49 protein-coding genes and 2 tRNA genes (2 of these 51 only partly in view) are annotated in these 57,671 nt (G+C 72.9%); 37 read left to right on the forward strand and 14 right to left on the reverse strand.

From position 1 onward, the window contains the following. Positions 1 to 21, reverse strand: the 5' portion of a protein-coding gene (locus O7623_RS29060) for a serine hydrolase (protein ID WP_282226117.1). It extends 1,914 nt beyond the left edge of the window; only the first 21 of its 1,935 coding nucleotides appear in the window; it begins with the start codon at positions 19 to 21; the stop codon falls past the left edge of the window. Positions 22 to 188: 167 nt separating this feature from the next. Here O7623_RS29060 and O7623_RS29065 point away from each other — a divergent pair, with 167 nt between their 5' ends. Both O7623_RS29065 and O7623_RS29070 read left to right on the forward strand, forming a co-directional pair. Then, entirely contained in the window at positions 189 to 761 is a 573-nt protein-coding gene (locus O7623_RS29065) for a GNAT family N-acetyltransferase (RefSeq protein WP_282226118.1), read from the forward strand. Between the two features lie 56 nt (positions 762 to 817). Further along, on the forward strand, positions 818 to 1,420 hold the full coding sequence (locus tag O7623_RS29070; RefSeq protein ID WP_282226119.1) for a hypothetical protein: 603 nt from the start codon (positions 818 to 820) through the stop codon (positions 1,418 to 1,420). Here the strand turns inward: O7623_RS29070 and dinB are convergent. Continuing rightward, a complete protein-coding gene (dinB, locus tag O7623_RS29075; RefSeq protein ID WP_282226120.1) occupies positions 1,373 to 2,602 on the reverse strand; it encodes a DNA polymerase IV in 1,230 nt (409 codons plus the stop codon). The genes O7623_RS29070 and dinB overlap by 48 nt on opposite strands. Before the next feature lie 69 nt (positions 2,603 to 2,671). After that, complete coding sequence (gene ilvD, locus O7623_RS29080; RefSeq protein WP_282226121.1) at positions 2,672 to 4,519, reverse strand: dihydroxy-acid dehydratase; 1,848 nt, start codon at positions 4,517 to 4,519, stop codon at positions 2,672 to 2,674. Between the two features lie 149 nt (positions 4,520 to 4,668). On the opposite strand from ilvD, the gene O7623_RS29085 reads away from it, so the two are divergent. From O7623_RS29085 to serA, 6 genes are all read left to right on the forward strand, one after another. After that, positions 4,669 to 7,020: a bifunctional diguanylate cyclase/phosphodiesterase gene (locus O7623_RS29085; protein WP_282229635.1), complete on the forward strand. Its 2,352-nt coding sequence runs from the start codon at positions 4,669 to 4,671 to the stop codon at positions 7,018 to 7,020. Positions 7,021 to 7,215: 195 nt separating this feature from the next. Continuing rightward, entirely contained in the window at positions 7,216 to 9,111 is a 1,896-nt protein-coding gene (locus O7623_RS29090) for an acetolactate synthase large subunit (protein WP_282226122.1), read from the forward strand. 75 nt (positions 9,112 to 9,186) lie between these two features. Further along, positions 9,187 to 9,702, forward strand: a complete 516-nt coding sequence (gene ilvN / locus O7623_RS29095) for an acetolactate synthase small subunit (RefSeq protein WP_282226123.1) — start codon at positions 9,187 to 9,189, stop codon at positions 9,700 to 9,702. A 121-nt stretch (positions 9,703 to 9,823) separates the two neighbouring features. Next, a complete protein-coding gene (ilvC, locus tag O7623_RS29100; protein ID WP_282226124.1) occupies positions 9,824 to 10,837 on the forward strand; it encodes a ketol-acid reductoisomerase in 1,014 nt (337 codons plus the stop codon). A 201-nt stretch (positions 10,838 to 11,038) separates the two neighbouring features. Next, positions 11,039 to 12,274, forward strand: a complete 1,236-nt coding sequence (mpgS, locus tag O7623_RS29105) for a mannosyl-3-phosphoglycerate synthase (RefSeq protein WP_282226125.1) — start codon at positions 11,039 to 11,041, stop codon at positions 12,272 to 12,274. A 289-nt stretch (positions 12,275 to 12,563) separates the two neighbouring features. After that, positions 12,564 to 14,162: a phosphoglycerate dehydrogenase gene (serA, locus tag O7623_RS29110; protein ID WP_282226126.1), complete on the forward strand. Its 1,599-nt coding sequence runs from the start codon at positions 12,564 to 12,566 to the stop codon at positions 14,160 to 14,162. Between the two features lie 72 nt (positions 14,163 to 14,234). Here the strand turns inward: serA and O7623_RS29115 are convergent, their stop codons facing one another. Continuing rightward, positions 14,235 to 14,603, reverse strand: a complete 369-nt coding sequence (locus O7623_RS29115; protein ID WP_282226127.1) for a hypothetical protein — start codon at positions 14,601 to 14,603, stop codon at positions 14,235 to 14,237. Positions 14,604 to 14,830: 227 nt separating this feature from the next. Further along, a complete protein-coding gene (locus O7623_RS29120) occupies positions 14,831 to 15,697 on the reverse strand; it encodes an FAD:protein FMN transferase (RefSeq protein ID WP_282226128.1) in 867 nt (288 codons plus the stop codon). 225 nt (positions 15,698 to 15,922) lie between these two features. On the opposite strand from O7623_RS29120, the gene O7623_RS29125 reads away from it, so the two are divergent. Together O7623_RS29125 and O7623_RS29130 are read left to right on the forward strand one after the other, a co-directional pair. Then, positions 15,923 to 16,954, forward strand: a complete 1,032-nt coding sequence (locus tag O7623_RS29125; RefSeq protein WP_282229636.1) for a 3-isopropylmalate dehydrogenase — start codon at positions 15,923 to 15,925, stop codon at positions 16,952 to 16,954. 352 nt (positions 16,955 to 17,306) lie between these two features. Further along, a complete protein-coding gene (locus tag O7623_RS29130; RefSeq protein WP_282226129.1) occupies positions 17,307 to 18,404 on the forward strand; it encodes a branched-chain amino acid aminotransferase in 1,098 nt (365 codons plus the stop codon). A 157-nt stretch (positions 18,405 to 18,561) separates the two neighbouring features. On the opposite strand, the gene O7623_RS29135 is transcribed toward O7623_RS29130, so the two are convergent. Beyond that, the gene (locus O7623_RS29135) at positions 18,562 to 19,302 is read right to left on the reverse strand and encodes a tyrosine-protein phosphatase (protein WP_282226130.1); all 741 of its coding nucleotides are present in this window, start codon (positions 19,300 to 19,302) and stop codon (positions 18,562 to 18,564) included. Between the two features lie 144 nt (positions 19,303 to 19,446). Beyond that, positions 19,447 to 19,920: a PRC-barrel domain-containing protein gene (locus O7623_RS29140; protein WP_282226131.1), complete on the reverse strand. Its 474-nt coding sequence runs from the start codon at positions 19,918 to 19,920 to the stop codon at positions 19,447 to 19,449. 401 nt (positions 19,921 to 20,321) lie between these two features. Between O7623_RS29140 and cimA the strand changes: the two genes are divergently transcribed. After that, complete coding sequence (cimA, locus tag O7623_RS29145) at positions 20,322 to 21,926, forward strand: citramalate synthase (RefSeq protein ID WP_282226132.1); 1,605 nt, start codon at positions 20,322 to 20,324, stop codon at positions 21,924 to 21,926. 59 nt (positions 21,927 to 21,985) lie between these two features. Here the strand turns inward: cimA and O7623_RS29150 are convergent, their stop codons facing one another. Then, a complete protein-coding gene (locus O7623_RS29150) occupies positions 21,986 to 22,915 on the reverse strand; it encodes an endonuclease/exonuclease/phosphatase family protein (RefSeq protein WP_348775180.1) in 930 nt (309 codons plus the stop codon). Between the two features lie 289 nt (positions 22,916 to 23,204). On the opposite strand from O7623_RS29150, the gene O7623_RS29155 reads away from it, so the two are divergent. The 5 genes from O7623_RS29155 (at position 23,205) to arfB (ending at position 27,758) form a co-directional block, all read left to right on the forward strand. Next, positions 23,205 to 24,248 (forward strand): MoxR family ATPase, encoded by a 1,044-nt coding sequence (locus O7623_RS29155; protein ID WP_282226134.1) that lies wholly within the window; start codon positions 23,205 to 23,207, stop codon positions 24,246 to 24,248. A gap of 74 nt (positions 24,249 to 24,322) precedes the next feature. Continuing rightward, positions 24,323 to 25,336 (forward strand): DUF58 domain-containing protein, encoded by a 1,014-nt coding sequence (locus O7623_RS29160; protein ID WP_282229637.1) that lies wholly within the window; start codon positions 24,323 to 24,325, stop codon positions 25,334 to 25,336. Next, complete coding sequence (locus O7623_RS29165; protein WP_282226135.1) at positions 25,333 to 26,295, forward strand: VWA domain-containing protein; 963 nt, start codon at positions 25,333 to 25,335, stop codon at positions 26,293 to 26,295. Before O7623_RS29160 ends, O7623_RS29165 begins: the two co-directional genes overlap by 4 nt. 49 nt (positions 26,296 to 26,344) lie before the next feature. Beyond that, a complete protein-coding gene (locus tag O7623_RS29170; protein WP_282226136.1) occupies positions 26,345 to 27,247 on the forward strand; it encodes a trypsin-like peptidase domain-containing protein in 903 nt (300 codons plus the stop codon). An 82-nt stretch (positions 27,248 to 27,329) separates the two neighbouring features. Continuing rightward, on the forward strand, positions 27,330 to 27,758 hold the full coding sequence (arfB, locus tag O7623_RS29175; protein ID WP_282226137.1) for an alternative ribosome rescue aminoacyl-tRNA hydrolase ArfB: 429 nt from the start codon (positions 27,330 to 27,332) through the stop codon (positions 27,756 to 27,758). A 17-nt stretch (positions 27,759 to 27,775) separates the two neighbouring features. Here the strand turns inward: arfB and O7623_RS29180 are convergent, their stop codons facing one another. After that, entirely contained in the window at positions 27,776 to 29,296 is a 1,521-nt protein-coding gene (locus O7623_RS29180; RefSeq protein ID WP_282226138.1) for a S8 family serine peptidase, read from the reverse strand. A gap of 345 nt (positions 29,297 to 29,641) precedes the next feature. Here O7623_RS29180 and O7623_RS29185 point away from each other — a divergent pair, with 345 nt between their 5' ends. The 14 genes from O7623_RS29185 (at position 29,642) to O7623_RS29250 (ending at position 48,269) form a co-directional block, all read left to right on the forward strand. Further along, positions 29,642 to 33,061, forward strand: coding sequence for a diguanylate cyclase (locus O7623_RS29185; protein ID WP_282226139.1), 3,420 nt, complete (start codon positions 29,642 to 29,644; stop codon positions 33,059 to 33,061). Then, positions 33,058 to 33,567 carry a hypothetical protein gene (locus O7623_RS29190; protein ID WP_282226140.1) on the forward strand — a complete coding sequence of 170 codons (510 nt, stop codon included), beginning with the start codon at positions 33,058 to 33,060 and terminating at the stop codon, positions 33,565 to 33,567. The genes O7623_RS29185 and O7623_RS29190 overlap by 4 nt, the downstream gene beginning before the upstream one ends. 36 nt (positions 33,568 to 33,603) lie before the next feature. Next, positions 33,604 to 34,503: a 3-methyladenine DNA glycosylase gene (locus O7623_RS29195; protein WP_282226141.1), complete on the forward strand. Its 900-nt coding sequence runs from the start codon at positions 33,604 to 33,606 to the stop codon at positions 34,501 to 34,503. Positions 34,504 to 34,697: 194 nt separating this feature from the next. Then, the gene (locus O7623_RS29200; RefSeq protein ID WP_282226142.1) at positions 34,698 to 34,886 is read left to right on the forward strand and encodes a thiazolylpeptide-type bacteriocin; all 189 of its coding nucleotides are present in this window, start codon (positions 34,698 to 34,700) and stop codon (positions 34,884 to 34,886) included. An 83-nt stretch (positions 34,887 to 34,969) separates the two neighbouring features. Then, positions 34,970 to 35,158 (forward strand): thiazolylpeptide-type bacteriocin, encoded by a 189-nt coding sequence (locus O7623_RS29205; protein WP_282226143.1) that lies wholly within the window; start codon positions 34,970 to 34,972, stop codon positions 35,156 to 35,158. Positions 35,159 to 35,295: 137 nt separating this feature from the next. Continuing rightward, a complete protein-coding gene (locus O7623_RS29210; protein ID WP_282226144.1) occupies positions 35,296 to 36,225 on the forward strand; it encodes an ABC transporter ATP-binding protein in 930 nt (309 codons plus the stop codon). A gap of 1 nt (position 36,226) precedes the next feature. Then, complete coding sequence (locus O7623_RS29215) at positions 36,227 to 36,982, forward strand: ABC transporter permease (RefSeq protein WP_282226145.1); 756 nt, start codon at positions 36,227 to 36,229, stop codon at positions 36,980 to 36,982. Next, entirely contained in the window at positions 36,979 to 39,708 is a 2,730-nt protein-coding gene (locus O7623_RS29220; protein ID WP_282226146.1) for a lantibiotic dehydratase, read from the forward strand. Before O7623_RS29215 ends, O7623_RS29220 begins: the two co-directional genes overlap by 4 nt. Then, positions 39,701 to 40,867, forward strand: coding sequence for a lantibiotic dehydratase C-terminal domain-containing protein (locus O7623_RS29225; RefSeq protein WP_282226147.1), 1,167 nt, complete (start codon positions 39,701 to 39,703; stop codon positions 40,865 to 40,867). The genes O7623_RS29220 and O7623_RS29225 overlap by 8 nt, the downstream gene beginning before the upstream one ends. Beyond that, on the forward strand, positions 40,867 to 42,822 hold the full coding sequence (locus O7623_RS29230) for a hypothetical protein (RefSeq protein WP_282226148.1): 1,956 nt from the start codon (positions 40,867 to 40,869) through the stop codon (positions 42,820 to 42,822). Before O7623_RS29225 ends, O7623_RS29230 begins: the two co-directional genes overlap by 1 nt. Before the next feature lie 3 nt (positions 42,823 to 42,825). Next, the gene (locus tag O7623_RS29235) at positions 42,826 to 44,754 is read left to right on the forward strand and encodes a TOMM precursor leader peptide-binding protein (protein WP_282226149.1); all 1,929 of its coding nucleotides are present in this window, start codon (positions 42,826 to 42,828) and stop codon (positions 44,752 to 44,754) included. A 7-nt stretch (positions 44,755 to 44,761) separates the two neighbouring features. Then, complete coding sequence (locus O7623_RS29240) at positions 44,762 to 46,027, forward strand: hypothetical protein (RefSeq protein ID WP_282226150.1); 1,266 nt, start codon at positions 44,762 to 44,764, stop codon at positions 46,025 to 46,027. Continuing rightward, a complete protein-coding gene (locus O7623_RS29245) occupies positions 46,024 to 47,784 on the forward strand; it encodes a thiopeptide-type bacteriocin biosynthesis protein (RefSeq protein ID WP_282226151.1) in 1,761 nt (586 codons plus the stop codon). The genes O7623_RS29240 and O7623_RS29245 overlap by 4 nt, the downstream gene beginning before the upstream one ends. A 143-nt stretch (positions 47,785 to 47,927) precedes the next feature. Further along, positions 47,928 to 48,269 carry a winged helix-turn-helix domain-containing protein gene (locus O7623_RS29250; RefSeq protein WP_282226152.1) on the forward strand — a complete coding sequence of 114 codons (342 nt, stop codon included), beginning with the start codon at positions 47,928 to 47,930 and terminating at the stop codon, positions 48,267 to 48,269. On the opposite strand, the gene O7623_RS29255 is transcribed toward O7623_RS29250, so the two are convergent. Next, a complete protein-coding gene (locus tag O7623_RS29255; RefSeq protein ID WP_282226153.1) occupies positions 48,246 to 49,604 on the reverse strand; it encodes a radical SAM protein in 1,359 nt (452 codons plus the stop codon). The genes O7623_RS29250 and O7623_RS29255 overlap by 24 nt on opposite strands. Before the next feature lie 125 nt (positions 49,605 to 49,729). Then, positions 49,730 to 49,930: a hypothetical protein gene (locus O7623_RS29260; protein ID WP_282226154.1), complete on the reverse strand. Its 201-nt coding sequence runs from the start codon at positions 49,928 to 49,930 to the stop codon at positions 49,730 to 49,732. 147 nt (positions 49,931 to 50,077) lie between these two features. On the opposite strand from O7623_RS29260, the gene O7623_RS29265 reads away from it, so the two are divergent. Next, positions 50,078 to 50,662 (forward strand): helix-turn-helix domain-containing protein, encoded by a 585-nt coding sequence (locus O7623_RS29265; protein ID WP_282226155.1) that lies wholly within the window; start codon positions 50,078 to 50,080, stop codon positions 50,660 to 50,662. Positions 50,663 to 50,864: 202 nt separating this feature from the next. On the opposite strand, the gene O7623_RS29270 is transcribed toward O7623_RS29265, so the two are convergent. Beyond that, the gene (locus tag O7623_RS29270; RefSeq protein ID WP_282226156.1) at positions 50,865 to 52,049 is read right to left on the reverse strand and encodes a hypothetical protein; all 1,185 of its coding nucleotides are present in this window, start codon (positions 52,047 to 52,049) and stop codon (positions 50,865 to 50,867) included. Between the two features lie 157 nt (positions 52,050 to 52,206). Here O7623_RS29270 and O7623_RS29275 point away from each other — a divergent pair, with 157 nt between their 5' ends. From O7623_RS29275 to O7623_RS29285, 3 genes are all read left to right on the forward strand, one after another. Further along, positions 52,207 to 53,010 (forward strand): fumarylacetoacetate hydrolase family protein, encoded by an 804-nt coding sequence (locus tag O7623_RS29275; protein WP_282226157.1) that lies wholly within the window; start codon positions 52,207 to 52,209, stop codon positions 53,008 to 53,010. 78 nt (positions 53,011 to 53,088) lie between these two features. Beyond that, positions 53,089 to 53,160 (forward strand) — tRNA-Gln (locus O7623_RS29280). 141 nt (positions 53,161 to 53,301) lie between these two features. After that, positions 53,302 to 53,374, forward strand: a tRNA-Glu gene (locus tag O7623_RS29285). A 154-nt stretch (positions 53,375 to 53,528) separates the two neighbouring features. Here the strand turns inward: O7623_RS29285 and O7623_RS29290 are convergent. Beyond that, positions 53,529 to 54,215: an IclR family transcriptional regulator gene (locus O7623_RS29290; protein WP_278117622.1), complete on the reverse strand. Its 687-nt coding sequence runs from the start codon at positions 54,213 to 54,215 to the stop codon at positions 53,529 to 53,531. 49 nt (positions 54,216 to 54,264) lie between these two features. Here O7623_RS29290 and leuC point away from each other — a divergent pair, with 49 nt between their 5' ends. The 3 genes from leuC to O7623_RS29305 all read left to right on the forward strand — a co-directional run bounded on the left by leuC (position 54,265) and on the right by O7623_RS29305 (position 57,222). Beyond that, on the forward strand, positions 54,265 to 55,722 hold the full coding sequence (gene leuC, locus O7623_RS29295) for a 3-isopropylmalate dehydratase large subunit (RefSeq protein WP_282226158.1): 1,458 nt from the start codon (positions 54,265 to 54,267) through the stop codon (positions 55,720 to 55,722). A gap of 39 nt (positions 55,723 to 55,761) precedes the next feature. Continuing rightward, on the forward strand, positions 55,762 to 56,349 hold the full coding sequence (gene leuD / locus O7623_RS29300) for a 3-isopropylmalate dehydratase small subunit (protein WP_282226159.1): 588 nt from the start codon (positions 55,762 to 55,764) through the stop codon (positions 56,347 to 56,349). Positions 56,350 to 56,622: 273 nt separating this feature from the next. Further along, a complete protein-coding gene (locus O7623_RS29305) occupies positions 56,623 to 57,222 on the forward strand; it encodes an HU family DNA-binding protein (RefSeq protein WP_348775113.1) in 600 nt (199 codons plus the stop codon). 107 nt (positions 57,223 to 57,329) lie between these two features. On the opposite strand, the gene O7623_RS29310 is transcribed toward O7623_RS29305, so the two are convergent. Beyond that, positions 57,330 to 57,671: the end of an NUDIX hydrolase gene (locus tag O7623_RS29310; protein WP_282226160.1), read on the reverse strand. Its footprint extends 555 nt past the window's final position; 342 of the gene's 897 nt are visible here — the last part of the coding sequence; its start codon lies off the right edge, out of view — the gene reads right to left on this strand; its stop codon occupies positions 57,330 to 57,332.

Here is a 57,671-nt window from a genome sequence, read left to right on the forward strand (position 1 = left end):
ACGTCGGGCGGTCGTACTCATCGGAGGGCTCCTCTCGTCGGCCCGGCGGGATGCCGGACAGGGTCAGGAGTCGGTGACCGCCGCACCGCCAACAACTTTCGCCCGTCGATGTCCGCGGCAGACAAGTGGCTGTGACCGAGGTCCTGCCCGGTCGACGGCACGTCGGTCGAACCGGCAGGATGTCCGGCATGCAGCGCACCCCCGACGGCGGACCCGACACCTTCGACCCCGCGTCCGTGTACCACCGGGTCGGCACCGAGACCGACGTGCCGGCGGTCCTCGCCCTGATCGACGGCGCGGTGCGCTGGCTGGCCGAACAGGGCCGTACCGGGCAGTGGGGGACCGAGCCGCAGTCGACGAATCCGCGCCGGATCGCCATGGTCACCGGCTGGGCCAGGGAGAGCGGACTGGTGCTGGCCTGCGTGCCCGGCGACGGCGGCGAGCAGGTCGTCGGGGCGCTCGCCGTCGGCGCGGCGCGGTCCTACGTCCCCCCGGTCAACGAACCCGAGCTGTACGTGAACCTGCTGGTCACCGACCGGAGCTGGGCCGGTCACGGGATCGGCGGCAGACTGCTGGACGAGGCCCGGCGGATCGCCGTCGACCGGCGGGCGACCCTGCTGCGGGTCGACTGCTACGCCGGTGGCGACCGGGCGTTGGTGCGCTACTACGAGCGGGCCGGGTTCACCGCCGCCGAGCCGTTCACCATCGACCAGCCCGGCGGCCCGTGGCCGGGGCAGATCCTCAGCCAGCGGATCAGCTGACGAACCTACCGGTCGCGGTGCCCCCGGTCGGGGCCGCTTCGTGGCATGGTGAGCCGATGGAGACAGCAGATCCTGCGCGGGCACCCGAGGGTGCGCCGCCCTGGCTGGCCCGTCCGGTGGCTGTGCTCGGCGGTGTCGTCGCCGGGCAGTTGCTGCTGGCCCGCAGCGACCGGGCGGCGGTGATCCTGACCAGTCTGTTGGCGTACCCGACGGGTTTCGAGTTCGAGATCAGCGCGATCCTGCGGGTCGCGGACCCGGACGGGCACGCCGGGCCGCCCCGGCCGCGGACCCCGGTCGAGGGGGTCGGCGGCTTGCAGGTGATGGTCCGGTTCGCCGACGGTACGTCGTTGAGCAGCCTGCACCGTGATCCGTCGCCGGTCGACCGGGAACCGGCCGGGCCGCTGCTGGTGCCCGTCGTGGCCAGCAGCGACCAGCAGCGGCACGACGCCCGGTTCTGGGTGTGGCCACTGCCGCCGGAGGGCCCGGTCACAGTGGAGTGTGCCTGGCCGGCACGCGACGTCGCGCACAGCCGGGTGGAGGTCTCCGGGGCGCTGATCCGGCAGGCGGCGGCCGGTGCCGTCGAGCTGTGGCCGGCAACGCCGATCCAGGTCTCAGTCCGGCAGCAGGGGAGCGGCGGGGCCGAGGTCGCGGCCGAGTAGCACCGCGCGGTTGACCGCGTGGGAGCCGAAGCGGTCCCGGACCGCGTCGAGTGCGGCGTCCAGGCTCTCCCGCCGGGTCACCCCGGTCGGCGATTCGCCGCCGGACGGCGTGCCGGCCTGCTCCAGCGGCAGGGCCAGCTGGGTGGCGTGCCCGTCGTCGAGGTTGCCGACCGAGACGCCGACCAGGGTGAGTCCGCGTTCGGCGATCATCGGCGCGGCGGCGGCGAGCAGTTGCCGGGCGGCACCGAGGAGAACGTCGGTCTGCGCGGTGGCCCGGGGCAGGGTGTGCGCCCGGGTGGCCCGGGTGAAGTCGTCGAAGCGCAGCCGCAGGGTCACCGTCCGGCCGGTGCGCCCGGCGGCCCGCATCCGCCGACCGACCCGGTCGACCAGCCCGGCGAGGATCGCGTCGACGGCGGCCGGTTCCCGACTGGCCCGGCCCAACGCCTGCTGGGAGCCGATGGAGCCGCGTCGGCCGCCGGTCTGCACCCGGCGGGGGTCCTGGTTGTGGGCGAGGGCGTGCAGATGTCGCCCGGCGGCCGCGCCGACGATGCTGACCAGCGCCGCTTCCCCGAGGCCGGCCACCCGCCCGACCGTGGTGATGCCGCGTTCGCGCAGCTTGCCGGCGGTGACCGGGCCGACGCCCCAGAGCCGTTCGACCGGCAGCGGATGCAGGAACGCCAGCTCCTCGTCGGGCGGTACGACCAGCAGCCCGTCCGGTTTGGCGACGCCGCTGGCGACCTTGGCCAGGAACTTGGTGCGGGCCACCCCGACGGTGATCGGCAGTCCGACCTGGTCGCGGACCGCGACCCGCAGCCGGGCGGCGATGTCGGCGGCTGTGCCGGCGAGCCGGCGCAGCCCGCCGACGTCGAGGAACGCCTCGTCGATGGAGAGCGGTTCGACCAGCGGGGTGGTCTGCCGGAACACCTCGAACACCGCCCGGCTGGCCGCCGTGTAGGCCGCCATCCGGGGCGGCACCACCACTGCCTCCGGGCAGATCAGCCGGGCCCGCTGCCCCGGCATCGCGGTCCGTACGCCGCGCGCCTTGGCCTCGTAGCTTGCCGCCAGCACCACGCCGGCGCCGACGATCACCGGCCGCCCACGCAGCCGGGGGTCGTCACGCTGCTCGACCGAGGCGTAGAAGGCGTCCAGGTCGGCGTGCAGGATGCTGGCCTCACCCGCCACCACGCCATCATCGCACAGATGTTCGACCAACCCGGTCTGACCTGTCCGTACGGCCGAGGTTCCCGGTGGCTACTCGGGGACGAGGCGGTAGGCGCCGTCGCTGGCCGAGGTGGCCATCGAGGCGTACGCCCGCAGCGCCGCCGACACCGGCCGGTCCCGGTTGACCGGGGTGTACGGGCGGTCCCGCTTCTCCTGGGCGATCCGGCGGGCCTGCAGGACCTCGTCGGGCACGTTGAGCTCGAGCTTGCGGGCCGGGATGTCGATGACGATCTCGTCACCGGGCTCGACCAGGGCGATCAGCCCACCGGAGGCGGCCTCGGGGGAGGCGTGCCCGATGGACAGCCCGGAGGTGCCACCGGAGAACCGGCCGTCGGTGATCAGCGCGCAGGCCCGGCCGAGGCCGCGACCCTTGAGGAACGAGGTCGGGTAGAGCATCTCCTGCATCCCCGGCCCGCCCTTGGGCCCTTCGTAGCGGACGACGACCACGTCACCGGCGACCACCTCACCGGCGAGGATCGCCGAGACGGTGTCCTCCTGCGACTCGTACACCTTGGCCGGGCCGCGGAAGGTCAGGCAGTCGTCGGGCACCCCGGCGGTCTTGACCACCGCGCCCTGGGGGGCCAGGTTGCCGTGCAGGATCGCCAGGCCGCCGTCGGCGGAGTAGGCGTGCGCCACGTCGCGGATGCAGCCCTGCGCCGCGTCGGTGTCCAGGCTGGACCAGCGGTTCGTGGTGGAGAACGGCTCGGTGGTGCGCACCCCGCCGGGCGCGGCGTGGAACAGCTCGACCGCCTCCGCGGTCGGCGAGCCGCCCCGGATGTCCCAGTCGGCCAGCCACTTGTCCAGCGACGGCGAGTGCACCGCGTGCACGTCGCGGCGCAGCGCGCCGGCCCGGTCCAGCTCGCCGAGCAGCGCCGGGATGCCGCCGGCCCGGTGCACGTCCTCCATGTGGTATTTCGGCGTGTTCGGTGCGACCTTGGCCAGGCAGGGCACCCGGCGGGAGATGGCGTCGATGTCGGCGACGCCGAAGTCGAGCTCCGCCTCCCGGGCGGCGGCCAGCAGGTGCAGCACCGTGTTGGTGGAGCCGCCCATCGCCACGTCCAGGGCGACGGCGTTCTCGAACGCCGCCCGGCTGGCGATGTTGCGGGGCAGCACCGAGGCGTCGTCGCCGTCGTACCACCGCTTGGCGATCTCCACGACGGTCCGGCCGGCCTCGACGAACAGCGACCGCCGCGCGGCGTGGGTGGCCAGCACCGACCCGTTGCCCGGCAGGGCCAGCCCGACCGCCTCGGTCAGGCAGTTCATCGAGTTGGCGGTGAACATGCCGGAGCAGGAGCCGCAGGTCGGGCAGGCAGAGCGCTCGATGGTGTCGAGCTGGGCGTCGGTGACGGCGTCGTTCGACGCGGCGATCATCGCGTCGATCAGGTCGAGCTTGGCGTGCACCACGCCCTCGACGGCGACGGTCTTGCCGGCCTCCATCGGGCCGCCGGAGACGAAGACGGTCGGGATGTTCAGCCGCAGCGCGGCGAGCAGCATCCCCGGGGTGATCTTGTCGCAGTTGGAGATGCAGACCAGCGCGTCGGCGCAGTGGGCGTTGACCATGTACTCGACGGCGTCGGCGATCAGCTCCCGGCTGGGCAGCGAGTAGAGCATGCCGCCGTGGCCCATGGCGATGCCGTCGTCGACGGCGATCGTGTTGAACTCGCGGCCGACCCCGCCGGCCTCGGCGACCGCGTCGGCGACCAGGCCGCCGAGGTCCTTGAGGTGTACGTGGCCGGGCACGAACTGGGTGAAGCTGTTGGCGATGGCCACGATCGGCTTACCGAAGTCGTCGTCGGTCATCCCGGTGGCCCGCCAGAGGGCCCGGGCACCGGCCATCGTCCGACCGTGCGTGGAGGTCTTCGACCGCAGCTCAGGCATTCGCCAAGTGTTACACCACAGTTGCCGCGCCGGCCCGGTCAGCCGTGGCGCGTTTCACGTGTCGGGATGTTTGCTGGCCGGCGGGCCGACCCCGGCACCACGGCGCGACACCGATCCGGCAGAGTTGTGGCGTGCACCTCCCCCCGGGCATGCAGGCGCTCGCGTTGGCGAGCGGGGTGGCGGCTGCGTTCGGCACGGTGTGGCTGTTCCTCGCCGGCCGTCGGCTGACCGGGGCGCTGCGGCGGGCGTACCGGCTCGCCGCGCTCGGCGCCGGCGGGTTCACCGCGAGCGTCCTGGTCGCCCTGGTCGCGGTGGTGACGCTGGTCGGCGAAGGGGAGCGGTACGAGGCTCCGCGCGCACTGCTCGGCACCGGTGTCGCGGTCGGCGGTGCGGTCAGCGGCCTGCTGCTGGCCTGGGGGCTGTTGCGGCTGCCGGCGGCCGGGCGTCCCACGCCGACGCTGCGGCATCTGCTGGACTGCCTCGCGGTCGGTGCCGCGCTGTGGTTCACCGGCTGGGTGCTGGTGGTCGAGCCGACCCGGCTGCTCGGCCCGGCCACCCCGGCCACGCCCGGGGGGCTGCTGCTGAGTCTGGCCACGCTCGCGGCGATCGGTGGCGTGACGGTGGTGAACGCGCTGCAGGTGACCGGGGCGGGCGACGACGGTCCGGTGCTCAGCGGCGTCGGTGCGCTCGTGGTCGGGTTCGCCGCTACCGGCGTGGCCGTCGGGGCGGGTGCGGCCGGGACCGGGCTGGTGCTCGCCTGCGCGGCGGTGCTGCCGGTGGGGCTGCTGTTGCTGCGCTACGGCGCGCATCGGGCGGCGCGCGGTGTCGACGCCGGCCCGGCGGCGGTTCGCCGGGGGTCCGGCTACGTGTTCCTGCCGATGGTGGTGATCGCCGCCGCCGGCCTCTACCACACGCTGCGCGGCGGGGCGTTCAGCCCGCTGGCCGTGCTGGTCGGCTGCCTGGAGGGCTTCGTCCTGGTCGCCCGGCAGTACGTGGCCCTGCTCGACGTGCGCCGCTACGCCGACCAGCTGGCCAACCGCGAGGCGCACTACCGCAACCTGGCGTACACCGACCCGCTGACCGGCCTGGCCAACCGTCGGGCGTTGCTGCGGGAGCTGTACGACTGGGCCGCCGACGCCCGCCCCGGCGGGCTGATCGCGCTGGACCTGGACGGCTTCAAGACGGTCAACGACATGCAGGGCCACGACGTCGGTGACGCCGTGCTGATCGAGGTCGGCCGTCGGCTCGCGGCCGAGGTGGGCGGTGCCGGGGTCGCCGCCCGCCTCGGCGGCGACGAGTTCGCCGTCCTGCTGCCGGTGGCGGACGCGGAGGCGGCGCACCGCCTGGGTGCCCGGCTGCTGGCGGTGCTCAACGAGCCGTACCCGCACGACAAGGGGCCGATCTACGTCTCGGCGAGCATCGGTATGGCGTGCCGGTCGACCGCCCCGGACGTGCCGACGCTGCTGCGCAACGCCGATCTGGCGTTGCGGGCGGCGAAGCAGCGGGGCAAGAACCGGGTGGAGCAGTACGACGTCTCCTACGACCAGGCCCAGCGGCGGCGGACCCTGCTGGAGCACGAGATGCGGGGGGCGATCGACCGCGACGAACTGCGGTTGGCCTTCCAGCCGGTGGTGGCGGTGCCGTCGGTGCGTCCGGTCGGCGCCGAGGCGTTGATCCGCTGGCACCATCCCGAGCTGGGTCGGGTGCCGCCGGACGAGTTCATCCCGCTCGCCGAGGAGTGCGGGATGATCAACCGTCTGGGGGCGTGGGTGCTCGACGAGGCGTGCCGGCAGCTGGCCCGCTGGCTGGCCGAGGGGCACGACGTGTGGGTGTCGGTGAACGTCTCGCCGCACGAGCTGCACGCGCCGGCCTACGTCCTGCAGGTCGACGAGGCGCTGCGCCGGCATCAGGTGCCGCCGCAGCGACTGGTGCTGGAGGTGACCGAGCACGCGGTCGCCCGGGACCTGGCCGAGCTGATCCGCCGGTTGACGGCGCTGCGGGCCACCGGCGTACGGATCGCCCTGGACGATTTCGGTGCCGGCTACTCGTCGCTCGGGCAGCTGCGCAACCTGCCGATCGACATCCTCAAGATCGATCACAGCCTGGTGGCGGAGCAGGGGCCGCCGGTGGCACCGTCGCCCGGTCGCCGGGCGTTCGCGCCGATGGTCGACGTGGTGATGCGGCTGGGGCACCAGTTGGGCCTGGAGGTGATCGCCGAGGGGGTGACGAACCAGGCGGAGCTGGCGGTGGTGGTGGAGGCCGGCTGCCGGTTCGGTCAGGGTGCGCTGTTCGGCTGGGGGGTACCGGCCGAGCATCTGGAGGCGATGCTGGCGGCGGCGACGTCCGCCGGCGTCCGCCGGCGGGAGATGTCACCGTCGCGTACGGAACCGGGATCCGGCAGCCGGTCGGGCACGTCGTCGCAGCCCACCGGCGTGGACCCGACACCGCCGGTCCAGGATGTGAGATCAGTTGACTCATCGCGTGAGATGCGTCAGGCTTAGCCCCATGTCGCTGACTCTGTCGTCTCGAGTACTTACCTGAGCGCACTCTCCCGTCGAGAGTGCGCTGGCCCCGTGCATCTGCACGAGGGCCGTTTTTATTGCCGTACCCCAGCCGGTTCCGGCCGATTGGTCCCATCTGCCGGATTTCCGCCGAGACCCTGTCACGAGACCACTGAGCTGAAGGCCTGAATCGTCATGACGAGACCCACGCCCGAGACCCTCGCCCACCGCGCCAACCCGGCCGCGGCGGCCGCGCCGACCCCGGCCACCCTCGCCAACGCCGTAAGCCCGCCGCCGGCCGCGCCGGTGCAGGTCTCCGGCGCGAGCTCGCTGGTCCGGTCCCTGGAGGCGCTCGGCGTCGACGTCGTGTTCGGTATCCCGGGCGGGGCGATCCTGCCGGCCTACGACCCGCTGTACGACTCGACGGTGCGGCACATCCTGGTCCGGCACGAGCAGGGCGCCGGACACGCGGCCACCGGCTACGCCCAGGCCACCGGCCGGGTCGGAGTCTGCATGGCGACCTCCGGTCCGGGCGCCACCAACCTGGTCACGCCGATCGCCGACGCCTACATGGACTCGGTGCCGATCGTCGCGATCACCGGCCAGGTGGCCCGGCCCATGATCGGCACCGACGCCTTCCAGGAGGCGGACATCCAGGGCATCACCCTGCCGATCACCAAGCACAACTACCTCGTCCAGTCAGGCGAGGAGATCCCCCGGGTGCTGGCCGAGGCGTTCCATCTGGCGGCCACCGGCCGCCCCGGACCGGTGCTGGTCGACATCCCGAAGGACGTCCTGCAGGCGCAGACCACCTTCACCTGGCCGCCGACGCTGGACCTGCCCGGCTACCGGCCCACCCTGCACCCGCACGGCAAGCAGATCCGCGAGGCCGCCCGGCTGATGGCCGGTGCCCGCCGGCCGGTGCTCTACGTCGGCGGTGGGGTGCTCAAGGCCCAGGCCACCGAGGGCCTGCTCCGGCTCGCCGAGCTGACCGGCATCCCGGTGGTCACCACGCTGATGGCCCGAGGGGCCTTCCCCGACTCGCACCCGCAGCACCTGGGCATGCCCGGAATGCACGGCACCGTGGCCGCCGTGTACGCGCTGCAGAAGGCGGACCTGATCGTCGCCCTCGGCGCCCGCTTCGACGACCGGGTCACCGGCAAGCTGGACTCGTTCGCCCCCGGCGCGGCGGTGGTGCACGCCGACATCGACCCGGCCGAGATCGGCAAGAACCGGACCGCCGACGTGCCGATCGTCGGTGACGCCCGGCACGTCATCGACGAGCTGATCGAGGCGTACCAGGTCGCTCAGCGGGGCGGACCGCCCGGCAGCCGGCCGGTGGCGGCGCCGCGCGGTGGTGCCGGTGCCGGTGACCGAACCGACTGGTGGGCCACCCTCGACGACCTGCGGGAGCGCTACCCGCTGGGCTACGACGAGCCCGACGACGGCACGCTGTCGCCGCAGTACGTGATCCAGCGGCTGGGCAAGCTGGCCGGGCCGGACGCGATCTACGTCGCCGGCGTCGGACAGCACCAGATGTGGGCCTCGCAGTTCATCTCCTACGAGAAGCCGAACACCTGGCTCAACTCCGGCGGACTGGGCACGATGGGCTACGCCGTCCCGGCGGCGATGGGCGCCAAGGTCGGCCGGCCGGAGACGACCGTGTGGGCGGTGGACGGCGACGGTTGCTTCCAGATGACCAACCAGGAGCTGGCCACCTGTGCCCTGGAAGGCATCCCGGTCAAGATCGCGCTGATCAACAACGGCAACCTGGGCATGGTCCGGCAGTGGCAGACCCTCTTCTACAACGAGCGCTACTCCAACACCGACCTGGGCACCCACAAGCACCGGATCCCGGATTTCGTGAAGCTGGCCGAGGCGCTCGGCTGCGTCGGCATGCGCTGCGAGAACGCCGCCGACGTCGACAAGACCATCGCCGCCGCGATGGAGATCAACGACGTGCCGGTCGTGATCGACTTCGTGGTCGGCAAGGACGCGATGGTCTGGCCGATGGTGGCCGCCGGCACCAGCAACGACGAGATCATGTTCGCCCGCGACGTCCGGCCCGCCTTCGACGACGACGACCTGTGACGCGCGAACTGTGCCGTGCGACCCACGGCAACGACCTTGTGACCATCCGGCCCATCCGAGCATGACGAGGAAATGATGACCAAGCACACGCTCTCCGTGCTGGTGGAGAACAAGCCCGGCGTACTCGCCCGGGTCTCCGGACTGTTCTCCCGGCGCGGGTTCAACATCGACTCGTTGGCGGTCGGCGAGACCGAGAATCCGGAGGTCTCCCGGATCACCATCGTCGTCGACGCCGAGTCGTCGCCGCTGGAGCAGGTGACCAAGCAGCTGAACAAGCTGGTCAACGTACTGAAGATCGTGGAACTCGACCCGGCGGTGTCGGTCGCCCGCCAGCTGCTGCTGGTCAAGGTCCGCGCGGACCGCGCGATGCGCTCGCAGGTGCTGGAGACGGTCAACCTGTTCCGGGCCCGCGTGGTGGACGTCGCACCGGACACCCTCACCGTCGAGGCCACCGGCACCTCGGACAAGCTGGAGGCGCTGCTGCGCGATCTCGAGCCGTTCGGGATCAAGGAGATGGTGCAGTCCGGCCTGGTGGCGATCGGGCGCGGATCCCGGTCGATCACCACCGGCCCGGCGCTGCGCGCCGCCTGACCGGGTACGCCGTACCCGTCGACCCGCGGCAGACCGCTGCCGCCCGGAAGAGCCTGCGGCAGACAGCTGCCGCCCGGAAGAGAACGCCGGCCACCGTGGCCGGACACACGAGAGGGAAGTCATGACCGCAGAGGTGTTCTACGACGACGACGCCGACCTGGGCCTGATCCAGGGCAAGAAGGTCGCCGTGCTGGGGTACGGCAGCCAGGGCCACGCCCACGCGCTGTCGCTGCGTGACTCCGGCGTCGACGTCGTGATCGGCCTGCCGGAGGGCTCCAAGAGCCGGGCCAAGGCGCAGGAGCAGGGGCTGCGGGTGCTGACCCCGGCCGAGGCGTCGGCCGAGGCCGACGTGATCATGGTGCTGGCGCCGGACACCGCGCAGCGGTCGCTCTACGCCGAGGCCATCGCGCCGCACCTGACCGCCGGCAAGGCGCTGTTCTTCGGCCACGGCCTGAACATCCGGTACGGGTTCATCACGCCGCCGGCCGACGTGGACGTGGCGATGGTGGCCCCGAAGGGCCCCGGTCACCTGGTGCGCCGGCAGTACGTCGACGGCAAGGGCGTGCCCGCGCTGGTCGCGGTCGAGCAGGACGCCACCGGCACCGCCTTCGATCTGGCCCTGGCGTACGCCAAGGCGATCGGTGGCACCCGGGCCGGCGTGATCAAGACCACGTTCAAGGAGGAGACCGAGACCGACCTGTTCGGTGAGCAGGCGGTGCTCTGCGGTGGTGCGGCGGCGCTGGTGCAGACCGGGTTCGAGGTGCTCACCGAGGCCGGCTACGCGCCGGAGATCGCGTACTTCGAGTGCCTGCACGAGCTGAAGCTGATCGTCGACCTGATGTACGAGGGCGGCATCGCGCGGATGCGCTACAGCGTGTCGGACACCGCCGAGTACGGCGACTACTCCCGTGGGCCGCGGGTGGTGGACGCCCGGGTCAAGGACGAGATGCGCAAGATCCTCGCCGAGGTGCAGTCGGGCGAGTTCGCCCGCGAGTGGATCGCCGAGGACGACGCCGGCCGGCCGAACTTCGCCAAGTGGCGGGCCGAGGGCGCGGCGCACCCGATCGAGGAGACCGGTCGCAAGTTGCGCGGCATGATGAGCTGGGTCGACCGGCCGATCACCGAGACTGCCTGAGCCAGGCACGGCCAGCGGCGCTGGCCAACCACGGAGCCCGTCACCGAAGGTAGTTGGTGGCGGGCTCTGTGGCGATATCGTCGGTGCCTGCGTTACCGGAAGATTGCGGCTCGGGGTCGATTCCGGGTAGTTGGCCACTGGTACCGGTAATTGACCTACGGTTACAGCTAGTTAATGCGGGGCTCGGGTAATGTGCCCCGCATGCGTCTGGAGCAATCGCACCGTACGGAGCGCTTCGGTGCCGTTCGCATCCATGAGCTTCAGCGTGTCATCGAGCTGGACTCGGGGGATGCCACGGGTGACCTGGAGCGTGGGCTCGTTTCACAGGACGACATCCGCACGATCGAACGTGATCTGGTGGTGGTCATTCCCTGCATGAACGAGACACGCAGGGTGATCGAAGGAGTGCTCTCCGGTATTCCGCACGACTGCCTGATCGTGCTGGTGTCCAACAGCGCCCGGCAGCCGGTGGACCGTTACGAAATCGAGGCCCACACGGTCGAGCAGTTCTGCCGGTCCGCCGACCGCCCGGCCATCACCGTGCATCAGCGCGATCCCGGACTGGCCGCCGCCATGAAGGCGGCCGGCATGCCGGAGCTGATCGACGACAGCGGGCTGGTCCGTACCGGCAAGGGCGAGGCGATGCTGATCGGCATGGCGGTGGCCGCGCTGACCGGTCGCCGGTACGTCGGCTACGTCGACGCGGACAACTACGTCCCCGGTGCGGTGCACGAGTACTGCAAGGTCTACGCGGCCGGCCTGCACCTGGCCGACAGCCCGTACGCGATGGTCCGGATCTCCTGGCACTCCAAGCCCAAGCTGCGTGACGGCCGGTTGTTCTTCAGCCGCCGGGGCCGCAGCTCCGAGATCACCAACAGTTTCCTGAACCGGCTGATCGCCGAGTACTCCGGATTCGGCACCGAGGTCATCGCCACCGGCAACGCCGGCGAACACGCCCTCAGTCTCGAGCTGGGGCTGCGACTACGGCTGGCCGGCGGCTTCGCCGTCGAACCCTACGAGTACGTCGACCTGTTCGAGCGCTTCGGCGGGGTCCTGGAGACCGACTGCCCACCGGTGCTGGCCAGCGCGGTGCCGGTGCTGCAGGTCGAGACCCGCAACCCGCACTTCCACGACAACAAGGGCGAAGACCACGTCCAAGGCATGCGGATGCAGGCGCTGAACGTGCTCTACCACTCGCCGGTCTGCCTGCCCGCGGTTCGGGAGGCGATCGTCGAGTTCATGGTCGCCCAGGGCGCGCTGGCCCCCGGTGCCGAGCCGCCGCGCGAGCGGATCTATCCGCCGGTCGGTTCCCTCGCGTTCGACCTGCTCTTCGACACGCTGGACGCGGAGGCCGAGACGTTCCGGCAGATCGGCGAGGGGGTCATCGACCGGGCCCGGATTCCACGCCAACCGGTCGGACCGGTCGCCACGACCTGATTCCGGGCCCCCGGCCCGTGCGGTGATCAGGGGCGGTTCCGGAGAAGGTACGGGCTACCCGCGCACGCGGGCCTCGTCACATCTGCCGACGGCGCGACCCGGCCGAACGGGTGTTAGGTCTGATTTGTGAGGGCCCTCACCCCCGGCCCCGAGTCCTGCCGTCCACGGGTGCGCCTACGATCGCGGGTAGGCCGCCTCCGTGCCGGCGCGACGCCCGGGCGGGGGAGCGTAGGGCGCAGAGCGGCGCCCCACCGCCGCAGATACCCGTCCCGGACGACCTTGAGGACCCATGAATCCTGTCGTACTGATCGCCGAAGAGCTCGCGCCCGCCGCTATCGACGTGCTCGCCCACGACTTCGATGTCCGTCACGTCGACGGCACGGACCGCCCCGCACTGCTCGCCGCGCTCGCCGACGCCCACGCGGTGATCGTGCGCAGCGCCACCCAGATCGACGCCGAGGCGCTGGCCGCCGCCCCCCGACTGAAGGTGGTCGCGCGGGCCGGGGTCGGCCTGGACAACGTCGAGGTGCCGGCCGCCACCGCCCGTGGCGTGATGGTCGTCAACGCTCCGACCTCGAACATCGTCTCCGCCGCCGAGCAGGCCATCGCACTGCTGCTGGCGGTGGCCCGAAACACCGCCAGCGCCAGCGCCGCGCTCAAGGCCGGCGAGTGGAAGCGGTCGAAGTACACCGGCGTGGAGATCCAGGGCAAGACGGTCGGCGTCGTCGGGCTCGGCCGCATCGGGGTGCTGTTCGCCCAGCGGATCGCGGCCTTCGGGACCCGGCTGATCGCCTACGACCCCTACATCCAGCCGGCCCGGGCCGCGCAGCTCGGGGTCCGCCTGGTCGGGCTGGAGGAGCTGCTGCGGGAGAGCGACTTCATCTCGATCCACCTGCCGAAGACCCCGGAGACTCTCGGTCTGATCGGCGAGAAGGAGCTGGCGATCGTCAAGCCCGGGGTCCGTATCGTCAACGCCGCCCGGGGCGGGCTCGTCGACGAGCAGGCGCTGGCCGACGCCCTCGCCGAAGGCCGGGTCGGCGGTGCCGGTGTCGACGTGTACGCCAAGGAGCCGTGCACCAGCTCGCCGCTGTTCGCCTTCGACAACGTGGTGGCCACCCCGCACCTGGGTGCCTCCACGGCAGAGGCGCAGGACAAGGCCGGGCTGGCCGTGGCCCGCAGCGTCAAGCTGGCCCTGCAGGGCGAGTTCGTGCCGGACGCGGTCAACGTCCAGGCCGGCGGCGTGGTCGCCGAGGAGGTCCGCCCGCTGCTGCCGTTGGCGGAGCGGCTCGGCAAGGTCTTCACCGCGGTCGCCGGGGTGGTCGCGGCCAGCGTCACCGTCGAGGTGCGTGGCGAGGTCGTCGCCAACGAGGTGTCGGTGCTCAAGCTCGCCGCGACCAAGGGCCTGTTCGCCTCGGTGGTCGAGGAGCAGGTGACCTACGTCAACGCGCCGCACCTGGCGGCCGAGCGGGGCGTCGAGGTCGAGCTGGTCACCCACCCGGACACCGTCGAGCAGGCCAACCTGGTGACGGTCCGCGGAGTGCTGCCCGACGGCGGTACGGTCAGCGTCTCGGGCACCGTGGTCTCCACTGCCGGTCGCGACGTCATCCGGCTGACCGAGGTCGACGGGTTCGACCTGGAGCTCACCGCCGATGGCATTCTGCTGTTCTTCCGGTACACCGACCGGCCCGGCGTGGTCGGCAGCATCGGGTCGATCCTCGGCGAGGCCGGAGTCAACATCGCGGCGATGCAGGTGGCCCGACGTTCCGCCGGCGGTGAGGCGCTGATGGCCCTCACCGTCGACTCGGCGGTCGGCGCGGAGTCGCTGAGCACCGCCGCCAGTTCGATCGGGGCGACCGCGGCCAGCGTCGTCGACCTGCGCGACGAGTAGTCACCCCGGCGCGGTCGGGGAGCCGTCACCGGTGCGGCGGTTCGGGGACACGGTCCCCGAACCGCCGTCGGCTCAGCGGGTCGGCGCGCTGGTCGTCGGCGGGTAGACCGAGCCGTCCTGCGGATCGAGCAGCAGCAGGTCGTGCTCCTGGGCCAGCCGTTCGATGGCCAGCAGGACCGCGTCGTCGCAGGTGTCGCGGAGATTCATTTCGATGTGATCCGTTGCGGTGTGTAGTGGGACCTTTGCCCACGGGCACTCCTCGCTGGTGGCGGCGGCGCCCCGGTCCGGGTAGTCAGCGGTCAACGCGGCGTGGAACGACCTGATCCGGCGGTCGGTGTCGCCATCGGCGTGCTCACCCTGCCGGCACAGTTCATGCGCGGCGTGTACGTCCGCCGAAGTGGACTGATCGTCCAACGCCCATACGACTAGATCGAATGTCACGCGCACAGCGTGCCATCCACCCGGTCGAGGATTCCAACCAGTGGGGTGGTCGACCGGCCCGGATGGCGAGTTTGGGTCCTTGCGTCCGGTTGTGGGTAATCGATAACGTGTCGATGCGGTCGCTGGGGAAGTCGTGGTGCGGTCACGTCTTCGGGTGACGTCCGATCGCGCCGTCGGCCCCCGCCGACGGCACCCCCGGTGCGCGGGCCGAGCGCGCGTGTCGCCGGTCAGCTCCCGTGGTCACTTGCCGAGACCACGGGAGCTGGCCGGGCCGTCGTCGGACCACCGGTCAGCATCTGGTAGCCGTCGGCGGTGGGAAACCAGTGCAGACCGGCCGGGCCGGCGGCGAACAGCGCCGTCGCGTAACCGTCGGCCACCGCCAGATCGGGGCCGATCACCGTCGCCGCCGATTCCCGCCGCACCACAGTGCCGCGGTGCGGGTCGATCACCGGGCTACGGCGGGTGGTCAGTCCACAGGTGCCGATTGCGCCGTCCACCATGGTCACCACTGTCGGTGGTCGGTCGGCGGTGCCCGGTGCGGCGGGCGAGGAGAGGGCGATCCGCCACGGCCCACCGTGTGGCGCGTGCCCACGTACCGTCAGGTCGCCGCCGCTGACCACGGCGTAGTCACTGATTCCGGCCGCGCGCAACCGGCTGGCGGCGCGTTCGATCGCCCAGCCCTTGATCATCCCGGCCGGATCGAACCCGCCGGGGACCGCCCACGGGTCGAACCAGCCCTCGGTGGCGACCCGCATCGCCAGGCACCGGTCCACGATGTCGGCCAGTGGCGGATAGATCTCCGGGGCCACCTCGCCCCGGCGCAGCAGGGAGACCAGGCTGTTGGGTCGCAGTGGACTGTAGGTGACGTCGACCGCCCGCAGCTCGGCCACCGCGTCGGCGATCGCCTCGCTCAGCCCACGCCGGCCGATCCGCTCACCGGCGACCAGGACGAACCGGAACTCGGCGGTCGAGGTGGTGACGGTGTGCCGGGCCACCAGCAGGCCGGGGGAGTGCGCATCAGCGGGCGGTGCGGCGGCGGCCACGCCGATCCGCAGGTCGGGGGGCTCCGGCTGGGCCGCGCGTCGTGCCAGCATCGTCGGCGTTCTCCTTCACACCGGCGCCCGGTGCCGGTCTTCACCTACAGTAGCCGTTCGGCATGGATAAAGTGTTGGGCCCGGCTGTGTGGTGGCTGTGCGCTTCCAGCTGCCCGGCACATCGGCGTGTGTCCGAATCATGGGACTCGCGTACCGTTTTGCGGGATGATCGCTTAACGTTCGCTAGGCGTTCGATGGTTCTGCGACGAAGGAGTGGACGTGGCGATGGCGCGGATCGCGGTCGTGGCCGGCGACGGCATCGGGTCCGAGGTGACCGCGCAGGCCCGCAAGGTCATCGACGCGGTGCTGCCCGGCGTCGAGGCCACCGAGTACGACCTCGGTGCGGCCCGCTACCACCGCACCGGCGAGGTGCTGCCCGACTCGGTCCTGGCCGAGCTGGCCGAGCACGACGCCATCCTGCTCGGCGCGGTCGGCGACCCCACCGTGCCGCCGGGCGTGCTGGAGCGCGGCCTGCTGCTCAAACTGCGGTTCGCCTTCGACCAGTACGTCAACCTGCGGCCGTCGCGACTCTGGCCGGGCACGACCAGCCCGCTCGGCGGGGTCAAGCCCGGTGAGATCGACTTCGTGGTGGTCCGCGAAGGCACCGAAGGGCTCTACACCGGTGCCGGTGGCACCATGCACCGCGACACCCCGGCCGAGGTCGCCACCGAGGAGAGCCTCAACACCCGCCACGGCGTCGAGCGGGTCATCCGCGACGCCTTCGCCCGCGCCGCACGCCGCGAGCGTCGCAAGGTCACCCTGGTGCACAAGACCAACGTGCTGACCCACGCCGGCTCGCTGTGGGCCCGCGCGTTCGCCGACGTCAAGGCCGAGTTCCCGGACATCGAGACCGAGTACCAGCACGTCGACGCGGCGGCCATGTTCATGGTCACCCAGCCGCAGCGCTACGACGTGGTGGTCACCGACAACCTGTTCGGCGACATCCTCACCGACATCGCCGCCGCGGTCACCGGCGGCATCGGCCTGGCCGCCAGCGGCTGCATCAACCCGCAGCGGCAGTTCCCGTCGATGTTCGAACCGGTGCACGGCTCCGCGCCGGACATCGCCGGCAAGGGCGTCGCGGACCCGGTCGCCGCCGTACTGTCCGCGTCGCTGCTGCTCGACCACCTCGGTCATCCCGAGCAGGCCGAGCGAGTAACCCGGGCGGTCGCGGCCGAGCTGGCCTCCCGTACGCCGGGAGCCGCGCTGCGTACCGCCGAGATCGGTGACCGGCTCGCCGCCCACGCGGCGGGCTGAGCCCAGCCGGTCGACCCGCGTACCGCCGTCGACCCCCGCCGGTGCCGCACCGCGCACCGGCCGCGCCGACCGGCGCCCGCCCTCGCCACGCGCCTCGGCGGTCCAGGTCCGCGCCCGTCAATCCGGCGAGCCGTCCGGTACGGCACCGTCGACCCGCGCGTCGCCGCGTGGACCGTTCGGTGCCCCGTACCGGTTGGCACGCCGACGTACCGTGGCCGTCGACGGTCGTGCCGACGGCCAATCATCAGATGGCGGCATCGCCGGCCGTCGCGCCGGTTCCCGCTGAACGAACGTTCGGGGTAAGTTGCATGACACACAGCTTCGTCGTTTTCTCGCCATGGAGGTCAGCCCGATGATCGGCGGTGACAAACTCGATTTCGAGATTCGTCCGAATCCGCACCCGGTAGCCGCCGCTGAACGCTCCGCGCTGCTGGCCAATCCCGGATTCGGGCAGATCTTCACCGACCACATGGTCACCGTCCGGTACGCCGAGGGCAAAGGCTGGTACGACGCCCGCGTCGAGCCGCGTGCCCCGATCCCGATGGATCCGGCGACCGCCGTCCTGCACTACGCCCAGGAGATCTTCGAAGGGCTCAAGGCCTACCAGGCCGCCGACGGTGGAGTGACGTTGTTCCGTCCCGACGCCAACGCTGCCCGGTTCGTCGCCTCGGCGGCCCGGATGGCCATGCCCGCCCTGCCGGAGCCGGTCTTCCTCGACTCGTTGCGGCACCTGGTCACGGCCGATCGTGAGTGGATCCCGCAGGGCGAGGAGGGCAGCCTCTACCTGCGTCCGTTCATGTTCGCCAGTGAGGTGTTCCTCGGCGTGCGGCCGGCCCGCGAGTACCTCTACGCGGTGATCGCCTCGCCGGTCGGCTCCTACTTCTCCGGCGGCGTCAAACCGGTGACGGTCTGGGCCTCCTCGCTCTACACCCGGGCCGCTCCGGGTGGCACCGGCGCGGCCAAGTGCGGCGGCAACTACGCGGCGTCCCTGGTGGCGCAGGCCGAGGCGATCGAGCACGGCTGCGACCAGGTGGTCTTCCTCGACGCGGTGGAGCGCCGCTACGTCGACGAACTCGGCGGGATGAACGTCTTCTTCGTCTACGACGACGGCTCGATGGTCACCCCGCCGCTGACCGGGGCGATCCTGCCGGGCATCACCCGCGAATCGGTGATCACTCTGGCGCGGCGCGCCGGCCACCAGGTCGTCGAGCGGCCGGTCAGCCTGGAACAGTGGCGGGCCGACGCGGCCAGCGGCCGACTGCGGGAGGCGTTCGCCTGCGGCACCGCTGCGGTGATCACTCCGATCGGCCGGGTCCGGTCGGCCGACGGCGAGTTCGTCGTCGCCGACGGTGGCTCGGGTGAGGTGACCACCTCGTTGCGTCAGACCCTGGTCGACCTGCAGCGGGGCCGCGCCGCCGACCCGGACGGCTGGGTGCACCGGGTGCTCTGACCCGGTAAGGAGACCACTGTCGGGCCGGGTGTGGCGGATCTTCCCGTCGCCACCCCGGCCCGGTCGACCTTGCCGCCCCCGGTCGACCTTGCCGCCCCCGGTCGACCTTGCCGCCCCGGGTGCGGCCGTGGCAGGTCGGTCGGTCAGCAGGTGTGCGTCAGTCGGTCAGCAGGTGCGCGCGCAGCGCCTCGATCCGGTCGGCGGGCAGGCCGGCGCCGCGCAGGTAACCCTCGACCGAACCGTGCCGCTGGCGCAGCTCGGTCAGGAACATCTGCATCGCCTCCGCCGGGCAGCAGAAGAACGGCTCGGGCACCAGATGCTCGTTGCCCCGCTGGGTCCGCAGCCAGGCCAGCAGCTGCGCGCTGCCGGTCGTGCTCAACTCGTAGTCCTCGGCGATCACCGGGTCGGGCACCCCGAGCAGCGACAACGTCATCGCGCAGATCAGCCCGGTGCGGTCCTTGCCGGCCATGCAGTGCACCACCGCCGGGGCGGTCTGCTCCTCCGCCAGCAGCGCCATCGCCGTGACGATCCCGTCGGCGGCCTGCTCGGTGAGATCGTGGTAGCGGTCGGCCAGGTAGCGGGCCGGGCCCTGCTCCGGCTGGTACGGGATCTCGTCCCAGTCCTGGTGCACCAGGTGGACGTGACGGTAGTCGAGCCCGTCGGCCGGCCGGATCCGGCCGAAGGTGTCGATCTCGTGGGGGCGACGCAGGTCGATCACCGTACGCACGCCCAGCGCCGCGAACATCGGCTCGTCGTCGCCGCTGAGCCGGTGCGGCGAGTCCGCCCGGTAGATGCGTTGCCAGCGGACGGTCCGGCCGTCGAGTCCTTCGTATCCGCCGATGTCGCGGAAGTTGAACATGGTCGCGAAGGCCAGGGAACGCAGCGCAGCGGTCGTCATGTCTCCACGGTAGGGCGGCCCCGGCCGATCGGAAAGGCCAGCGCCGCCGCCACGACGTGGGTACGTCGCGTCGGCGGCGCTGTCGAACGGTGGAGCCCCGGTGGTGCGACGACCGGGGGCGCGGATCTGCGTACCGGACCGGGGTCAGATGACCCGGCCGGGTGCGATCGGCGGGACCGGGGCACCGTACGTGCCGCCGTAGTAGCCGCCGAGGGTGTCGCGGTAGGCCGGATCGGTCCCGGTGGTCTCGTCGTACTCGGGGGAGTCCTTGATCTGGTCCTTGCTGCGGTCGACGTAGACCTTCTCCTCGTCGTGGTCGACGTGATCGACCACCCCGGCGGGCAGCATCACCTTCTTGCCGAAGATCCATGGACCGGTGTCGACGATCAGGTAGCTGCTGTCGGTCTCGTCGCTGGCGGAGTCGATCTTGCCGATGCTGCCGTCGGTCGCCTCGACCTTGTAGCCGGCCAGGTTGGTGCCCTCGACACCGACGTCGTCGCGGTAGCGCCACGGGTCGAACTCCCCGGCCGGAGCACCGCCGACGACGGCACCCTGACCGCCGTTCGGCGGCAGACCCGGGGCCTGCGCTGCGGAATGGCGCGGATCGAGCGTGTTCATCGGACCTCACTCCTTCGCTGACGTGAACATGCCTGCGCTGTCCGACTCGACATACCCGCGGTGGTCGATCCGCACACCTGACGCCGATAGACGCCGTTCACTTGTCGACCCGGGCGAACCACTCGGCGGGACTGGCCAGCCGTGCTGCGACGGGCCGGGTAACCGTCCCGCGATGTGGATTCGACTACCGACCTGGCCGCCTTCGGTGGCAAAGTACCCTACGTGACTCGCCTCGTACTCATTATTGGCACCTAGCGCGCCGGCAACCCTCCGCCGAGCGCGCAGACCTCTCGCATCCGCGGGGGGTCTTTTTGTTGGCCGTACGAGGCAGGCCGATCAGCGGGCAGGGGCGGACCCGGCGCGGACGCGGCGGCGCGGGACACCCGGTGAAAGGAACCAGGATGACTTTCCAGGTCTACGACACGACTCTGCGTGACGGTGCGCAGCGCGAAGGCATCAGCTACTCGGTGGTCGACAAACTCGCGGTCGCGCGACTGCTCGACGACTTCGGCGTGGGATTCATCGAGGGCGGTTGGCCCGGGGCCATGCCGAAGGACACCGAGTTCTTCCGCAGAGCGCGTACCGAACTCGACCTGCGGCACGCCGTCCTGGTCGCGTTCGGCGCCACCCGCAAGGCCGGTGTCCGGGTCGCCGACGATCCGCAGGTCCGGGCCCTGCTCGACGCCGAGACCCCGGCGGTCTGCCTGGTCGCCAAGTCCGACATCCGTCACGTCGAGCGGGCGCTGCGGACCACCGCCGCCGAGAATCTGGCGATGGTCGCCGACACGGTCGCCCACTTCGTCGCCGAGGGCCGGCGGGTCTTCCTCGACTGCGAACACTTCTTCGACGGCTTCCGCCACGACCCGGCGTACACCGCGTCGGTGGTCGCCACCGCCGCGCAGGCCGGCGCCGAGGTCGTCGTCATGTGCGACACCAACGGCGGCATGCTGCCGTCGCAGATCGGCACCGCCATCGCCGACCTGGTGGCGCGCACCGGGCTGGGCGCCGACCGGCTCGGCATCCACTGCCAGAACGACACCTCCTGCGCGGTGGCCAACACCATCGCCGCCGTCGAAGCCGGGGTCCGGCACTTCCAGGGCACCGCCAACGGCTACGGCGAACGACCCGGCAACGCCGACCTGTTCGCCGTCGTCGCCAACCTGCAACTCAAGCTCGGGCTGCCGGTCCTACCGGACGGCTGCCTGGGGCAGATGGTGCGCGTCTCGCACGCCATCGCCGAGATCGCCAACATCGCCCCCGACACCCACCAGGCCTACGTCGGGGCCGCCGCCTTCGCTCACAAGGCGGGGCTGCACGCGAGTGCGATCAAAGTGGATCCGCTGATGTACAACCACGTCGACCCGTCGGTTGTCGGCAACGACATGCGGATCCTGGTGACCGAGATGGCCGGCCGGGCCAGCATCGAGCTGAAGAGTCGTGAGCTCGGTGTGGACCTGGCCGGCCATCCGGACGCCCTGTCGCGGGTCACCCGGCGGGTCAAGGAACTGGAGGCCGGCGGCTGGTCGTTCGAAGCCGCCGACGCCTCGTTCGAACTGCTGGTCCGCGCCGAACTCGCCGCCGACAGCGGCACGGTCACCGCCCGGCCGTTCACCCTGGAGTCCTACCGGGTGCTGGTCGAGCACCGCGAGGACGGCGCCGTCGTCTCCGAGGCCACCGTCAAGGTCCGGGTACGCGGCGAGCGGGTGATCGCCACCGCCGAGGGCAACGGCCCGGTCAACGCTCTCGACGAGGCACTGCGGGTGGCGCTGCGCAGCCACTACCCGGAGCTGGCCGACTTCCAGCTGGCCGACTACAAGGTGCGGATCCTCGAAGGCAGCCAGGGCACCGGGGCGATCACCCGGGTGCTGGTGGAGACGGTCGACGGCAACGCCCGGGACTGGACCACCGTCGGGGTGCACGAGAACGTCGTCGAAGCCAGCTGGCACGCCCTGGTCGACGCGCTGACCTACGGGCTGGCCCGCAGCGCCGCGTCCGCCGGCGTCTGAGACATTCAGTGGTACGGCCGCACGGCGTGGGCTGTGCGGCCGTACCGCCGGGCCGCCGGTCAGGGCGCCGGCAGCACCAGTGCGGCGACGACCATCCGGTGGTCGCTGCCCGGCAGGCCGTGCACCGCCACCGACTCCACCGCGATCCGCTGGTCCACCAGCACCCGGTCCAGGGTCACCGGCGGGATCGGCGCCCCGTCGTACGGCCAGGTGCCGACCAGCCCCTTGCCGGTGGCGGCGGCCGCGTCGACGTAGCCGGTGGCGATCAACCGGCGTAGCGCCGCGTGGTCCAGCGTCGAGTTGAAGTCACCGGCCAGCACACGCGGTGGGCCCTGCGGATCCGGCTGCGGCTGCGCGGCCAGATCGGCCCGCCACAACGGGATGGTCCGCAACGCGAACGGTGCCATCGGATGCGCCGACTCGACCAGCACCGGCCCGCCGGCCGGCGGGCGGACCGTGCCGTAGGACTGGGCGAAGCCACCCTCGTTGCGCCGTACCCCGGTGTCGACGATCGGCCAGCGGGAGTACACGGCCGAACCGGTCGTGCCGATCTCGGCGTCGGAGCGGCGGTACGGCAGCAGTTCGGTGACGCCGAGCCGGTCCAGTTCGGCCTCGGCCGCCGGGGTGAACTCCTGCATCGCCAGCACGTCCACCCGCTCCTGGCGCAGCAGCTCCAGCAGCACCGACAGGTCCGCCGCACCGGCCAACAGGTTCGCCGTCGCGACCCGGACCGGGGTGCCGTCGGCAGGCGCCGTGACCCCGTCGGGCACCACCCGGGGCAGCACCGCGGCGGCCAACGCCGCCACGACGAGCCCCGCCACGGCCGCCGCCCACCAGCGCCGGGTCAGCGCCGCCACGGCCAACGGCACCACCGCCCAGCCGGCGACGTACGGAGTGAAGGCGAGCAGTTGCACCAGTGGCCCGCCCTCCCACCCGACCAACCGGAGCACCGCCCACCCCGCCGCCGGCAGCACCAGCGCCCACACCAGCCACCCGCGTCGCCGTGGTGCACCCCGCGGCGCTGCGGCCGGGGCGTCGTCGGTTCGTGTCTGCACGCCGGCACGGTATCCGGTGCGCGCCCTGCGCCGGCAATCACCCGCGCGGCGTCACGCGCCGGCGTCCCCCGGTCGGCGCGGGCCGCCGGCAATCACCCGGTCGGCGACGCATCCCGGCGTTAGACCGTGCCGATCCAGGGCAACCCCCGGCGGACGCCGGGCACGCCGCATCCGTTGGGGCGGGCCGGACGGCGATTGGTGACCAGCGTCGAGGACGGTGCCGATGACGACCGAGCCACAGCTCAGCACGCAACCAGCAACGGGTGCCGACTCTGCCGCCGGAGCCCTGGAACAGACACTGTTCGAGGTCAAACGGGTCATCGTCGGGCAGGACCGGTTGGTCGAACGGCTGCTCACCGCGCTGCTCGCCAATGGCCACTGCCTGCTGGAGGGCGTACCCGGGATCGCGAAGACCCTGGCCGCGCAGACGCTCGCCGTCGCCGTCGGCGGCAGCTTCTCCCGGATCCAGTTCACCCCGGACCTGGTGCCGTCGGACATCGTCGGCACCCGGATCTACCGGGCGTCGACCGAGTCGTTCGACGTCGAACTCGGTCCGGTGATGGCCAACCTGGTGCTCGCCGACGAGATCAACCGGGCCCCGGCGAAGGTGCAGTCGGCGTTGCTGGAGGCGATGGCCGAGCGGCAGGTCTCCATCGGCGGACGCAGCTACCCGGTGCCGGATCCGTTCCTGGTGCTGGCCACCCAGAATCCGATCGAGTCCGAGGGCGTCTACCAGCTGCCCGAGGCACAACGCGACCGGTTCCTGATGAAGGTGGTCGTCGACTACCCGACCGACGAGGAGGAGCTGGGCATCCTCTACCGGATGGGGGTCGACCGGCCGCAGTCACGGCAGGTGCTCGACGTCGGCCAGCTCAGCGCGATGCAGCAGCAGGCCCGGGACGTGTTCGTCCACCACGCCCTGGCCGAGTACATCGTCCGACTGGTGCTCGCTACCCGTCGACCGCAGCTGTTCGGCCTGCCGGAGCTGTCCGGGCTGCTGGCGTACGGCGCCAGTCCGCGCGCCACCCTCGGCCTGGTCGCCGCCGCGCGCGGCCTGGCGTTGCTGCGGGGCCGCGACTACGTGCTGCCCGAGGACGTCCGGGAACTCGCGGTGGACGTGATCGCCCACCGGTTGGTGCTCTCCTTCGACGCGGTCGCCGACGGGGTCGACGCCGCGTCGATCGTGCGGCGGCTGGTGCAGGTGGTGCCGCCGCCGCAGATCGCCCCGGCACACGACCAGCGGCCCGGACTGGCGGCGGTGGCGTGACCGGCCGGGGCGTGACCGGCCGGCAGCCGTCCGAGGACACCGGCGTAGCCGGTCGTGGCGTGGCCGGTCGTGGCGTGGACGGAGCGGCGACGCTGCCGGAGCTGACCCCGCCGCAGACGCTGCGCCGACTGGAACTGACCGTGACCCGCCGCCTGGACGGCCTGCTGCACGGGCAGCATCTCGGGCTGCTGCCCGGCGGCGGCAGCGAGCTGGCAGGCAGCCGGGAGTACCGGCCGGGTGAGGACGAGGTCCGCCGGATGGACTGGGCGGTCACCGCCCGGACCACGGTGCCGCACGTGCGCGAGGTCGACGCCGACCGGGAACTGACCACCTGGGTGCTGATCGACGGCTCGCCCAGCATGGACTTCGGCACCGCCGAGCTGGAGAAGCGGGAGCTGGCCGTCGCCGCCGTCGCGGCCGTCGGGTTCCTGACGGCCGGCACCGGCAACGCGCTCGGCGCGCACCTGCTGGGTGTCGACGGGATCCGAAGGTTCCCGACCGGCTCCGGGCGTGACCACCTGCTCTGTCTGCTGCGGGCACTGCTCGCCGCCCCCCGGGGCGAGGCCCGCCCGCAGCCGGGCGGTACCACGGCCACCTCGACACCCGCCACCTTGGCGCTGGCCGACGGCATCGACGGGCTCCGTCGGGCCGCGACCCGGCGCGGCCTGGCGGTGGTCGTCTCCGACTTCCTCGACGGGCTGCCGGACGATGCGGCCGGCCGGCCGGACTGGGAACCGGCGCTGCGCCGGCTGGCCAGCGTGCACCAGGTCCTCGCCGTCGACATCACCGATCCACGGGAACTCGACCTGCCCGACGTCGGGGTGATCACCGTGCAGGACCCGGAGACCGGGCGGCGGCGCGAGATCAGCACCGCCAGCGCCGACCTGCGGCGCCGGTACGCCGAGGCCGCCGCCGGACAACGCGACCAGGTGGCCCGGGCGATCCGCCGGGCCCAGGCGGCGCACCTGCGGCTGCGGACCGACCGGGACTGGGTGGCGGACATCGTGCGCCACGTGCACCGGCAACGGCAGTTGGCCGCCTGCGCCCCGGCCCCGGCGGCCGGCGTACGGGAAGGAACGTGGCGATGAGTTGGCAGTCCCCGGAGCGGCTGTGGTTCCTGGTCGCGGTGGCCGCCCTGGCCGGCGGCTACCTGTGGCGGCAGCGGCGGGCCAGCCGGTACGCGGTCCGGTTCACCAACCTGCGGCTGCTCGACCGGGTGGCCCCGGCCCGCCCGGCGTGGCGGCGGCACCTGCCGGCCGGTCTGTTCCTCGCGATGCTGGCACTGCTGGTGGTCGGGTTCGCCCGGCCGATGGACGAGGTCCGGGTGCCCCGGGAACGGGCCACGGTGATGGTGGCGGTGGACGTCTCCACCTCGATGCTCGCCAACGACGTACGACCGGACCGGCTGACCGCCGCGAAGCGCTCCGCCCACGAGTTCGTCGACTCGTTGCCCCGCCAGTTCAACGTCGGGCTGGTGGCCTTCGCCGGCAACGCCTCGGTGCTGGTCGGTCCGGGGACCGACCGGGAGGCGCTCGGTGCCGGCATCGACCGGTTGACCGAAGGGATCACCGGCGCGCAGGGCACCGCGATCGGTGAGGCGATCAAGACTTCGCTGGAGGCGATCCGGTCGCTGGACGCCCAGGCGGCCCAGGAGACCCCGCCCGCGCGCATCGTGCTGCTGTCCGACGGCGCGAACACCTCGGGCCGGTCGCCGGAGTCGGCGGCCGCCGAGGCGGTCGAGGCCGGCATCCCGATCGACACCATCTCGGTCGGTACCGACGCCGGCTACATCGACTATGGCGGCGGCCGGCCGCTGCGGGTGCCGGTGGACGGCGAGAACCTCAAGGCGGTCGCCGAGCTGACCGGCGGGGCGTACCACGAGGCGGCCAGCAGCAAGCAGCTCAACGACGTGTACGCCGACATCGGTACCTCGGTCGGCTACCGGCTGGAGCCGACCGACGTGTCGGCCCGGTTCATCGGCTTCGGCCTGATCCTTGCCCTGGCCGCGGCCGGGACGTCGATGCTGTGGTTCTCCCGGCTGCCGTGACGGCCGCGTTCCACACACCCGGCGTACCGACCCCTGTGAGGAGGACGCAATGACTGTTCCCACCGGACTGGGCGAGCCCCGGGGGCCCTGGTTCATCTCGCCGGAGGCCGGCCGCTGGGCGGGACCGGACGGCTCCGTGGCCCCGCCCGCGCCGGAGTCGCCGCGCGGCTGGCGTCGCCGGCTGCTGGCCGCCGCCGCGGTGCTGGCGGTCTCGGCGGCCTCCGGTGGGCTCGCCGGTGCGGTCGTGTCCGGCTGGGACGGTGGGCCGGCACGGCTGACGGCGCTGCCGTCACCGTCGCCGTCGTCGTCGGTGGGGCTGCCGGCGGACCTGGTCGCGGCGGCGGCGCAGGCGTTGCCGGGTGTGGTGTCGGTGCAGGTCAACCGGGGAACGATGGTGTCCGGCGGGTCAGGGTTCGCCATCGACGACCAGCACCACATCATCACCAACGACCACATCCTGGACGGTGACAGTGCACCCGGTACACCGTTGAACGGCCACCAGGTGAGCATCGTCGCCCAGGACGGCCGTCGGATCCCCGCCGAGGTCGTCGGCCGGGACCCGGGCAGCGACATCGCGGTGCTGCGGGTCCCGCCGTCGGCCGGGTTGCGGCCGTTGGCGCTCGCCGAGCCGAACTCCACCGAGGTCGGTGAGGCGGTGCTGGCGGTCGGTTCGCCGCTGGGGCTGTCCGGCACGGTGACCGCCGGGATCGTCAGCGCCCTCGACCGTGAGGTGATGCTCGGCAACGGTGGCCGGCAGACCGCCGTACAGACCGACGCCTCCATCAACCCGGGCAACTCGGGCGGCCCGCTGGTCAACGCAGACGGGGAGGTGATCGGGGTGAACACCGCGATCGCCACCCTGGAGGGCGCCGGCTCGATCGGCATCGGCTTCGCCATCCCGATCCAGCGGGCGGAGCAGACCGCGGACGCGATCATCCGGCGCGGCGGCTGAGAGTGCGGACCGTGGCGCGGTTGCCGAGTGTGCAGCGGTTGCTGAGTGTGCAGCGTGGCGCGGCGCCGGTAGTGTCGCGGGCGTGGCGGTAGGCGACGTACGGGTCGACGACTCGGTGGTGATCCCGGCGGGGGAGCTCACCGAGCGGTTCTCCCGTTCGTCCGGGCCCGGCGGTCAGGGAGTCAACACGGCCGATTCGCGGGTCGAGTTGTCGTTCGACGTCGCCGCCTCGGCCGCGTTGCCCGGGTGGCTGCGGGACCGGGCCCTGCAGCGGTTGGCCGGCCGGCTGGTCGGCGGGGTGCTGACGATCGCCGCCAGCGAGCACCGGACCCAGCTGGCCAACCGGGCGGCCGCCCGGGAACGGCTCGCCGCGCTGCTGCGGGAGGCGATCGCGCCACCGGCGCCGCCGCGTCGGCCGACTCGGCCGTCGCGGGCGGCGAAGGAGCGACGGATCACCGACAAGAAGCGCCGGGCGCAGACGAAACGACTGCGCCGCGGCGACCTCGACTGACCGACCGTACGGCCGGTTCAGCACCAGCAGGCGCTGGCCCAGTGGTCGGTGGACCAGAAGTGCGAACCCCAGTCGCCCGGGGCCCACGCCCCGGTCGACCAGAAGTGGCTGGACCAGCCCGGGTCGGCCCAGGACGGCGAGCCGTCCCAGGACGGCGACGTCCAGGTCGCGCCGCCCCACGTCCGGCTCGCCCACGAGCTGCCGGTCCAGCCGTCGGCGGCCATCCGGTGACCCATCCACACCCCACCGTTCCAGGCGGTGCCGGCCGCCGCCTGCCCGGCCCAGGCCGAGCTGGTGAACGGGCCGAAGATGCTCTGCTCACCCTGCAGCGCCACCCCGTTGCAGACCACTCGGCTGGTGCCCCGGGAGGCGTCGATCGGCCCGGTGCCGTTGGAAGGGGTCCACTGCTGCGGCTGCCACACCGGCTGGTAAGTGAGCGCGGCGTGCAGGTTGACCGAGCCGAGCCCCAGGTTGGCGCCGGCCCCGGTGGGCAGGAACGTGGTGCTGCCGACCAACACCTGCTTGACCTGGTCCGGGGTCAGCCACGGCTTGGCCTGCAACAGCAGCGCGACGGTCGCGGCGGTCACCGCCACGGCCTGGGAGGTGCCGGTGCCCCGGAACAGGGTGGTGCCGACCCGTGCTCCCGGGAAGAGGTTGTCCACGTTCGACCCCGGGTTGCGCAGGGACAGCACCGACTGGCCCGGGGCGAGCAGGTCGACCTGCTTGCCGGCGTTGGCGAGGTTGGTGAACGGCGCGAGTTCGTCGTCGGCGGTGCTCAACGTGCCCTTGGTGAGGCTGGCGCCGACGGCGATGACGTACGGATTGCTCGCCGGGTTGTCCAACCGGCCGAATCCGTTGCCGTCGTTGCCGGCGGCCGCCACCACCACGATCCCGGCCTGCCAGGCCCTCTCGACGGCGAAGTGCAGCGGGTCGGTCCAGAACGCCGGGTTGCCGGCGCTGCCGTAGGCGAGGTTCAGCACCCGGATCGGGTGGGTCGGGTCGTGGTTGCGGTGCGCGACCACCCAGTCGACGGCAGCGATGATCTGCGACACGTCGACGGCCCCGTTCGCGGTGCCGACCTTGACCGAGGTCAACTTCGCCTTCGGCGCCAGACCCTGGGCACCGGTGGTCGGGTCGTCGCCGATCAGGACTCCGGCGAGGTGGGTGCCGTGGCCGTACGTGTCGTGCCAGCGCAGATTCGTCGCCTGCGACTCGAACGACAGGTCCGGACCGTTGACCAGCCGGGTCGCCGGCAGACCGGCGACCGGTACCACCCCGGTGTCGATCATCGCGATCCCGATGCCGGTGCCGTCCAGCGCCGCCGTGGTCGCGGTGTCAGCCCCGACGATCGTACGGATGTCGGCCAGCGAGGTGCCCGGGGTGACCCCGGCGGTGCCGTTCCACAGGCTGGCGAACCCACCCCCCGGTACGCGGGTCGACGGCGAGGTGCCGCCGGCGCCCGTTGAGGACGGCGCCGGTCCGGCCCCGGTGCCGACGACCGCGATGGCCGACAGCGTCAGCACAGTCGACAGTGCCATCACGCGGATTCGACGGCGATTCGGTCGCCACAACGCACTCTTCGTTCGCACCGGCGCGATCCTCCTGACGATTGAACAGATCCTGGGCTGGCAACGGGATGTCCGGGTGCGACGTTGTGAAACACCACGATGGACGTGTTACGTAGCAGAAACCGCCCGGCCGTCGACGAACATCCTCCTATCGTGCAGGACGTGCGTCGGGCCGGTTGACTCCGCGCCCGGTTGTCGACGGTTAGCATCGATTCTCTTGGCCACCCAGGTACAGGACCGGTAACCACGCCGACACATGCGCCGCGACGGTGACCGGCCCGCTGACCCGACGACGGAAACGGTGAGAGGTACGACGTGGCGGCGACCGATCCGGTCACGGGTGCCCGGCCGCGCGCAGCCCTGGAACCGTACCTGCGTCGGCAGCTGAACCGACCGGGTCGGCCCTGTGCCTTGTTTCTGTTCGACGTCGATTTCTTCAAGACCGTCAACGACGTCTACGGACACCTTCGGGGCGACCGGGTGCTACGGCAGTTGGCCGACCGGGTCCGCTCGCTGTGCCGGCCACAGGACACGTTGTTCCGCTACGGCGGGGACGAGTTCGTCGTGGTGCTGCCGGAGACCGACCGTGCCGAGGCGGTCCGGCTCGCGCTGCGGCTGACCGAGCAGATCCGGGCCACGGAGTTCCCCGGTGACCCGCCACTGCACCTGACGGTCAGCCTCGGCGTGTCGAGCGCGCCGCACGACGGCGACACCCCGGAACACCTGCTGGACCGGGCCGATCAGCGGAACTACCTGGCGAAGGGCCGGGGCCGCGACAGCGCGGTGGCCGACGACGTGGAGATCACCGAGCGGGCCGGGTCCCGGCTGTGGGAACGCGACGAACCGCTGCGCCGTACCCACGAGTTCCTGACCCGACTGCAGGTGACCGGACGTGGTGCGCTGCGGGTGTACGGCCAACGCGGCGCCGGGCACAGCCGGTTCCTCGCCGAGATCGTCCGGCTGGCCGGCCTGCGTGGCTTCGTCGTGGTCGAGGTGCCGACCGAGCCCGCGCCGCTGCCGTTGCCGGTGCTCGCCGACCAGGTGCTGCTGGTCGCCGATCTGGCGGCGGCCGGGCGGGTGCCGCAGCTGCTGCGGATCTGGTCGCGGCCCCGGCTGCTGCCGGCGGTGCTCGGGCTGGTGTGGGGCAGCACCGAGGCCGCGAGTGGCAGCCCCGGGTCGGTCCCGGGCGGTGCCCCGGCCACCCCGCTCCCGCTCGGGCCGACTCCGTCGGCCGGCGTCGACTCGGCGGTGGCCCGGTTGCCCGAGGTCGACCAGATCGAGCTCGCGCCGTGGTCGCCGACGACGCTGCGGATCTGGTTGCGGACCATGCTGCGCGGGGAACCCAGCCGTACCCTGGTGTCCTGGTTCGCCCGGCAGACCGGCGGTCTGCCGGCCGCCGCCGCGCGGGAGCTGGACCGGGTCCGGGCCCGTCGCGGACTGGTCGGCTCGGGCACCGGAGGCTGGACGCTGAGCCCGCAACTGCTGGGCCGGCCGGACCGCCGGGTGCGGCTGCCCACTCCGTTGACTCCGCTGCTGGGTCGCGACCGGGACGTCGCCCGGGTAGCCGGCCTGTTGGCCGAGGGCCGGTTGGTGACCCTGGTGGGGGCGGGCGGCATCGGCAAGACCCGGTTGTCGCTGTCGGTGGCCGCCGACGTGGCGACCCGGTTCGACGACGGGGTCTGCTTCGTCGCGCTGGCCGCCACCGGCACCGTCGACGAGGTGCTGACCGCCCTCGCCGCCGCGCTGGACGTGCCGGCCCGGCCCGACGTGTCGACCCTGGACACGCTGATCGACCAGCTGGCCGACGCCGAGGTGCTGCTGGTGCTGGACAACCTGGAGCAGGTGCTGACCGCCGCCCCGGCGCTGGCGGAGCTGCTGGTGGCGGCGGGACGGGTCCGGGTGCTGGCCACCAGCCGGGAGCCACTGGGTGTCTACGGCGAGCAGGTCTACCGGGTGGCGCCGCTGCCGGTGCCACCGGTGGCCGACCTGCCACAGGGGGCCGCCGCGGTGGCCGAGGCGGTGGCGGCACATCCGGCGATCGCGCTGTTCGACCGGCTCGCCCGGGCCGCCGACGCCGATTTCACCCTGACCGCCGGGTCGTTGCCGGCGGTGGTCGGGCTGTGTCAGCGGTTGGACGGGCTGCCGCTGGCGATCGAGCTGGCCGCGGCCCGGGCCGACCAGCTGAGTCCGGCCGCGCTGCTGGAGTGTCTCGGGCCGCACCTGGACGCGCTCGGCGCCGGCCCCCGGGACCGGCCGGCCCGCCAGCAGACGCTGCACGGCACGGTGGACTGGAGCTACCGGCTGCTGAGCCCGGTGCAGCAGGAGGTCTTCGTCGCGACCGCCGTCTTCGCCTGCGCCGCCAGCGTGCCCGCGATCGCCGCCGTGGTCGGTGCCGTGGCGACCCCCGAGGTGGTCGCCACCGAGCTGGCGGCACTGGTACGCAAGAGTCTGCTGGTGGCGGTCCCCGGTAGCGGCGGCACCCGCCGGTACACCATGCTCAACACCATCCAGGCCCGGGCGCGGCAGTTGGCCAGCGACCGGCAACGGGCCGGGCAGCTGTCCCGGCACCTGGCGTACTGTGCCGAGCTGGCCGACCGGGCCGGGGCCGGGATGGCCGGCGCCCAGCAGCGGCACTGGGCCGAGGAGCTGGACCGCGACTACCCGAACCTGCGGGCAGCGCTCGGGGTGGCGCTCGACGTCGGTGACCTGGCCACCGCCACCCGGCTCTGCCTCGGGCTGTGGCGCTACTGGCGCAACGGCAGTCAGATCCGCGACGGTCGCCAGTGGCTGGACCGGGTGCTCTCGGCACCGGCAGGGTTGGCGCCGACGCACCGACGGCAGCTGCTCTACCCGGCGGCGGTGCTCGCCGCCACCCAGGACGACACGGCGACCGCGACCCGGCTCGGCACCGACTGCCTCGCCCTGACTGAGCAGGCTGGCGACGCGGAGGGCACCGCGCAGGCCCGCAACATCCTCGGCGTGGCGGCGATGCTCGCCGGCCGGTACGCCGAGGCGGGCGACCACTTCCGCTACGGGCTGGAGGTCTGGCGGGAGCTGGGAGCGAAGTCGGGCATGGCGATAGCGTTGGGCAACCTCGCCAAGGTCTGCCTGCGGATCGGCGACGTCGCCGACGCCGACTGGCACATCAACCAGTGCCTGGCGTTGGAGCGGGAGGCCGGCAACAGCCGGGGGGTCCTGCTCGGCCTGACCTGTCGGGCGGAGATCCTGTTGGCCCGTCCGGATCCGGCCGGCGCGGCCGAGGTGGCCGGTGAGGCGCTGGACCTCGCCGGCGAGCTGGGTGACCTGTTCGGTGAGGCGGTCGCGCTGCACCAGTTGGGGATGTGCCGGCTCGCCGTCGCCGACCGGCCAGGCGCCCTGCGGTTGTTCGTCGCGGCCCTGGAACGCCGGTTCGAGCTCGGTGACCGGGCCGATCTGTCCACCTCGTTGGAGACGGTCGCCGACGTGATCGTCGACGACGACGCCGCGTTGGCGGTGCGGATCCTCGCGGCGGTCGACTCGCTGCGTCGCCGGCACGGTCTCGTCGCGCCGGTCGCGGTGCAGGCCCGGCGGGACGCCACCCTCGCCGCCGCCCGTACCGGCTGCGGCGAGTCGGTCTTCGCCGCCGCCTGGGACGCCGGTCTGACCACGCCGCTGGACCTGATCGTGGACCAGGCCCTGGACTGCGCCCCGGACGAACCACGGGATCTGGCGTCGGTGCTAGGGTCCCGAGGGTGATCGAAGCCGCCGTCCATCTCGCCGCCCAGCCCCGTCTCGACACCCTCGTCACCGAGCTGCACACCGAGTCGCTGCGGCTGCGGACCGACTACGCCGGGACCGCGTGGCTCGGCGACCGCCCGGCACCCGACAGCGGCCTGACCGGCCCCGACTACACCCGTCGGACGGTGGACGCGCAGCTGTTCCTGCCGGACACCCACTGGTACGACGTCGACGCCCTCGACGACGTGGAGTTCCAGGTGAGCGCCGGGCTGCTGCAGGTCGCGGCGACCGCCCGGCAGAGCCAGGGACTGGTGGGTGCGCTGGCCGAGCCGACGGTGGACTTCTTCGAGCACCCGCAGGGCGATCCGGGGGTCGGGATCTGTCTGCACCTGCGGGGCGAGATCTGGTCGAACCTGGGGGTGTCGTACCGGGTGACGGTGCTGTGCCGGCGCGAGGCGCTGCTGCGGGTCGGTCCCGGCGCCGACGACGACGGCGCTGTCGACGACGGCGACGAGGCTGCCTGACCGGGTCGTCGACTGACCGGGCCGTACCCTGGTCGGGTGACCGACACGGTGCTCGACCGGGTCAGCTGGACCCGTCGGCGCGACGCGCACGCCGCGCGCGTCGACCAGCTGGTGGGCGGGCATCTGGAGCGCCGCCGCCGGGGCGAGGCGCATCCGGTCGCCGACTTCCTGTTCACGTACTACGCGTACCGGCCGGCGCAGCTGCGTCGGTGGCACCCCGGCGCGGGTGTGCTGCTCGCCGGGGCCGATCCGGCGCAGTGGGGGCGTGACTACCGGGCGGTGCCGCTGACCGGCGGTACGGCGGTCACGGTGGACACCGCCGGGCTGCTGGCCCGTCGAGGCGAGCTGGTCGCCCGGGTACGGGATCTGCTGGTGCGTACCGCGGGTCGACCGGGGCACTTCGGGTGTTTCGGGCTGCACGAGTGGGCGATGGTCTACCGGCAGCCGGCCGCCGAGGTGCGTCACCATCGGTGGCCGCTGCGGATGAGCCCGGCCGACATCGCCGCGTTCGTCGACAGCCAGCGGATCCGGTGCAGCCACTTCGACGCGTACCGGTTCTTCACCCCGGCGGCCCGGCCGTTGAACCTGCTGGCCCCGCAGCGGTCCACCCAGGCCGACTTCGAGCAGCCCGGCTGTCTGCACGCCAACATGGATCTGTACAAGTACGCCTTCCAACTGAGCCCGTTGGTCGATGGTGAGCTGGTGGTGGACTGCTTCGAGCTGGCCCGCGACATCCGCGACCTGGACATGCGGGCCAGTCCGTACGACCTGCGGGAGCTGGGGTACCCGCCGGTGCGCATCGAGACGGCGCAGGGTCGCACCGCGTACGTCACCGCGCAGCGGGAGTTCGCCGCGCGGGCGGCGGTGCTGCGCCAGCGACTGGTGGAGCGGATCGCCCGATTCGTCGAGGTTGTTACCCCGACTCAGCAGAGCTGACAATTCCGGCTCTCCACCAATTTTCTTCGTCAATCGTGTCTGCTCGCTGACGCCTGCCCTGATTCAGTCAGATCCAATGGTTGACCGAACCTAGACGTTCAACTAATCTCAAGCACAGCAAGAAGCTAGAACGTCAGGTGGAAGTCAAGGAGCGGCCCAGCGAACGGCTTCCCGGGCCGACAAGGAGGTGCGCGATGTTGGCGGAACTGTCGACGACCTGGGATTCCACCCAGGACTACGACCTGGACATCGACGTGGACGGACTGGACCTCGGGCCACTGACCGTCACCGCGATGCGGGACTCGGTGGCACTGCCCGAGACCGGAGCGTCCTCGGCCGGCGACGGCGGCCGGGCCTCCTGCTCCTGCTGCTACGTCACCTGACCGGCGCGGCGTCACCCGTCGACGCCGCCCGCCCGACGACCCCGCGACCCTGCGGGGCGAACCCCAACCGAAAGGTGAATCACATGTCCGACGACATCATCGACGTCGAAGACCTCGAGCTCGACGAACTGTCCGTCAGCTCGATCCGCGACTCGGCCGCCCTGCCGGAGACCGGCGCCTCCTCCGGCTCGTCGAGCTGCAGCTCCAGCTCCTGCTGCGGCGCCAGCTCCTGCTGCTCGTCGTGCGCCGACGCCGAACTGCAGGCGAACTGACCCAGCCACCCGCCCACCACCGGGGCACCACCGGCAGTGTCAGGGATTGCCGGTAGCCCGGGTCCGGGCGAGTCACGCCAGTCACGCGGAGGGGGCGCACCGCGCCCCCTCCGCGCGTCGTATCCGAAGGAGTGCTCGTGGAAGTCTTCGCCCGTCTCGACACCGTCACCAAGACGTACGGCGCCGTGGTCGCACTCGACGCCGTCTCCGTCGTGGTGCCGGCCGGGGTCACCGCCGTGCTCGGCCCCAACGGTGCCGGCAAGTCGACAATGATCGAAATCCTGGCCGGCCTGCGCCGCCCCACCTCGGGCCGGGTCGAAGTGCTCGGCGCGAGCCCCGCCGACGTACCGGTCAAGGCCCGACTGGGGCTGACCCCGCAGCGGACCGCCCTGCCCTGGCGACTCACCGTCGCCGAGACCCTCGCCCTCGTAGCCGCCCACTACCCGCACCCGGTGCCCCGCGCGGAGCTGGTAGACCAGCTCGGACTCGGCCCGTTCCTGAGCAAGCGGTGCGGCACCCTCTCCGGCGGTCAGCGCCGCCGGGTCGCCCTGGCGACCGCCCTCGTCGGCCGTCCCGACCTGCTCTTCCTCGACGAACCGACCACCGGCCTCGACGCCGACAGCCGCGACGGACTGTGGTCGGCGATCGCCGCCGTCGCCGCCCAGGGCAGCGCGGTGCTGCTCACCACCCACGACATGGCCGAGGCCGAACACCTCGCCACGCGGGTCGTGGTCGTCGCCGGAGGGCAGATCGCCCGGACCGGTGCGGTCGACGACGTCGTCGCCGAGGTCGGGCTGCACCTGGTCGACGTCGAGGTTGCCGGCCCGCTGCCGCCGATCGCCGTCTCCGGCCCCGCCGACCGGGTGACCACCGTCGGCAACCGTACCCACATCTACACCGCCGACCCGGACGCCACCGTCCGGGCCCTGGTCCGCGCGGACGTGCCGTTCACCGGAATCCGGGTCGAGCGGGTCGGCCTGGAGGAGGCGATCCGCACGATCAGCCGGACGACCGACCCGGGCGCCGTGGCCCGGCCCGCGATCCGCGTTGCCGAAAAGGTGGCCTGACATGCGCTACGTCCTGCTGCACGCCCGGGCGCACGCCCTCGACACGCTGCGGATGCCCGCCTACTGGGCCCCGGCGTTGGGCTTCCCGCTGGTGTTCTTCCTGCTCTTCGGCCTGGTCAACGCCAACCGCTACGCCGGTCTCGGCCTGGGCAGTGAGTACGCCATCACCCCGTTCCTGCTCTACACCACCCTCAACGTCACCGTCGCCTCGCTGGCCGCAGGCGTCGCCGCCGACCGGGAGAACCCGTGGGAGCAGCGGCTCCGGCTGCTGCCGCTGTCACCGCTGACCCGGTTCGTCGGCCGGCTGGTCTACGTCCTCGGCTTCAACGTGATCAGCTGGATTCCGCTGCTGATCGTCGCCGCCGTCACCACCGACCTGCGGCTGCCCCTGGTGGCCTGGCCGGTCTGGCTCGGCGCGGTCGTCGTCGGCGCCATCCCGTTCGGCCTGCTCGGCATGGCGATCGGCTACCGCCTCGCCCCGCAGCCGGCGATGATGCTGGCGAACCTGCTGTTCATGCTGCTGGCCTTCTTCGGCGGCCTGTTCGTGCCGATCGACTACCTGCCGTCGGCGCTGCACGCCGTGGTGCCGTACGTGCCCACCTACCAGTACCAGTACTTCGTGCTGGCGCTGATCGACCGGGCCGACCACCTGATCGGACCGAGCTGGATCGCCTTCCTGCTGCTGGGCTGGACGGCGCTGTTCGCCCTGCTCGCCCGCGCCGCGTTCCGGCGCGACGAGGGGGTGCGGTACGGATGACCGGGATCGCCGTCGTCCCGGCCACCGCCGACCGGCGGCCGGCGATCGACACCACGCTGGCACCGTACGCGCTGGTCCGGCTGGCCGCCCTGCCGTATCCGGCGACCCCGGCCGCCACCCGGCGCTTCCGGGCCGCCCTGCGGCAGCTGGTCGACCTGCGGGCGCGGATCACCGAGCTGGCCCCGCCGCTGGCCGACGCGCTGTACGCCAGCGCCGACGCCCACCCGGCCGAGTTCCACCGTAGGGCGGTGCTGCCGCTGCGCCGCGACGTGCACAACGGGCGGTTGCCCCGGCCGGAACGGCTCGCCGCCCTCGGCGACCTGCTGGACCGGGTGCCGGACCTGACAGCCTGGCTGGCGATGATGCGCCAGGCCGCGCAGGTGCGGGCGGAGCTGGCCGAGCTGGCCACCGACGCGCTCGGCGCCGAACGCGCCGCGCTGGCCGAGGTCTGCGCCGCCGAACCGCTGCGCCGGGCGGTCACCCTCACCGGCGCCGACCTGCTGCGCGGCATCGACCGGGCGGCCGCCGCCGGTGCCCACCCGGACAGCCGGGCCCGCAAGTCGGAACCGAACGCGCTGCGGTACGCGTTGCGGGCCACCGCCAAGACCAGTCCACTGTCCTGGTTCACCTACGTGGGCTGGGGCAACTGGGTCGACCCGCCGACGGCGCCGCCGACACCGACGACGGACCCGACGTCGGCACCGACGGTGGCACCGACGGCGTCGGCCGATGCGGCCGTACCGGTCGACCCGGCGGCGGTCGCCGACCCGCCGGTGGCCGTGGCCCAGGCCAACCGGACCCTGCTGGCCCGCCTGCTCGCCGCGGTGCTGGCCGAACCGGCCCTGCGCGACACCGTGCCGCACCGGCTCGCCGCCGCGATCACCATCACGGGTGACCAGCTGACGTTCCGCCGGGACCGCCCGGTGCAGGGCGTCGACCGGATCATCTCGGTGCTGGAGGAAGAGGTCTCGCTGGCCTGCACCGGACCGCTGCGGCTGCTGATCGACCGGACCCGGGCCGCCGGCCCGGCCGGGGTCACCCCGGGTGACCTGGTCGCCGAGCTGGCCCGGCGACTGCCCGGCGGCCCGCAGCGTACCGCCGCCGCCGCGACCCGCTACGTCGGACAGGTCCTCGACGCCGGGCTGCTGCTGGCCGTCGAACCTGTCGACCCGCAGGACCCGCAGGCGCTGCGGCACATCGCCGACTGGCTCGGCCGGCACGGCCGGCCCGACCTGGCCGCGCTGCTCGCCGACATCGACGCGCGGACCGAACGGTTCGGCACCGTCACGGCCGGCGAGCGGGCCGCCGCGCTGGCGTCGCTGCGCGACGCCTGGCGCAGCGCCTACGAGGCGGTCGGACTGTCCTGGTTCGACGCACCGGTGCTGGCCGAGGACGTGGCGGTGCGCACACCGCTGCGGCTGGGCCGGGCCCACGGCCGGGCCGCCGCCGACGCGCTGCCCGCGCTGGCCGGGCTGGTCGAGCTGTTCGACCAGTACCTGCCGCTGCGTCGGCTGGTCCGGGACCGCTTCGTCGCCCGGTACGGCGTCGGCGGGCGGTGCCCGCGCGCCGCCGACTTCTCCACCGAGATGAGCCAGGTGTGGCGGGCGTACAACCTGGTCACCCCCTCCGGGGTGATCAGCCCGGCGGCGGAGTTCGCCGACCTGGTCACCCCGCAACTGCGGGAACTGGCCGAGGCACGGGCCGGGCTGCTGGCCCGGCTGCGGGCGGCGGCACCGGCCGACGCGGCCGAGTTCACCCTGCCGGACGGGATCGTCCGGGACGCGGCGGCGGCCCTGCCCGCCTGGGTCACCGCCCGCCCCGCCTCGTACGCCTACTTCGTCCAGCCGGCCCGCACCGCGCGGGCCGACCTGCTGGTGCTCAACCACGTGTACGCCGGTTGGGGCCGGTTCACCAGCCGGTTCCTCGACCTGCTGGCGCCACAGGCGAAGGCGCAGGTGGCGGCGCAGATCCGGGCGACCCTCGGCCCGCGCGCCCAGGTGGCACAGTTCCGCCCGGTCACCGGGTTCAACGCCAACCTGCATCCGCTGCTGGTCGACCACGAGGTGGGCGAGGACGGCCGCTGGGCCGACCTGCTCGCCGACCGGGTCGGGCTGCGCCACGACCCGGTGACCGACCAGGTACGGCTGGTCCGCGACGACACCGGCGCCGACCTGGACGTGCTCTACCTCGGGTTCCTCGTCCCGTTCGTGATGCCGGACCGGACCGTACCGCTGCATTTCGACCTCAGCAGCGGCCTGGTCGGACCGGGCCTGCTCGCCCCGACCGGCGAGGTGGCCGGTGCCCGGCACCGGACCCGGCTGCGCTACCGCGACCTGGTGCTCAGCCGGCGTTCCTGGACGCTGCCGACCGAGGCCGCGCAGCGGCTACGGGACGACCTGGAGGCCGACGGCGACGTGCCGTTCGACGCGGTCGGCACCTGGCGGGCCCGCCTCGGCCTGCCCGCCGAGGTGTTCGTCGCCGCCGCCGGGGTGGACGTGCGCGGCGGCCCGGACGACTACCAGCGCTACCTGTCGCTGCCCAAACCGCAGTACGTCGACCTCGACAACGCGCTGCACCTGCGGAACCTGCCCCGGCTGCTGGCCCGTCACGACGGGCCGGTGCGGTTCGAGGAGGCCCTGCCGGTGCCCGGCGTCGGCAACCCGCAGGGGCGGGTCGTCGAGCTGGTCGCCGAGACCTACCGGAAGGGGTGGGGCGGCCATGACTGACGCCCTCGACATCGTCACCTACTACCATTCGCCGACCAAGCTGCCGCTGCTGCGCGCGGCGGTGCTGCCGGCCGCCCGCTGGGCCGCCGGGCAGGGGTTCGCCGTACACCTGGAACGGCACTGGCGGCACGGACCGCACCTGCGGATCCGGCTGGCCGCCACCGACCCGGCCGGCGCGGCGGAGCTGGCCGTGGTCGCGACCGCGGTCGCCGGCCGGCTGCGCCGCCACCTCGCCGAGCAGCCCAGCACCGAGCAGATCAGCGTCGCCGAGCTGCTCGCCCAGGCCGAACAGGCCGGCCGGATCGAGCTGGTGCCGCCGCCGTACGCGCCGATCCACCCGGACAACACCGTCCGCGTCGAACCGGTCGACGACCGCGCGTTGGCGACCCTGTTCGGCTCCGCCGAGGCGGTCGAGTGCCGGGCCGAGCTGCTGCGCCTGGGGGTGCCGGCGGTCGCTGCCGCCGCCGACCGGTTGGCCACCGCCGGTGACAGCGCCGCCGCCCGGGTACGGACCTGCGTGACCGCGATGGCGCTGCACGCCGGCCGCTACCCGCTCGGGCTCGGCAGCGGCCACCAGTCGTTCCTGTCGCATCTGGAGGAGTTCCTCGTCCACCACGACCCGGACGGTCGGGTACGGGCCGCGTTCGACCGGCAGTGGCAGCGGTCCGCCGACCCGGTGACCGCCCTGGTCGCCCGGCTGGCGACCCCGACGGACGCGCCGGGGTCGGGGCTGGACCCGGCGGAACGGGAGTGGGAACAGTGGACGGTGCGGGCCGCCGAGGTGAGCGGGGCCGCGTACGCCCGGGGTGAACTGCCTCGGGTGCCAGGGGAGCGCTACCTGGAGCGGGCCGAGCAGATCGGCGACCCGGACACGGTACGCCGCTGGCACTCGGAGCGCACCGAGTACAGCGAGTACCACCAGCTGCTGCGGCAGGTCGACTTCGACCGGGTCCCGTACGAGCGGGAGTTCGTCACCTACCGCTTCGCCACCAACGTGCTCTACCTGCTGCTGGGTCTGCTGGACGTGCAGCCGACCGAGCGCTACCTGGCCGCCTACCTGCTCAGCCGGGCGGCCGAACGGATCACCGGAATCACCTGGCAGGAACGGATCACCGGTTACCTGACCAGGTTGGCCGCGACGGCACAGGAGGTGGCGTGATGAGCCCGCAGCCATTGACCACGGCCGCGGAGGTCGGGGCAGCCGACGACCCGCAGCCGACAGCGGGGACCGTCGTGCGACTGCGACCGGTGGTGTTCGCCACTCCGACCGGCACCGGGGTGCACGTACGGGGCTGGTCGTCGAGCTTCACCGTCAGCGGTGGCACCGGGGTGTGGACGGTGTGGCAGCTGCTCGCCCGGCAGCTGGCCGGCGGGCTGTCACCGCAGCGGCTGGCCCGACCGGTCGGCCGACCTGAGGTGGACCGGGCCGTCCGGCTGCTGCTGGAGCAGCTGCGCGAACACGACATGCTGGTCGAGGTGCCGGCCGGCTGGGGCGACCGGGACGAACCCGGGCTGCCGCCGGCCGACCTGGCCCGCTGGCTGGAGTCGGTGGCCGCCGACCCGGCGGCGGCCTGGGACCGGCTGCGGTCGACCACGGTCACCGTGGCCGGCACCGGCCCGGTGGCGGCGGCCGCGACCCGGACGTTGACCGGCACCGGCCTGACCGTCGACGCGCCCGGCGGCACCGGCCCGGACACCGTCGTGCTCGCCGGCGACGCGGCGGTCGCGGCCCGCTGCCTGGCCGAGACCGGGTACGTGACCCCGGTCGCCGCGCCGGGCGAGGTGAGCGCGCACAGCGCGGCGATCGCCACCCGGCTGACCCGCGACACCGACGGCGGGCCGGCCACCGCCGAGCCGGCCGCCGTTGATCGGCCGGCCGCCGCCGGCCGGGTGGCTCCGGCGCTGGCCGCGCTGGTCGGTGCCGCCGCCGCGCACCGGATCGTCTGCGCCGTCGCCGGGCTGCCGGACCCGGCCGAGGAGGCCGCCACCCTGCCCGGTGGGGAACCCGCCGCACCCGGCCCGCACTACCCGGCCGCGCTGGTCGCCCGGCTCGACCCGGTCCGGGCCACGTACCACCCGTGGTTGCCGGCGGCCCGTGCCCCGCTGCCCGGCGCCCCGGCCGACATCGACGCGGTCGGCCTGCGCCTGGCGGCGCTGGGCGACCCGGTGCTCGGCCCGGTACCGGCGGCCCTGCCCGGCGACCTGCCGCAGCTGCCGGCGATGCTGGCGCTGGCCGGCCCGGCGCTCGGTGTCGCCGCCACCGCCGACGCCGCCCGCATCGACGCCACCCTGCGCTACGTCGAGACCCACCTGGGCCTCACCGGGGCACCACCCGCCGTCGACCAGGCGACGCCGCCGACGCCGGCTCTGACGCCGACGCCGGCTCTGACGCCGACGCCGGCTCTGACGGCGACGCGGTCGGTGACGGCGGCCGCGGTCGGCGTGGACACGCGGCACGCCACCGGGGTCGCGTTGCGCCGGCTGGTCCACGCCGTCGGCCACCACCTCGACGCCGTCGAGGTGGCCGAGGCCGAGTGGGCCACCGCACCGGCCGCCCGACGCTGGTGGAAGGCGCTGACCCGGCGGTTCGGCGTACCGGCGCGGGTGGTGGCCCACCGACTGCCCGCCGGCGCGGTGCACGCCGAGATCGTCACCGACGACGGGCCGCTGGCCTGGGCGGTGGAGGCCGACGCCGCCGACGCGGTGGCGCTGGCGGCGCTCGCCGCGACCGGGGTCGCTCAGGCCCGGGCCGCCGGCGTCGAGGTGCCGACCGGCCCGGTGAGCCTGGCCGGCGCGGCACCGACCTGGCTGCCCGGCGACCCGCAGCTGGCACCGTGGACCGACGACACCTGGTACTGGCCGGCCGGGGTGATCGACCACGAGGAACGGCTGCAGCAGGCGCTGCGGGCAGCGCTGACCACCGGCGGCGCCACCCTGACGGGGCGGCCGGTGGTGCCGGACACCGCCGACACCGATCCCGCCGACGAGGACACCCACACGGTCGTCCACGCGCTGGCCGTCACCGGTTTCGTGGCGCGGAGCTTCCGGTGGACCGCCGCCGTGTCCGACGACACCACCGCGGGCCCCACCGCCACCCCGAGCCGAGGAGCCTGAACCATGTCGACCCGTACCGTTGCCACCCCGGTCACCGCGCTGGCGGAGGCCCTGCGCCTCGCCGGTCACCCGGCACCCGTGCGCGACGCGGCCACGGCCTGCGACATCGAGGCCGGTGCGACCATGGTCGTCCTGCTCGACGACTGGACCCCCGCGCTGGCCGCGCGGCTCAGCGACCAGGCCTGGCGGCACGCCGCGACCGTCGTACCGGTCCGCCTCGACGGCGGCCTGGTGCTGGTCGGTCCGGTGCTGCGCCCGACGGCGAGCGTCTGCCTGGCCTGCGCCGAGGCGGCCCGGCTGCGGGTGTTCGGGCCGGGGGTGCCCCGCCGCAACCCGGGGCTGCGGCTGGGCGGCACCGTCCCACCGAGCCTGCTGCCGGTGGTGGCCGGCACCGTCGCCGACGCGCTGACCGAGCCGGACCGGTTCGACGCGACCGTGGTGGCGATCCGCACCGACCACGCCACCGTCAGCAGCCACCGGGTCCGGCCCCGCCGGCAGGGCTGCCGGGTCTGCCGGCCGGTGCCGCTGGACACCCCGGACGGCGCCGAAGTGGCCCTCACCGCCACCCCGACCGGTGACCCCTACTCGCTGCGCGGCGACAACCCGCGCACCACCCGGGAAGCGTTGCGCGCCGAACTGTTCGACTGGCGGCACGGGCCCGTCGCCCACATGATCCGCACCGAGCGGTCACCGATGGCGTTGAGCACCAGCGAACTCGCCAGCGACACCCCGGTCCGGGAAGCCGGCTACGGCCGGGCCCGCAGCTTCGCCGAATCCGAGCGGGTCGCCCTGTTCGAAGCCGTCGAACGGGCCACCGGGATGCGGCCGTACCGGCGGCGTACCGCCGTCGAAGCGGCCTTCGCCGACCTCGGCCCGGACCGGGCGGTCGACCCGGTCCGGCTCGGGTTGCACGACCCGGCGCACCACGACCACCCGGCGTTCCGGATGGTGCCCTACACCCCGCAGACCCGGACCCGCTGGGTGTACGGCTGGTCGCTGGGTCGCCGCCGACCGGTGCTGGTGCCGGAGCACGTCGCCTACTGGGGCCTGCACCGCGGCGCCGGAGCCCGGTTCCTCTACGAAAGCTCCAACGGCTGCGGCCTGGGCAACAGCGCCGTCGAGGCGGCCCTGTACGGCATGTACGAGGTCGCCGAACGCGACGCGTTCCTGATGGCCTGGTACGCGCGGACCCCGCTGCGCCCGGTCGCCGTCCCCGACGACGACCCGGTGCTGCCGCACCTGGTGGACCGGCTCGACACGATCGGCTACGACCTGCTGTTCTTCGACGCCACCAACGATCTCGAGGTGCCGACGGTGCTGGCCCTGGTGCTGCACCGTGACCCGACCAGCGGCGCGCCGCAGGCGTTCTTCGCCGCCGGTGCCCACCCGGACCCCCGGGCGGCGCTGCGGTCGGCGGCGGCCGAGGCGGTGGTCGACGTGTTCAGCCTGCCCGAGGTGGCCCGCAACAAGCCCGGCCACCTCGACCCTGGCCGGCTACAGGCGATGTTCGACGATTCCCGGCTGGTCACCGGCCTGGAGGAACACGTCGCGGTGAACACCTTGCCGCAGGCCCGGCAGCGGTACGAGTTCCTGCTCACCGGTGAGCAGCCGGCCCACTGGCGGGACGTGTGGCCGGGCCGCCCGGCCCCGGTCACCGACCTGGCGGCGCTGCTCGGCGAGACCGTCGACCGCTGGGCCGCGCGCGGCCTGGAGACGATCGTGGTCGACCAGACCGATCCGTCGACCCGCGACCGGCTGGGGCTGCACTCGGCGAAGGTGATCGTCCCCGGCACGTTGCCGATGACGTTCGGCCACGTACACCACCGCACCCGTGGTCTGGACCGGCTGTTGCGGGTCCCGGCCGAGCTGGGCCGGCTGCCGGCACCGCTGCGCTACGCCGATCTGCCCCTGTACCCGCACCCGTTCCCGTGAGGTCGCCATGTCGTCCCGTCAGCTCGTCGAAGTGCTCGCCGACGTCTACGCGCACGGACCCGGCAAGGACGTCCGGCCCGGCCCGGCACCGCCGTACCGCGCCCCGGCCGCGCCCGGCGGCGTCGCGCTGACCGCGCTGGCCGCCGCCGGCGAGGTCGGCGACCGACTGGTCAAGGTGCTGACCGCCGCGTTGGCGCCGCGCCGCTACGAGCCGTGGAACGGGTTCAACGAGCATCGTGCGTACCCGTCGCCACGGGCGGCGTACCTGGTCGACGTGGCGGTGCGGTGCGGTGCCGCCGACTGGCTGGTCGACCCGGTCCGGGGGTGGCTGCACCCGGTGCGGCCCAGTTCGGTGCCGTCGGCGGTGCCGGCCGGGTCGGCTGGGCCGACGTCGCTGGCGGTGCCGACCGGGTTGGTGCTGCTGGAACGCCCCGGCCGGCTACCGGCCGGCTACGGCCGGCTCGCCGACGCGTTGGCCGCGCTGGAGGCCGGGCACGTCGCCGGGGCACTGGTCGAGGCGGCCGCCGGGCACGGGCTGCAGGTCACCGTACGGACGCAGGGCCGGCAGCTGACCGTCGAGCTCGGGCCGACGAGCGCCGCCGCCGGGCCGCGGCCCCGGCTCCGGGCGGTACGCAGCTCCGGGCTGAGCCCACGCGGGCTCGGCGCGGACCCGAGACCGCTGCCGGCGGCGGTGTTCGACCGGCTGGTCGCCGCCGCGTACCGGCCGCCGACCGGGTCCCCGGCCGCCTGGCCGGGCCTGCGGCACACCGTCGCCGTCGGCAACGTCACCGACCGACCGGCCGGCTGGTACGACCTGCCGCCTCCGGCGGGCACGCCGGAGGCGTCCGCAGCCGGAGCAGCCACATCGGCGGCATCGCCACCGGTGGCGCCGCCACCGGTGGCGCCGACCCGGGCGGGTGACGCGATCGGGCAGGTGCAGCAGGCGTACACCTATCCGCGTACCGAGGTCGACGTCGCCGGCATGCCGCTGGCCTGGCTGGTCAGCGCGGACGTCGGCGCGGTGGTCCGGGCCGACGGCCCGGCCGGCTACCGGCGGCTGCTGCACACCGTCGGCGCCCTGGCCCAGCACGTCGGCACCGCAGCGGCCGAGGCGGGGCTGTTCTGCCGCCCGGTCCGCGCGGTCCGTGAGGCCGCCGCCGAGGCCGCCGCCGCGCTGCCCGCCGGGCACGACCTGATCTACCTGTTGTTGATCGGCCGGTCGCGGGTGCGTGACTTCGCCTACGACCTGAGCGACCCGGAGGTGCCGCTGTGACCGCTGCGACCATGACCGCCACCGTCCGCCGTACCTGGGTGGGACTGCACTGTTTCGTCTACTGGTCACCGGCCGACCTGGACACCTTCCTGTCGGCGACGGTGGCGCCGCTGCTGGACCGGTTGCGCGCCGACGGTGGAATCGCCGACTGGTTCTACATCCGCTACTGGGAGGGCGGTCCGCATCTGCGGATCCGGATCCGGGATCCGTTGCCAGGCGTCGGCGAGCAGCTGCGCGAGCAGCTGTCGGCGCTGGTCGCGCAGGCACCGTACGAGGTGTTCGCGCTCGACGGGGACAGCTACTACCAGCGGCTCGGCGGCGACGCCGCCCGGTCCGCCGCCGGCTGGCACGCCCACGGCGAGGTCCGCGAGATCGCCTACCAGCCGGAGACCGCCCGGTACGGCGGCCCACCGGCGGTGCCGGTCGCCGAGGACGTCTTCTGCCGGTCCAGCCAGGTGACCGCCCGGATCGTCGGCGCGGTGCCGCCCGGCCCGGCCCGGCTGTCGGTCGCGGCCGAACTGGCCACCGCCACCGCCGCCGCGCTGGGCCTCGACGAGCTGGGCGCGGCCCGCTGGCTGCGCGGTCACGCCGCCGGTTGGCGGTGGCAGAACGAGGTGGCGATGCTGCCGGCCGCCGCCGTCCAGGGCCAGGCCGCCCGGGTGCTCGCCAGCCAGGGCCGGGCGTTGCGCCGCCGCTGGGACCGCACCGTCGCCCTGGTGGGCGGCGAACCGGACCGGTCGCCGGCGGCGTACTGGGCACAGGTGGTCCGGTCGGCGCGCCGGGAGCTGGAAGGGGCGGCCGCCGACGGACCGGCCGACCAGCGGTGGCGCTGGGTGTGGGGCTCCCAGCTGCACATGTTGTTCAACCGGCTGGGCATCCTGCCCGACGAGGAGCGCTCGGTGTGCTGGCTGGTGGCCGGTACGGCGTTGGCCCCGGCCGGGCCGGTGGACTTCTTCGCCGACGGCGCGGCGGCGGCCGACCGCCGCTATCAGGAGGCCAGCAAGTTCCTGCCGGGGCTGTTGCAGACGCAGAGGCCGCGTGAGTCCGCCACGGAACGGAGCGGGACCCCGTTCCGGTTCGGCGGTCGGCCGGTTCCTCTGCCCGCCGGGGACCCGCCGCGTGCCGCACTCGCAGACGTGCTGCGCCGGCGGGTCTCCGGTCGGGGGCGGCTGACCGGCCCGGTCGACGCCGCCGACCTGGGGGCTCTGGTGTGGAGCGCGCACGGGGTCACCCACCGGACGCAGGTGCCGCTGCCCAGCGGGGACCGCTACGACTACGCCCACCGCCCGTACCCGAGCGCCGGCGGCACGTACGTGGCCCGGATGCGACTGATCGCCCGCGACGTCGCCGGCATCGGCGCCGGCGTCTACCACGTCGACGACACCGACCGGCAGCTGTGGCGGCTCGGACCGGCACCGACGGTGCCGGAGCTGACGGCGTCGTCGATGTGGTTCGGCGCCGACGCCCTCGACGTCGGTGGGATCGACCTGGCCGAGGTGCCGGCCCTGCTCGGGCTCTACGTGCAGGTCGGCGAGCTGCGGGACCGGTACGGCATGCGGGCGCTGCGGTTCGCCGTGGCCGAGGCCGGCCACCTGGCGCAGACCCTGGCGATGGTGGCGGCGGCGTCCGGGTTGGCGCTCGGCATGATCGGCGGCTTCTACGACGACGTCGCCCACGAGCTGCTCGGCCTGGACGGCATCGACGACGTGCTGGTCTACCTGCTGCCGGTGGGGCGCTTCCCGGCGGGTGCGGCGTGACCGCCACCGCGCGACGGAGCGCTGGCGACGGAGCCTCCGACCGGTGGGGCGATGGCGATGGAGCCCGCTGGCGGGGCAATGGCGAAGCCCCCGACCGTCAGGGAACGTCGGGGGCCGACTCCAGTGTGCCACGACAGCCCGGTGTGGCGCACCAGTGCGGGGAGTCGGCCGCGGCGGCCGCCGCCGTACGGGTGCTGGACGGGGTGAGCGCGTTGCGTGCGGTGGCCGACCCGATCCGACTGCAGGTGCTCGGTGTGCTGACCGCCGAACCGCAGCAGGCCTACTCGGCGCGCCAGCTCGCCCACCGGCTGGGTATCACCTTCAGCCTGATGCACTACCACCTGCGGGTGCTCACCGAGGAGGGGATGGTCCGGGTGGTCAACCAGCGGACCGGGCACGGGCGGGCGGAGCGCTGCTTCCAGACCGCGCAGTTGGCGCTGCGCTGGGAGTTTCCGCCGGCCTCAGGCGGGGATCAGCCCGGATGAGCGCACCTGCAGGTCGATCCGGGCGGCCAGGTTCTCCTTCAGCGGCGGGCAGGGCGGTTTGTCCTCCCGCCACAGCTTCGGGCAGGCGCCGCCGCAGACCGGCAGGATCGGGCAGGACCGACAACCGGTCTCACCGGCGCGCAGCCCGGCGTACCAGTCGTCGTAGCGGCCTTCCGGGCGCAGCTGCCCGGCCGGCACACTGTCCACGGTGCCGAGGTGTTCCCCGGTGAAGCCGGGCACCAGCGGCTGTTCGGTGCAGGAGTAGAGATGCCCGTCGGGGGCGACGACCTCGCTGTGCCGCGACGCGGCGGTGCACACCACCCGTACCGGCTGGCTGGGCAGCACCCGGCAGTGCAGTCCGGCGGCGAGGTAGGCGGCGTACCAGCGCACCTCGGTGTCGGCGGCGTGCCGCTGGCGCAGCCGTACGTCGCTGACGTCGTTGCCCCAGGAGTGCACCGGCGCCGGGTAGAACCGGATGCGGGGGTCGGCGAGTCCGGCGTCGCGCATCGCGGTGGCGAAGGCGTCCGCCTGGTCGGCGTTGTGGGTGCCGACGTTGGTCCGGACGGTGATCCGCAATCCGGCCAGGTCCGGGTCGGTGAGGACGCCGCGCAGCGCGGCGGTGATCCGGTCGTAGGAGCCCTGTCCACTGTTGAGCGGTCGGGACGCCTCGTGCACCGGGGCCGGGCCGTCGATGGTGACCTCGATCTGCGCCACCCGGCAGTCACGGTGCAGGGTCCGCAGCTTGCGGGCGTCGAGCAGGGCGCCGTTGGTGACCAGCAGCGCCGAGTACGCGACGCCGTGCCGGTCGGCGTCGGCGGTGAACCGGGCGGACAACGCGCGCAGGACGGCGTACCCCATGAGGGGTTCGCCGCCGAACCAGCGCACCACGACGCGGTCGTAGTCGCCGCTGGCCATGGCCTGCTCGACGCGGGCCGCGATGGTCTCGCGGTGCCGGGCGGGTCGGCCCGCCGGGGTGTCCCGCCGGTGTTCCTGCCCGCAGTAGCCGCAGCCCATGTTGCAGTAGGCGGTCGGCATCACCACGAACTGACGGGTGCGGGTGGTGGCGGCTTCCTGCTCGCCGGCGGCGATGACGGCGGCGGCCTCGTCGGTGCCGGCCGGCACGAGTACGCCGAGCGTGGCGAGCCGCCGCTGTTCGTCGGCGGGCAGGCCGGCCGGGTCGCCGACGGTCAGGGTCCGCACGGTGTCGGTGTCGAGCAGCAGGGTACGAGCCCGTCCGGTGTGGAACACCGCGCGTAGCTGCCGGCCGCTGGGGTGCCGGTAGATGGTCGGGCTGAACACGAGGTAGCGGCTGGGCACGAGGTCGGGCAGGACCATGGTGGGCCTTTCGGGGTCTCGACGGGTGGCGTCCCGGGCTGCGGCGGGTGGGCGGGCGGCGGCGGTAACGCCAGCGGACCCGGAGCGGGCGGCTCCGGGTCCGCTGCGGGGGCGGGTCCTTCGGTTCAGTTGAAGGCGCAGGCGAAGTTGATGCTGTCGGCCTCGCCGGTGTCGTCGCCGGCCGGCAGTTCGATGGCGATCAGGCTCTGCTCGGCGGCGACCTCGGCGGCCACGTCGGCGGCGGTCTGGGCGTCGGCGGCGGCCGCGGCGGCGGGGGTGGCGAGGGCGACGGCGGCGATGACGGCGAAGAACGGGTTGGTGGGCACAGGAAACCTCCGATGAGGGGGATGAGGAGTCGCGAAGGTGAGGCGGTGCTAAGATCCAACTGACGTTCAAAATATCCTGAGCGAAGGACAGAAGTCAATCGTCGGGTTAGAATCAACCGTGGAACGTCGGTTGAATGGAGGTTTGCCGTGACTGAGCTGATGGGCAGCCGGATGATCGAGGACGTGGCCACGCTCAAGGCGCTGGCGGACCCCATCCGGATGCGGGTCCTGGAGCTGGCCATGTCCGAGCCGGAGCGGACCTGGACGGCGAAGGAGCTGGCCGGGATCGTCGGCGTCCCGCCGACGAAGATCTACTACCACCTCAACCAGCTGGAGCAGCATCAGTTGCTGCACATTCGGGACACCCGGGTGGTCAACGGCATCATCGAGAAGCAGTACGGCGCGGGCCAGCTCAACCTCACCTTCCATCGCCGCTCCGGTGACGAACCCGGCTCGGCCCAGGAGGTCGTCGCCCTGCTGCTCGATCAGACCCGGGACGAGATCGAGGCCGGACTCACCGCCGGCACGATCTCCGGTAGCAGCGACGCGCCGGACCCGCTGCGGATGGTGCTCAGCCGGGGCGTCGCCGAGATCCCGCAGCACCGGATCGCCGAGTTCCGCCAGGAGCTGCAGAGTCTGATGCGCCGGTTCGAGGAGGCCAGCGCCACCCGCGAGGGCACCGCCGGCGGACACCGGTTCGCCATGCTGGTGGCGATGCACCCGGTCGGCTGACCGCCCTGCCCCGCTACGCGACGCGACGCGTCGCGGGACAGGGCGGGGCGTCGCGATTCGGAACATATGCCGCGAATCTATGCTGTCCCCGGCATCTCCTCGATGCGACGGTATTCCTGTGTGGAATATTTATTCCACACAGGAATACCGTGCCGTGCCGATGGTTCTGCCCGCAGGCAGGCGGCGTTGCGTAGCCGTGCGGTCAGCGGACCGCCACTCCGGCGGAGAAGGCGCCGCTGCGCAACTCCAGATGCTCCGGCATCAGCTCGCCGCTGACCGTGAACGCCAACGGCACCAGCAGTCGGGCACCGGCCGGAATCGGCGCGGCGAAGATGTCCCGACCGCCGTTTTCCTGTCGGGTCGCCGCCTCGTCCACCGCCACCCAGTCACCGGTCGGCAGGTACGCCCGCTGCAGCGGCGCGTACCAGTACTGCTCCTCGTCGCTGCGGTTGCGCAGGCCGACCGTCGCCAGGCACCGCCGGTCCTGCCCACCGGCAGGTACGCAGGCCATCCGGAAGACGGTGAACTCGAAGGCGGTCTCGGTCAGCAGGACCCCGAACCCACCCGACTCGGTGCTGCCGATCCAGCCACTGGGCACCTGGTTGGCCTGGTCCAGCACCTCCGAGCCGTACGTGGCCCCCCGGACCGCCGCCACCGCGAGTCCGGTGAACATCGCGATCAGCAGCCCGAACACCATCGGCGTCGACGGCCGCCAGCGGCGCGACGGCGGTGGGGCCGGTGGTGGCGCGGAGGGCAACCGGACCCGTCGACGGCCGGTGGTGACGACCCGGCGCCGGTCCACCCGGTGCTCCTGCAGCCGTCGACGCCAGCCGTACCCGACCATGGTGACGACGACCAGCGCGCCCAGCCCGGCCAGCAGCGGCAGCGACGGTCGCTGCCACCACGCCCGGTCGGCGGCGGCGATACCGGCCGACGACGTCCAGCGGGCCACCGCGCAGTCGTACGGACGCGCGGTGTCCCGCTGGTAGACGCAGACCGGGAAGTTCTGGGTCGCCCCGGTGCCACCGGGCCGGAACGACGCGTTGACCGTCTCGCCGCCGCTGGCCGGCAGACTCAGCTGCCAGGTGATCTCCGTACCGTCGGCGTGCCCGCCGGAGCCGACGGTGGCCACCGAGGTGCCGTCCGGCACCCCCAGGCGCACCGTGACGTCGACCGGGGCCACCGTACGGTTGATCGCCTCGACCTGGTAGGTCGGCGCGCTCTGGCCGACCTCGTTGATGGTCACCGCGACCAGCTCCGGACCCGGCTCCTGCGGGGTCGGCTGGGCCCACCCGTCGCTCGTCGGACCGAGCACCACCCCACCGAGGGCGAGTGCGGCGGTCAACGTACCGCCGGCGACGCCCCGTTGCCACCACGACATCAGCATCACGATCCCTGCCCCCGACCCGAACGGTAGGCGGCCGCCGGCCACCCGGCCGAGAGAAGGGCGGATCTGCCACCGGATCCGGTGACCTGTGCTACGTTCGCGCCCCGCCGTGGTGACCGACCGTGGCGTTACGCCGGACGGGCGATAGATTGACCGGGTGCGTATCGCTCGTTTCGCTCATGACAAGGGCATGTCGTTCGGGGTCGTCGAGGGTGAGCCGGGGGCCGGCCCGCAGGCACTGACGGTCGCCGAGGTCGAAGGCCACCCGTTCGGCAAGCTGACCTTCACGTCGCAACGGTGGGCGCTGGCCGACGTACGGCTGCTGTCGCCGATCCTGCCGAGCAAGGTGGTGTGTGTCGGGCGCAACTACGCCGACCACGCCGCCGAGCACGGCGCCGAGGTGCCGGCCGAGCCGCTGCTGTTCCTCAAGCCGTCGACGTCGGTGATCGGTCCGCGCGACGCGGTCCGGCTGCCGGCGCAGTCCCGGCAGGTGGAGCACGAGGCCGAGCTGGCGGTGGTGATCGGTGCGCCGGGGGCCCGCCGTGCGGACCGGGCGGCGGCCGAGCGGGCGATCTTCGGCTACACCTGCGCCAACGACGTCACGGCGCGCGACCTGCAACGGTCGGACGGGCAGTGGACCCGGGCCAAGGGCTTCGACTCGTTCTGCCCGCTCGGGCCGTGGATCGTCACCGGTCTGGACGTCAGCGACCTGGAGGTCCGCTGCGAGGTGGGCCGCGACCCGGAGCAACTGGAGGTACGCCAGCTCGGCCGGACCAAGCAGATGGTCTTCGACGTGCCGGCCCTGGTGTCGTACGTGTCACACGTGATGACGCTGCTGCCCGGCGACGTGATCCTGACCGGCACGCCGGCCGGGGTGAGCGAGCTGACCGCCGGTGACACCGTCTCGGTGCGTATCGAGGGGATCGGCGAGCTGGCCAACCCGGTCGTCGCCAGCGACTGAGGCAAACCGCTGCGGTAACCCGATTTGGCGCGCACCATGGGGTCAGGTAGAGTTCTGTCCCGGTGCGGCAAGCACCGATGGGGTATGGGGTAATTGGCAGCCCGACTGATTCTGGTTCAGTTAGTCTAGGTTCGAGTCCTGGTACCCCAGCAACCGTTGCCGGACAACCCGGATGGCATCGGAACGCTGGTCTCTGTTAGAGTTCGGCACCACGTCCGAAAGGGCGAGGCGGCAGGAAACGGAAGTTTCCCACCGCCAGGCAGTATCGGCAGTTTGCACCACCATGGTTCTGGCCCCGTCGTCTAGCGGCCCAGGACGCCGCCCTCTCAAGGCGGTAGCGCCGGTTCGAATCCGGTCGGGGCTACAGTGCGCAGGCACCCTCACTCGCTGAGGGTGCCTTTTGCATGCTGTGGCGCTCTCCCTCACACTCTACCGACGATCTTGCAGTTATCGAGAGTATTTGCCCGAATTGTCCCTCGATATGTGCAAGATCGTCGGCGGTTTCGGGAAACGGGTCGTCAGAGGCCGGAGAGTCGCTGCCCGGCGCGGACGACGGCCATGGCGTGCCGTTCACCCGGTCGGCGGCCGAGCCGCTCGATCGGCCCGGAGACGCTCACCGAGGCGATCACCCGGCCGGTCCGGTCCCGGATCGGGGCGGAGACGCTGGCCACGCCGGCCTCGCGCTCGGCGACGCTCTGCGCCCAGCCACGTCGGCGCACCTCGGCCAGCGTACGGCCGGTGAACTTGCAGCGGGGCAGCAGCGGCATGACTGCCTCGGGTGGCTCCCAGGCGAGCAGGATCTGGGCGGCCGACCCGGCCGTCATCGGCAGCACCGAGCCGACCGGCACGGTGTCCCGCAGCCCGCTGGCCCGTTCGGCCGCAGCCACGCAGATCCGCTCGTCGGCGCGGCGCAGGTAGAGCTGGGCGCTCTCGCCGGTGGCGTCGCGCAGCGCGGCCAGCAACGGCTCGGCGGCGGTCAGCAGCACGTCGGGTGCGGCATTGGCCAGCTCACCCAGTCGCGGGCCGGGCCGCCAGCGCCCCTGGGTGTCCCGAACCAGCATCCGGTGGATCTCCAACGCCTGGGCCAGCCGGTGCGCGGTGGCCCGGGGCAGCTTGGTCCGCTCGACGAGTTCGGCCAGGCTGGCGCCGTCCACGCAGGCCGCGAGGATGACCACCGCCTTGTCGAGAACGCCGACACCGCTCATACTGTGTCCCACAAGCCGAAACATACCTCCCAGAATTTAGGATGTCCAGATGGTGGGAGCCACTTCGAAGCCGACATCGCCCAGGACCCTGGCCGAGAAGGTCTGGGACGCGCACGTGGTGCGATCCGCCGCGGGCGAGCCGGATCTGCTGTACATCGACCTGCACCTGCTGCACGAGGTCACCAGCCCGCAGGCCTTCGACGGGCTACGGATGGCCGGCCGGCCGGTACGCCGTACCGACCTGACCCTGGCCACCGAGGACCACAACACCCCGACCGGGTACGCCGATCCGGCGTTCAACAGCCGACGCGGGGACCTGCTGACCATCAGCGACCCGACCTCGCGTACCCAGATCGAGACGCTGCGCCGCAACTGCGCCGAGTTCGGCGTCAAGCTGCACGCCCTCGGCGACGACAACCAGGGCATCGTGCACGTCATCGGCCCGCAGCTGGGCCTGACCCAGCCCGGCATGACGATCGTCTGTGGCGACTCGCACACCGCCACCCACGGCGCGTTCGGGGCGCTCGCCTTCGGCATCGGCACCAGTGAGGTCGAGCACGTGCTCGCCACCCAGACGCTGCCGCAGGCCCGGCCGAAGACGATGGCGGTCACCGTGACCGGCGAACTCGGCCCCGGCGTCACCGCCAAGGACCTGGTGCTGGCGCTGATCACCCAGGTCGGCACCGGCGGTGGCCGTGGTCACATCGTCGAGTACCGCGGCGAGGCGATCCGCAAGCTCTCCATGGAGGGCCGCATGACGGTGGCCAACATGTCGATCGAGTGGGGTGCCAAGGCCGGCATGGTCGCGCCGGACGAGACCACCTTCGCCTACCTCAAGGGTCGGCCGAACGCGCCGCAGGGAGCCGACTGGGACGCCGCGGTGGCGTACTGGTCCAGTCTGGCCACCGACGAGGGGGCGACGTTCGACGCCGAGGTGGTCCTCGACGCCGCCGCGATCACCCCGTTCGTGACCTGGGGCACCAACCCGGGGCAGGGTGCCGCGCTGAGCGCCGCCGTACCGGACCCGGAGCAGTTCGACACCGACGCCGAGCGGGTCGCCGCCCGCCGCGCCCTGGAGTACATGGACCTGCGGCCCGGTACGGCGCTGCGCGACGTCGCCGTCGACGTGGTCTTCGTCGGTTCCTGCACCAACGGCCGGCTGGAGGACCTGCGGGCCGCCGCCGACGTGCTGCGCGGGCGCAAGGTCGCCGACGGCGTACGGATGCTCGTGGTGCCCGGATCGGCGAAGGTCCGCGAGGCGGCCGAGAACGAAGGGCTGGACAAGGTCTTCGCCGACGCCGGTGCCGAGTGGCGGTTCGCCGGCTGCTCGATGTGCCTGGGGATGAACCCGGACACGCTCAAGCCGGGGGAGCGGTCCGCGTCCACCTCGAACCGCAACTTCGAGGGCCGGCAGGGCCGGGGCGGGCGTACCCACCTGGTGTCGCCGCCGGTGGCCGCCGCCACCGCCGTGGTGGGCCGGCTGGCCGCCCCGGCGGATCTCAACTGACCGGCGACCCGACCGTACCGACCTAGACGGGATCACGACATGGACAAGTTCACTGTGCATACCGGGACTGCCGTCCCGCTCCGCCGATCCAATGTGGATACGGATCAGATCATCCCGGCCGTGTACCTCAAGCGGGTGACCCGGACCGGCTTCGCCGACGGGCTGTTCAATGCCTGGCGTGAGGACCCGGAATTCGTTCTGAACAATCCTTCGTATTCGGGGGCATCGGTTCTCGTCGCTGGACCCGAGTTTGGCACCGGGTCATCGCGTGAACACGCCGTGTGGGCCTTGCGCGACTGGGGCTTCCGCGCCGTGCTGTCGCCGCGCTTCGGTGACATCTTCCGGGGCAACGCCCTCAAGGAAGGGCTCCTGCCGGTGGAGCTGGAAATGCCCGCCATTGAGGAATTGTGGGCGCTCGTCGAGGCCGACCCGACCGCCGAGGTCACCGTCGACCTGGGTGCCCGCGAGGTCCGGGCCGGCGGGTCCAGCTGGTCGTTCCCGATCGACGACTTCAGCCGCTGGCGGTTGATGGAAGGACTCGATGACATTGGACTGACCCTGCGTCACGAGTCCGACATCACCGAGTACGAGAAGCACCGGCTGCCCTTCAAACCGGTCGTCGCATAGCGCCGACGCCGCCTCGACAGGGCACATCCGAGACCCTGTCGAGGCCATCGGTGAGTCCCTGCCAAGGGCTTCCGGGACGCCGATTCCGCCCCCATCCGATGGCCCACCAACCGTCCGGCTACTACCAACCGGCCGGCCGGGGGCACCGGATGGGGGCGAATCCGTTACGACACAAGGACTTTTTTCCCGTAGATGTTTGTGTCCTGCCGGTACAGGGCATACCGTGCGCGCAGAATGGCTCGTTGAGTCCAGTTGCACTACGGGAGGGAACTCGTGAACAAGGCAGAGCTCATTGACGCGCTCGCGGCTCGCCTGGGGGACCGCAAGACGGCGACGACCGCGCTCGACGCCGTCCTGGCCGAGGTCCAGGCGGCAGTCACCAAGGGCGACCGGGTGGGCATCACCGGCTTCGGGGTGTTCGAGAAGCGCGTCCGGGCGGCCCGAACAGCCCGCAACCCGCGTACCGGTGAGTCGGTGAAGGTCAAGAAGACCTCCGTGCCGGTCTTCCGGCCGGGCGCCGGCTTCAAGGAGATGGTGGCCGCCGGCAAGGCGCCCAAGGCCACCGCCGCCAAGTCCACCACGGCCAAGGCCACCACCGCGCGGGCCGGCGCGGCGAAGTCCACCAGCTCCGCCGCGAAGTCGACCGCCGCCAAGGCTCCCGCGAAGCGGGCCAGCACCGCCACCGCCAAGAAGACCACGGCGGCCAAGTCGACGCCGGCGAAGTCCACGGCGGCGAAGTCGACGGCGGCCAAGAAGACCGCGACGAAGTCCACCGCCACCAAGTCGACGGCGGCGAAGTCGACGGCGGCCAAGAAGGCACCCGCCAAGAAGGCGCCGGCGAAGAAGTCGACGCCCCGCAAAACCACCCGCTGACGCCACCGGCCGCACCGGCCGGACCCCGTCGGGACGAAGGCGCCCGCCACGGCAACGTGGTGGGCGCCTTGGCGCGTACCGAGAGGGCCGCGGCGGCGCCACCGCATCTACAGTTGGTCCGCGCCAACCAACCGGTCCCCGGCGAACGACAGCAGCCACCCGCCGCCCTTCGCCGTCCGGTAGTCCGCCGAGGCCCGCCGGCTCAACATGGTCAGCGCCGCCGGGATCACCGTGCCCTGGCTGCAGACCGCTGCCGCCGTACCGGTCGTCGCCAGCTCGGTCAACCGGCCGGCCGCCGCCAACGCGACCTCCGCCGGGGCCTGCCCGGCGGCCGGCTCATCGAAGACACCGTCCACCTCGACCGGCAGATCCAGGGCCGCCGCCAGCGGGGCCACCGTCTGCACACAGCGCCGTGGTGACGCCGACAGCACCCGGGCCGGTCGCGTCAA

The sequence above is a fragment of the Solwaraspora sp. WMMD791 genome, assembly GCF_029581195.1.
GTDB lineage: Bacteria > Actinomycetota > Actinomycetes > Mycobacteriales > Micromonosporaceae > Micromonospora_E.

Excerpts from the sequence above, each read along its gene's own strand:
- cimA (WP_282226132.1), top strand. The coding sequence starts at position 20,322 with ATGACTTTCCAGGTCTACGACACGACTCTGCGTGACGGTGCGCAGCGC.
- O7623_RS29205 (WP_282226143.1), top strand. The coding sequence starts at position 34,970 with ATGTCCGACGACATCATCGACGTCGAAGACCTCGAGCTCGACGAACTG.
- O7623_RS29290 (WP_278117622.1), bottom strand. The coding sequence starts at position 54,215 with ATGAGCGGTGTCGGCGTTCTCGACAAGGCGGTGGTCATCCTCGCGGCC.
- O7623_RS29180 (WP_282226138.1), bottom strand. The coding sequence starts at position 29,296 with ATGGCACTGTCGACTGTGCTGACGCTGTCGGCCATCGCGGTCGTCGGC.
- O7623_RS29165 (WP_282226135.1), top strand. The coding sequence starts at position 25,333 with ATGAGTTGGCAGTCCCCGGAGCGGCTGTGGTTCCTGGTCGCGGTGGCC.
- leuD (WP_282226159.1), top strand. The coding sequence starts at position 55,762 with ATGGACAAGTTCACTGTGCATACCGGGACTGCCGTCCCGCTCCGCCGA.
- O7623_RS29255 (WP_282226153.1), bottom strand. The coding sequence starts at position 49,604 with ATGGTCCTGCCCGACCTCGTGCCCAGCCGCTACCTCGTGTTCAGCCCG.
- O7623_RS29200 (WP_282226142.1), top strand. The coding sequence starts at position 34,698 with ATGTTGGCGGAACTGTCGACGACCTGGGATTCCACCCAGGACTACGAC.
- O7623_RS29170 (WP_282226136.1), top strand. The coding sequence starts at position 26,345 with ATGACTGTTCCCACCGGACTGGGCGAGCCCCGGGGGCCCTGGTTCATC.
- O7623_RS29215 (WP_282226145.1), top strand. The coding sequence starts at position 36,227 with ATGCGCTACGTCCTGCTGCACGCCCGGGCGCACGCCCTCGACACGCTG.
- O7623_RS29120 (WP_282226128.1), bottom strand. The coding sequence starts at position 15,697 with ATGCTGGCACGACGCGCGGCCCAGCCGGAGCCCCCCGACCTGCGGATC.
- O7623_RS29220 (WP_282226146.1), top strand. The coding sequence starts at position 36,979 with ATGACCGGGATCGCCGTCGTCCCGGCCACCGCCGACCGGCGGCCGGCG.
- O7623_RS29070 (WP_282226119.1), top strand. The coding sequence starts at position 818 with ATGGAGACAGCAGATCCTGCGCGGGCACCCGAGGGTGCGCCGCCCTGG.
- O7623_RS29270 (WP_282226156.1), bottom strand. The coding sequence starts at position 52,049 with ATGCTGATGTCGTGGTGGCAACGGGGCGTCGCCGGCGGTACGTTGACC.
- ilvD (WP_282226121.1), bottom strand. The coding sequence starts at position 4,519 with ATGCCTGAGCTGCGGTCGAAGACCTCCACGCACGGTCGGACGATGGCC.
- O7623_RS29090 (WP_282226122.1), top strand. The coding sequence starts at position 7,216 with ATGACGAGACCCACGCCCGAGACCCTCGCCCACCGCGCCAACCCGGCC.
- O7623_RS29235 (WP_282226149.1), top strand. The coding sequence starts at position 42,826 with ATGTCGACCCGTACCGTTGCCACCCCGGTCACCGCGCTGGCGGAGGCC.
- O7623_RS29130 (WP_282226129.1), top strand. The coding sequence starts at position 17,307 with ATGATCGGCGGTGACAAACTCGATTTCGAGATTCGTCCGAATCCGCAC.
- O7623_RS29155 (WP_282226134.1), top strand. The coding sequence starts at position 23,205 with ATGACGACCGAGCCACAGCTCAGCACGCAACCAGCAACGGGTGCCGAC.
- O7623_RS29225 (WP_282226147.1), top strand. The coding sequence starts at position 39,701 with ATGACTGACGCCCTCGACATCGTCACCTACTACCATTCGCCGACCAAG.
- O7623_RS29140 (WP_282226131.1), bottom strand. The coding sequence starts at position 19,920 with ATGAACACGCTCGATCCGCGCCATTCCGCAGCGCAGGCCCCGGGTCTG.
- O7623_RS29240 (WP_282226150.1), top strand. The coding sequence starts at position 44,762 with ATGTCGTCCCGTCAGCTCGTCGAAGTGCTCGCCGACGTCTACGCGCAC.
- ilvC (WP_282226124.1), top strand. The coding sequence starts at position 9,824 with ATGACCGCAGAGGTGTTCTACGACGACGACGCCGACCTGGGCCTGATC.
- O7623_RS29125 (WP_282229636.1), top strand. The coding sequence starts at position 15,923 with ATGGCGCGGATCGCGGTCGTGGCCGGCGACGGCATCGGGTCCGAGGTG.
- ilvN (WP_282226123.1), top strand. The coding sequence starts at position 9,187 with ATGACCAAGCACACGCTCTCCGTGCTGGTGGAGAACAAGCCCGGCGTA.
- O7623_RS29085 (WP_282229635.1), top strand. The coding sequence starts at position 4,669 with ATGCAGGCGCTCGCGTTGGCGAGCGGGGTGGCGGCTGCGTTCGGCACG.
- O7623_RS29135 (WP_282226130.1), bottom strand. The coding sequence starts at position 19,302 with ATGACGACCGCTGCGCTGCGTTCCCTGGCCTTCGCGACCATGTTCAAC.
- O7623_RS29230 (WP_282226148.1), top strand. The coding sequence starts at position 40,867 with ATGAGCCCGCAGCCATTGACCACGGCCGCGGAGGTCGGGGCAGCCGAC.
- leuC (WP_282226158.1), top strand. The coding sequence starts at position 54,265 with ATGGTGGGAGCCACTTCGAAGCCGACATCGCCCAGGACCCTGGCCGAG.
- O7623_RS29065 (WP_282226118.1), top strand. The coding sequence starts at position 189 with ATGCAGCGCACCCCCGACGGCGGACCCGACACCTTCGACCCCGCGTCC.
- serA (WP_282226126.1), top strand. The coding sequence starts at position 12,564 with ATGAATCCTGTCGTACTGATCGCCGAAGAGCTCGCGCCCGCCGCTATC.
- mpgS (WP_282226125.1), top strand. The coding sequence starts at position 11,039 with ATGCGTCTGGAGCAATCGCACCGTACGGAGCGCTTCGGTGCCGTTCGC.